Genomic DNA, 57,671 nt, shown 5'->3' on the forward strand with positions numbered 1-57,671 from the left:
TGTAGAGCACGTACGCGAGGTCGTCCGGGTGCGGGGCGGGCGGTGGCGCCGGCACCGGTCCGGTGTCGGCGGTGGCGACCGGGACGGCGGTCAGCCCGGCGGGCAGCCGGTCGGCGTACCGCTCGTCGGTGACGGCGAGCAGCGCGCCCGCGTCGGCGACCACCCCGGCGACCCGCTCGACCGGGTGCTCCTGGTCCAGCGGCAGGTACGCCGCACCGGCCCGCAGGATGCCCAGGACCGCCACGATCAGCCCGGGCTGCGGTCCAGCAGCACCGCCACCGGCCGGTCCGGCCCGGCACCGGCGGCGCGCAGCGCAGCACCCAGCCGCTCGGCGCGCGCGCACAAGTCGGCGTAGTCGACGTCACCGCGCCGGCCTGCAACGCGACCGCGTCCGGCGCGGCCGAGGCGGCGGCGAACACCAGGCCGGCCAGGTCGACCGGGCCGGGCATCGAACGTGCCGCGCCGGCCGAGAAGTCGCGCACCCGGGCGAGTTCGGCCGGCGGCGAGCGGCAGCGCGGCCAGCGCCCGCTCCGGGTCGGCCGTCGCGGCGGCCAGCAGCGTCGTGTAGTGCGTCAGCAGCCGGTGCGCCGACTCCGGCCGCCACAGGTCGGCGTCGTACTCCAGCTCCAGGCCGTAGCCGTCGGTGCCGGCGTCGGTGTCGCCCGGGTCGGTCACCGACAGGCTCAGGTCGAACTTCGCGGCTCCGGTGGCCGCGCCGTCCAGGTAGGTCAGGGTCACGTCGCCGAGCGTGTCGGTGCGCCCGCTGAACCGGGTGTGGTCGAACAGCACCCCGAACACCGGCGGGGCGGCGCCGCCCGGCTCGGCCGGCAGTTCCGCCACGACCCGGTCGAACGGCAGATCCTGGTGTTCCAGGGCGCCGGTGGTCGCGGTGCGTACCTCGGCGAGCAGCGCGCCGAAGCCGGCGGCCGGCGCCACCGGGGCCCGGACCGCCACGGTGTTGACGAAGAGCCCGATCAGCGGGGAGACCTCGGCCGGCGTGCGGGCGGCGACCGGCATGCCGACCACCACGTCCCGCTGGCCGGTGTAGCGGTGCAGCAGTGCGTGGAAGGCGGCGAGCAGCACCATCGTCGGGGTGGCCGCGGACCGGCAGGCCAGCGCGGTGACCGCGTCGGCGAGCGCGGCGCCGGTGCTGCCGTGCACCGTCGCCCCGCGCGGTGCCCGGCCCGGCCGGCGGGGCACGTCGGTCGAGCAGGTCCAGCGGGTCCGGCAGGTCGGCAGCCGGTCCCGCCAGTACGCCGCCTGCGCCCGGTACCTGCCCTCGGTGAGTGCCGGTGCTGCCAGCGGGCGAAGTCCCGGTACTGGACCGCCGGAGGGCGGGGCGTCGGCTGCCCGGCGGCCAGGGCCGCGTAGCCGGCCCGCAGCTCCTGCCGCAGCACCCCGGCCGACCAGCCGTCGAAGGCGATGTGGTGCAGGGTGAGCACCAGGTGGTGCCGGTGCGGCGCGGCGGTGGCCAGCGCGGCCCGCCACACCTGCCCGGCGCGCAGGTCGAACGCCGGCGCGAACTCGGCGCGTTGCAGCTCGGCCAGCGCCTCGGCGGTGTCCGGGACGGTGACCCGGCGCAGCCGCAGCCCGGACCCGACGACGACCTGGGTCTCCACGCCGTCGCGGCGTTCGTAGCGGGTACGCAGGATCTCGTGCCGCTGCTCCACCCCGTGCAGCGCCGCGACCAGCAGGTCCGCCTCCAGCGGGCCGTCCAGGCGCAGGGTGAACTGGATGTGGTAGGTGGCGGTGCCCGGCGCGAACTCCTCCAGGAACAGCATCCGGGTCTGCGCCGACGAGGCGGGTGCAGGGCCCGGCTCGGCGGTGATCCGGGCGGCGGGGGCGGCGGCGACGACCCGCGCGAACCGGTTGGCCACCCGGGAGCGTACGTCGGCGGACGGCCGCCCGCCCGGCTCACCGGCCACCGGTCTCCTCCTCGCCCGCGCTCAGCTCGTCCTCGATGACCGCCTGCTCCACGGCGGCGGCGAACGCGCCCAGCGTCTGGTGCTGCAGCAGCGCGGTCATCGGCACCGTCACGTCCAGGCTGCTCTGCAATGTGGCGATGAGCTGCGCGATGAGCAGGGAGTGCCCGCCCAGGTCGAAGAAGTTGTCGTGCAGACCGATCCGCTCCACCCCGAGGACCTGGCTCCAGATCTCGGCGACCGCCTTCTCGGCCGGGCTGTCCGGGGCGGCGAAGTCGGCCCGGTCGGTGGCCGGGTCGGGCACCGGCAGCGCCTCCCGGTCGAGCTTGCCGTTCGCGGTCGTCGGCACGGTGTCGATCGGCACGACCTGCGTGGGCACCATGTACTCGGGCAGCCGCGCCGCGAGGTCCCGGCGCAGTGCGGCCGGGTCCAGCGTCACGCCCGGCCGGGGCACCGCGTACGCGACGATCCGGGCGGCCGGTCCGGCGCCGTGCACCACCGCCACCGCGGTGCTCACCTCCGCCCGGTCCGCCAGCGCCGAGGAGATCTCGCCGAGTTCGATCCGGTACCCGCGCACCTTCACCTGGTCGTCGCGGCGGCCCAGGAACTCCAGCACCCCGTTCGGCCAGTAGCGGGCCCGGTCGCCGGTGGCGTACATCCGCGCGCCGGCCGTCGGACCGAACGGGTCGGGCAGGAACTTCCCCGCGGTCAGCGCCCCGTCACCGTGGTAGCCCAGCGCCAGGCAGTCCCCGGCGATGTACAGGTCGCCGGGTGCGCCGACCGGCACCGGGCGCAGCCAGCCGTCCAGCACGTGGTAGCGGGCGTTGGCGATCGGCCGCCCGTACGGCACCGACGGCCACTCCGGGTCCACCGTGTCGGCGGGGAAGCTGTTCGACCAGATCGCCGCCTCGGTGGCGCCGCCCAGCGCCACCACCGTCGCGCCGGGGAACGCGGCCCGCACCGCGCCGGGCAGGGTCAGCGGCACCCAGTCGCCGCTGAGGAAGACCAGCCGCAGCGTCGACCCGGCCGGGGCCGCCCGGGCCGTGAAGAGCGGCTCGACCTGTTGCAGTGCCGCGGGTGCCGAGTCCCAGAAGGTGATCGGCTCGGAGTCGAGCACGGCCAGCAGGCGGTGCGGGTCGCGTACCTCGTCGCTCGCCGCGACCCGGATCGAACCGCCTGCGGCGAGCAGACCGAAGACGTCGTAGACCGACAGGTCGAAGCCGGGCGAGGTGACGAAGAGGACCTGGTCGTCCGGCCCCATGCCGTGCGTGGTGTTGACCCAGCGGATCAGGTTGACCACCGGCGCGTGGGTCAGCGTCACGCCCTTCGGCGTGCCGGTCGAGCCGGAGGTGAAGATGGTGTACGCGACGTCGTCCGGGGTGGCGGCGACCGGCGCGGGTGACCCGGCGGGCACGGCGGCGTACCCGTGGCGCAGGCGGGGACCGGCCACCGGTGGCGCCGCCGTCGTCTCGTCGGCCAGGTAGACCACGTCCCGCACCGACGGCGCCTCGGCGGCGAGCTCGCACACCACCGGCACGGCCGCCGCGTCGGTGACCACCACCGCCACGTCGAGGGCGTCCAGCAGGGCGCGGGTGCGGGCCGGCGGCAGGCCCGGATCCACCGGGAGGTACGCCGCGCCGGCCTTCAGCACGCCGAGCATCGCGACGACCAGGTGCGCGGTCCGGTCCAGGTACAGCGCCACCGAGCGGCCCGGTCCGGCACCCGCCGCGGCCAGGTTCGCGGCGAGCAGCCCCGCCCGGCGGTCCAGCTCGGCATAGCTCAGCCGGGTCGGGCCGGCGACCACGGCCAGCGCGTCCGGCGTCGCGGCGACCTGCCGCTCGACCAGCCCGTGGATGGTGTCCGGCGGGCCCAGGTCGACCGCCGTGTCGTTCCAGTGGCGCAGGACCTGCCGGCGCTCGGCGGGGGCGAGCACGTCGAGCGTCCACAGCGGCGTGCCGCCGGGCACGGCACCGAAGAGCTCCAGCATCCGGCGTACGCCGCGGTCGAGCCGGCGGCCCGCGTCGGCGGCGAGTCGCGCCGGGTCGTACCGCAGGCTCCCGTGGGCGTCCCACGTTAGGGCCGAGGTGCTCTCCAGTGGGCCGCCGTCGAGGTCCACGACGACGTCGCACCAGGCCGACAGGTCGAGGCCGGCCAGCGCGGCGGCCTGCGCCTGCGCCGCGGCGAGCTGGGCCTGCACCCCGGCGACGAAGCCCATCACCGTCTGGGCGTACGCCGGGCGCACCCGGACCGGCACCGTGCTCCCGCCGGTCGGGCGGACCGCGAAGCAGACCTCGTCGGCGCCCGCGTGCGCGGCCAGCACCAGCGCCACGGCGGCCACCAGTTCCGCGGGCCCGGGTGAGCCCGACTCCCCGGGGACCGTCACCGGGGCCGGTGGCGGACCGGACGGGGCCGGACGCACCGCGTCGAGCCTGGTCGGCTCCGCGCCCTCGAGCAGTCGTTCCCAGTAGCCGGTGGTGTCCACGTCGCCTGCCTCCCGTACCGGTGGACGCGGAGCGCCCGATGGCTCCGATGGAACACCGCCGGCGCTGGCAATCTCCCTACACCTGCCCGCCACGCCACGGATCCCACCGGGGTGTAGGGGAATCACCAGCCGGATCCGCGAATCCTGGGGCACCGGACGAACGGGGGGTGCCGCGTGTCGAGCGCAGCGGAGATCGAGGCGTGGATCCGGGCCCGGGTGGCCGACGTGCTGGGTGAGCCGGACGCCGAGGTGGGTCCGGACGCCCCGCTGGCCGACTTCGGCCTGTCGTCGCGGCAGGCGGTGACCCTGGTCGGCGCGCTCGGCGACGAGTATGGCCTGACCCTCGAACCCACCGTGTTCTGGGAGCACCCGACCGCCCGCCGGCTGGCCGCCCACGTGCACGGGCTCCGCGCGCCCGCACCGGCCGCCGGGACCGGGCCGGCACCGGACACCGCACCGTCCACCTCGGCGTGGGGGACCGGGTCGGCCGAGCCGGTCGCGATCGTCGGGATGGCCGCCCGGATGCCCGGGGCGGCCGACCTCGACGCGTACTGGGACCTGCTGCGGGACGGGCTCGACGGGGTCGCCCGGGGCGGTGGTTCCGCCCGGATCGGCAGCCCTCGCCCGCACGGCCTGCTCGACGAGGTCGACGGCTTCGACGCCGCCTTCTTCGGGGTGTCCGCCCGGGAGGCACCGCACCTCGATCCCGCGCAGCGGGTGCTGCTCGAGGCCGCCTGGTCGGCGGTGGAGCACGCCGCCGTCGACCCGCGTACGCTCGCCGGCACCCGGACCGGGGTCTTCGTCGGCGTCGGCACCGGCGACTATGCGCGGCTCCAGGCGGCGACCGGCGCGCCCGCCGGGCCGCACACCGCCACCGGGATCGCCCCGTCGATCATCGCGAACCGTGTCTCGTACGCCCTGGACCTGCGCGGGCCCAGCGTGGCGGTCGACACCGCCTGCTCGTCCTCCCTGGTCGCCGTGCACCTGGCGGTACGGGCGCTGCGGGCCGGCGACGCGGAGGCGGCGCTCGTCGCCGGGGTGAACCTGATCCTCGCCGGCGATGTCACCGACGTCCTCGCCGACGCCGGGATGATGGCCGCGGACGGCCGGTGCAAGACCTTCGACGCCGCCGCCGACGGCTACGTCCGCGCCGAGGGCTGCGGCGCGCTGCTGCTCAAGCCGCTCACCGCGGCGCTGCGCGACGGCGACACGGTGTACGCGGTGATCCGGGGCGCCGCGGTCAACTCCGACGGCCGCAGCAACGGGCTGACCGCCCCGAACGGCGCGGCCCAGGCGGCCGTCATCCGCGCCGCGCTGGCCGACGCGGGGGTGCCGGCCACCGGGATCGACTACGTGGAGGCGCACGGCACCGGCACCCCGCTCGGCGACCCGATCGAGGTCGCCGCGCTCTGCGAGGTGCTCGGCCCCGGGCGCGCGCCGGACGCGCCGTTCCTGGTCGGCTCGGTGAAGACGAACATCGGTCACGCCGAGGCCGCCGCCGGGGTCGCCGGCCTGATCAAGGTCGCGTTGATGCTGCACCACGGCGCGGTGGCGCCCCACCTGCACCTGCGGCGGCCCAATCCGGGTCTGGTCGCCGGCCCGTACCGGGTGCCCACCGCGCCGGGGTCGTGGCCGGAGCGGGACCGACCGCTGCGCGCCGGGGTCAGCTCGTTCGGCTTCGGCGGTACCAACGCCCACGTGGTGGTGGAGGCGGCTCCCGCGTCCCGCCCCGCCGCGCCGGCCCCGCCGCGCGCCGCCCACGTGCTCCCGGTGACCGCCGTCGACCCGACCGCGCTGCGCGCCCTCGCCGGCCGGTACGCCGCCCACCTGCGCGCCCGGCCCGGGCTGTCGGTCGCCGACCTCGCGCACACCGCCCGGGTCGGCCGGGCCGCGCACCGCGAGCGGGCGGTGGCCGTGGTCGCCGACCGGGACTCCGCCCTCGCCGCGCTCGACGCGGTGGCGGCCGGTACGCCCCACCCGACGGTGCACCGGGCGAGCGTGCCCGCGGCCGGGCCGGGCCGGGTCGCGATGGTCTTCACCGGTCAGGGAGCCCAGTACGCCGGCATGGCCGCCGGGGCGTACCGCACCGAACTGGAGGTCGCCGCCGCCCTCGACGAGGCCGCCGACGTGCTGCGCGACGTGCTGCCCCGGCCGCTGCCCGACGTGCTGTGGGGCGACGGTGGACACCTCGACGACACCCGCTGGGCGCAGCCGGCCCTGGTCGCCGTCGAGGTGGCCCTCGCCCGGCTCTGGCTCGCCCGGGGACTGCGCCCGGACGTCGTGGTCGGGCACAGCGTCGGGCAGCTCGCCGCGGCGTGCGTGGCCGGGGTCTTCGACCTGGCCGACGCGCTGCGGCTGGCCGCGACCCGGGGCGCGGCGATGGCGGCGCACTGCCCACCCGGCGCGATGCTCGCGGTGCTGGCGCCGGAGCCCGAGGTGGCGGCGCTGCTGCCCGGTACCGGGCTGGCCGTGGCGGCGGTGAACGGCGCCGCGCACACCGTGGTCTCCGGTCCGGCCGGGGCCGTCGCCGCGTTCGCCGCGACCCTCGACGCGCGGGGCCTGCCCACCCGGTCGATGCGGGCGGGCCACCCGTTCCACTCCCCGCTGATGGCGCCGGCACAGGCGCCGTTCGCCGTGACCCTGCGGACGGTGCCCCGGCACGCGCCGACGATCACCCTCCTCGGCGACCTGGACGGCCGGGTGTACGACGCCGCCCCCGACGACGACTACTGGCTGCGCCACTGCGTCGCGCCGGTGCGCTTCGCCGACGCGGTCACCCGGCTGGTCGCGCTGGGCTGCACGACCGTGCTGGAGGCGAGGCCCCGCCCGACGCTGACCGGGCTGGCCGGCGGGCCGCCGAGGGCGGGCTGTGGGTGCCGTCGCTGCGGCCCGGCGTCGACGACGAGGTGGCGCTGGCCACCGCGACCGCCCGGCTGCACGCGGCCGGCCACGAGGTGGGCGGTGGGACCGCCGGCCGGCGGGTCGCACTGCCCGGCTACCCCTTCCGGCGCACCCGGTACTGGTTCACCCCGCCGGCGGTCGCCGCCGGGACCGACACCCCTGAGGAGCGCGTCGCCGTGACCGCCGCCGACCCCGAGGAGCGGATCCTCGCCGCCCTCACCGACCTGGTCACCCGGGCCCTCGACGCGCCCGCGCCGGTCGAGCCGGACATGTCCTTCCTGGAGCTGGGCGCGGACTCGATCGTGCTGTTCCAGACGCCCAGTCGGTGCAGAAGACCTACCAGGTGCCGATCGCGATCGGCCGGCTGTTCGAGGAGCTGTCCACGCCGCGCCGGCTGGCCGCCCACCTCGCCGCCGAGGCGCCGCCCGCCGTGCTGGCGAGACTCGCCCCACCGCCGGAGCCACAGCCAGGTCCCAGTCCTGGCCGGAGCCGGCGCAGCCGGTCGGCCCGCCGCCGGTCGCCGCCGCGTCGAGCGGGGACGTCGCCCGCTACCTGGAGGTGCACGAGCGGGTCATGCGGCAGGCGTACGACCTGCTGCGCGGTGGCGGGACCGAGCCCGCGCCGCCGCCCGGAGCCGCGCCGGCGGTCGTGGCCGCGCCGCAGGTCGCGCCCGTGGTGGCGACGCCGTCGCGGACCGTGGCGCGGGTGTCGGCGGACACCTACAAGCCGTTCCGGCCGGACGAGCCGACCGTCGCCAGCCGGCTCGACCCGGCGCAGCGGGCCGCCGCCGCGGCGATCGTCGAACGCTATCGGGCGCGCACCGCCGCCTCCTGGGAACGGTCCGCGCGGGAGCGGCCCGTGCACGCCGACATCCGGCACGTCAGCGAGCCGCTGTCGCTGTTCAAGCCGGTCCGCTACCCGCTGGTGGTCGAACGGTCCGCCGGCTCCCGGGTGTGGGACCTCGACGGCCACGAGTACGTCGACCTGACCATGGGTTTCGGGGTGAACCTGTTCGGTCACAACGAGCCGTTCATCACCGATGCCGTCCGCACCCAGCTCGACCGGGGCATGCACCTCGGTCCGCAGCCCGACCTGGCGGCGGAGGTCGCCGAGCTGGCCTGCCGGTTGACCGGCAAGGAGCGGGTGACGTTCTGCAACACCGGTTCCGAGGCGGTGATGGTGGCGATCCGGATGGCCCGGGCCGTCACCGGCCGCGACACGATCGCCATCTTCGGTGGGGCGTACCACGGGATCGCCGATCCGGTCCTCGCCCAGCAGGACGTCACCGCCGCCGACGGCGCCTCGGTGCCGATGGCCCCCGGACTGCCCGCCGGCATCAGCGACAACGTGATCGTCCTGCCGTACGGCGAGGAGAGCGCGCTCGCCGTGCTGCGCGAACGCGCCGGTGAACTCGCCGCGGTCCTGGTCGAGCCGGTGCAGAGCCGGCGCCCCGACCTGCAACCCGTGCAGTTCCTCAAGGAGCTGCGCGAACTCACCCACAGCACCGGCGTGCCGCTGATCTTCGACGAGGTGATCTGCGGCTTCCGCATGCACCCGGCCGGCGCCCAGGGCGTCTTCGGCATCGAGGCGGACCTCGCCACCTACGGCAAGGTGCTCGGCGGCGGGCTGCCGATCGGCATGGTCGCCGGTGACGCCCGGTTCATGGACACCATCGACGGTGGTGCGTGGAGCTTCGCGCCGGGCCCGGCCCGCGCCGTGGTCCGGACCCTGTACACCGGCACGTTCTGCAAGCACCCGCTCGCGCTGGCCGCCAGCCGGGCGGTGCTCACCGAACTGCTCGCCCGGGGGCCGGGGCTGCAGGAGGCGCTCAACGCCCGGGTACGCCGGCTGGCCGAGCGCTGCAACGAGCTGTTCGCCACCGCCGGGGTGCCGATCGAGGTGGTCCACTTCGGCTCGCTGTTCCGCTTCACCTTCCCCGGCCGCCCCGCCCGCTCCGAGGTCGTCGAGCTGTTCTTCGTGCTGCTCGGCCTGCACGGCCTGTACGTCTGGGAGGGCCGCAACTGCTTCCTGTCGGTCGCGCACGACGACCGCGACGTGGACGTGGTGCTCGCCGCCGTCACCGCCGCCGTCACCGAGCTGACCTCGACCGGCCTGCTGCCCACCACCCGACCGGCCGCCGCGAGCCCGTCCGCCCCGGTCGGTGCCGCCCCGGCCGCCGCCGCCCCGGCCGTCGCCGCGCCGGTCGTTGCCACGCCGGCGGGTGCCGCGCCGGTCCTGTCCGCCGGGGCGAGCTACCCGCTCAGCCACGCCCAGCGCGAGGTGTGGTTCCTGCACCAGCTCGGCGCGGACCGCGCGTTCAACGAGACCGCGCTGCTGGACCTGCACGGCGACCTGGACCTGCCCGCGCTGCAGACCGCGGTGGACGCCGCGCTCGGCCGGCACGAGACGCTGCGCAGCACCGTCACCGCCGACGGCACGGCCCAGGTGGTCGGCCCGCGGGTCCCCGTCGAGGCGCCCCTGGTCGACCTGCCCGACCCGGCGGCGCGCGACGCCTGGCTACGCGAGCGGTCGGCGTGGCGGTTCGACCCGACCACCGGCCCACTGGTGACCTGCGCGGTGCTGCGCCTGGCACCCCGCCACCACCAGCTGCACCTGCTCGCCCACCACCTGGTCACGGACGGCTGGTCGTTCGTGGTGCTCCTCGACGAGATCATGACCGCCTACGAGCAGGCCCGGACCGGCCGGGTGCCGGTGCTGCCCGAGCCGCCCCGGTACGCCGACCACGTGGCCCGCGAACACGCCCTCGCCGCCGGTCCGGAGGGGCCCGGACCGCGGCCTACTGGCAGGGCCGGTTCGCCGACGGCGTACCCGTGCTGGACCTGCCGACCGACCGCCCGCGCCGGGCCGGCTCGGCCCGCCCCGGTGGGCTGCGCGACGTGGAGATTGCGGTGCCGGACGCGGCGCTGTCGGCGCGCTGCCGCGCGCTGCGGGTCACCCCGTTCGGGCTGCTGCTCGCCGCGTACTGCTGGGCGCTGCACCGGCTCACCGGCCAGGACGACCTCGTGGTGGGGGTGCCGGTGGCCCGGCGCGACCACGAGGGCGCCGACCGGCTGGTCGGGCACTGCAGCACCGTGCTGCCGATCCGCAGCCGGCTCACCCCCGGCGGGACGCTGGACCGGTACGTGACGGACGTGGCGCACGCGCTGGTCCAGGCGTACACCCATCCGGGGTTCGGGGTGGACCTGCTGCGCGACCGGCTCGGCCGGGACGACGGCGGTGAGCTGCTGCGTACCCTGTTCAACCTGCAACGGGCCACGGCGCTGCCGGCCGCGACGGGGCTGACCACCGACGTGCGCCGCGGCCCGGTCGCCAACGCCAAGGTCGACCTCTTCGTCGACCTCATCTCGGTCGGCACCGCGTTGCGGGGCTGCGCCGAGTACGACGCCGACCTCTTCGACCCGGCCACCGTGGACCGGTTCATGGCGGTGTTCGCCCGCGCCGTGGAACTCTTCGTGGCCGGGGACGCCTCCCTCGACGCCCTCGACCCGCTGCCGCCCGCCGACCGTGCGGCGCTGCTGGCCGTCGCCCGCGGCGAGCGGGTCGGCGCCGACGGCGCGACCGTCACCGACCTGATCGTGCGGCAGGCCGCCGCCACCCCGACGCGGTCGCGGTGGTCGCCGGTACGGCCCGACTCAGCTACCGCGAGCTGGTCGCCCGGGCCGACCGGCTCGCCGCCCGGCTGCACGCCGCCGGTGCCCGGCCCGGCACTCCGGTCGGCATCCTGCTCGACCGGGACGTGCGGCTGCCGGTCGCGGTGCTCGCCACCTGGCGGGCCGGGACCGGGTTCGTCGCCCTCGACCGGACCGCCCCGCCGGCCCGCCGCGCCGCGATCCTCGCCGACGCGGGCGTCCGGCTCGTGGTGAGCGCCGGCCCGGCCGCCGCTGAACTGGCCGGGCTGCCGGTCGACGTCGTGGACCCGGACGTGCCGGCGGACGGTCCCGGCTTCGCGTCGGTGGGCACCCCGGACGACCTCGCCTACGTCATCTACACCTCCGGCAGCACCGGTACGCCCAAGGGCGTGCTGGTCGGCCACCGGGGCCTCGCCGCCATCGCGGCGGGCTGGCGGTCGGCGTACCGGCTGGACCGGGTCGAGGCCGTGCTGCAGATGGCCAACTTCGGCTTCGACGTCTTCGTCGGTGACCTGGTACGCGCCCTGACCAGCGGCGCGAAGCTGGTGCTCTGCCCGCGCGAGGCGCTGCTCGCCCCGGCCGAGCTGCTCGCCCTGATCCGCGCCGAGGGCATCGACTGCGCCGAGTTCGTGCCGGTGGTCGCCACCGCGCTGGCCCGGCACGTCCGCGCGGTCGGCGAGGACCTCGGCCAGCTGCGCCTGATGATCGTCGGCTCGGACCGGATCAGCACCGCCGAGCTGGCCGAGCTGCACACGGTGCTGGCCGGCGGCGAGCTGGTCAACTCGTACGGGGTGACCGAGGCGACCATCGACTCCACCTGGCAGCCGTACCGGCCGGGGGCCGGCGCCGGGTCGCTGATCGGCCGGCCGTACCCGAACTGCGTGGTCCACCTGCTCGACGACGCGCTGCGTCCGGTGCCCCCGGGCACCCCGGGCAGCCTCCACGTCGGCGGGCCTGGTGTCGCGCTCGGCTACCTGGGTCAGCCGGCCCGCACCGCCGAGGCGTTCGTGCCCGACCCGTACGGCCCGCCGGGCGCGCGGCTATACCGGACCGGGGACCGGGCCCGGCACCGGGTGATCGACGGCGAGCTGGTGATCGAGCTGCTCGGGCGGGTCGACAGCCAGGTGAAGGTGCGCGGCTACCGGGTCGAGCCGGCCGAGGTCGAGGCCGCCGTCCGGGCGGTGACCGGCGCGGCGGACGTGGCCGTGCTGGACACCGTGGACCAGGCCGGCGAGGTACGCCTCGTCGCCTACGTCGCCACCGCCGCCGCCCCCGACGGGTGGCGCGCCGAGCTGCGCCGACACCTGCCGCACTACCTCGTACCGGACGGGTTCGTGCCGGTGGAGGCGCTGCCGCTGACCGGGAACGGCAAGGTGGACACGGCCGCGCTGCGCGCGCTGCCCGTCCCGGCCGCGACCACGAGCGGCTACCTGGCGCCGCGCGACGAGGCGGAGGCGCAGCTCGCCGAGCTGTGGGCCGAGGTGCTCGGCGTGCCGGCGGTCGGGGTCGAGGACGACTTCTTCGCGTTGGGCGGGCACTCCCTGGTGGCGGCGCGGCTGGTCGCCCGGGTGCGCGCGGCCACCGGCCGGGAGCTGCCCGTGCGGGTGCTGTTCGAGCAGCCGACGGTGGCCCAGGTCGCGCGGTTCCTGGCCGGCGGGTCGGCGTCGGGCCGGTCCCGGGTGGTCCCGGTGCCGCGCACCGGCGACCTGGTCGGGGTGTCGCCCGCGCAGCGCCGGCTGTGGTTCCTGAGCCGGTTGTCGGGACGGTCGGGGGTCTACAACATCCCGATGCTGCTGCGGGTGGCGGGAGAGGTGGACCCGGCGGCGCTGCGGGCCGCCTTCGGTGACGTGCTGGGCCGGCACGAGGCGCTGCGGACGCTGCTGGTGGACTCGGACGGGACGGTGGTCGGCCGGGTGGTCGACCCGGGCGCGGCGGTGCTGGACCTCCGGGTGGCACCGGAGGGGATGGACGCCGACGACTGGCTGACCGCGCTGGTGGGGGAGGGGTTCGACCTGGCGGTGGAGCTGCCGCTGCGGGTGGGGCTGGCCCGGGAGGGGGACTGCTGGCTGGTGGCGGTGGTGGTGCATCACGTGGCGGGGGACGCGTGGTCGATGGCGCCGCTGGCCCGGGACGTGTCGGTGGCGTACGCGGCCCGGCTGGCCGGTGTCGCGCCGGCCTGGTCGCCGCTGCCGGTGCGGTACGCGGACTTCGTCGCCTGGCAGGAGACGCTGCTGACGGAGGTCGCGGCCGAGCAGGAGACGTTCTGGCGGTCCGGCCTGGCGGACGCGCCGGCCGAGCTGGTGCTGCCGTTCGACCGGCCCCGTCCGGCGGTGCCGACGCAGCGTGGCGCGGCGGTCGGGTTCACGGTGGACGCCGGGGTGCACCGGCGGGTGACGGAGGTCGCGCGGGCGGGTCGGGCCAGTGTGTTCATGGTGGTGCAGGCGGTCTTCGCGGCGGTGTTGTCGGCGTGGGGTGCCGGTGACGACGTGCTGCTGGGTACGCCGGTGGCCGGTCGCCCCGACGAGGCGTTGGAGGACCTGGTCGGGTTCTTCGTGAACACGGTGGTGCTGCGTACCGACCTGTCGGGTGACCCGTCGCTGACCGAGTTGGTGGGGCGGGTGCGGGACGTCGACCTGGCCGCCTACGACCACCAGGACCTCCCCTTCGACCAGCTCGTCGAGATCCTCAACCCGGTCCGGGTGCCCGGCCGGCACCCCGTCTTTCAGGTGATGATCTCGGTGCAGGACCGGGGACAGGTCGCCGTCGAGCTGGCCGGCCACACCGTCACCGAGCAGCCGCTGCCGGTGACGACCGCGAAGTTCGACCTGAACCTCCAGCTCCACGAGCGCTACCACCCCGACGGGTCGGCCGCCGGCATCCACGCCAGCCTGGAGTACGCCACCGACCTGTTCGACCACGACACCGTGGCCGCCCTCGCCGACCGGATCAGCGCGCTGCTGGCCACCGCCACCGCCACGCCGGACGCGCCGCTGTCCCGGCACGACCTGCGCCTCCCCGCCGAACGCGAGGCGATGCGCGGCTGGGTCGGTGACGTCCGGGCGCTGCCCGCCGCCACCCTGCCGGAGCTGATCGCCGCGCAGGTCGCCCGTACGCCGGACGCCACCGCGATCGCCGCCGGCCCGGACACCTGGACGTACGCCGAACTCGACGGCTGGTCGCGGGCCCTCGCCGCGCGCCTGGCCGACCGGGGTGCCGGGCCGGGCGTCGTGGTCGGCGTGCTGGTCCCGCGCACCCCGGCGCAGGTGGCCGCGGTGCTGGCGGTCACCCGCACCGGCGCCGCGTTCCTGCCGCTGGACCCGGACCACCCGGCCGCGCACGTCGAACGGTTGCTCGACCGGGCCGGCGCCCGGCTGGTCGCCACCACGGCGCAGCTCGCCCCGACACTGCCCGCGCACGTCGCCGCGGTGCCCGTCGAGCCGCCCGCCGACCTGCCCACGCCGCCGCCACCGCCGCCGACCGGCCGCCGGCCGCCGACGACGCCGCGTACGTCATGTTCACCTCCGGCTCGACGGGTGAGCCGAAGGGCGTCGTGGTGCCGCACGCCGGGGTGGTCAACACGGTCTGCTGGTGGCAGTCGGTGGCGGCGCTGACCGGCGCGGACCGGGTGCTGTTCAACACGCCGCTCACCTTCGACCCGTCGCTGCTGGAACTCTTCGGCACCCTCGCCCACGGGGCGACCCTGGTGATCGGTGACCCGGACGGGCACCGGGACCCGGCCGGGCTGGCCCGGCTGCTCGCTGCGGCGGGCGTCACCGTCGCCAAGTTCGTGCCGACCGTCCTGCGCGAGCTGCTCGCCGAGCCGCAGCTGCCCGGGGCGACGACGCTGCGCCTGCTGTTCTGCGGCGGCGAACCGCTCCCCGCCGACCTGGCCGCCACCTGCCACGCCACCCTCGGCGTACCGCTGCACAACCTCTACGGCCCCACCGAGGCCGCCATCGAGACCGCGTCCGGCCCGGCCGACCCGGCCGGCGACCCGGCGGTCGTGCCGCTCGGCCGGCCGATCTGGAACACCGGGGTGTACGTCCTCGACCGGCACCTGCGACCGGTGCCTCCCGGCACCCCCGGCGAGCTGTACGTGTCCGGCCCCGGCGTGGCCCGCGGCTACCTGGGCGCGCCCGGCCCCACCGCCGCCGCGTTCCTGCCCGACCCGTACGCCGGTCCCGGGGCCCGGATGTATGCCACCGGTGACCTGGTCCGCTGGGACGCCGACGGGCGGCTGCACTACCTGCGCCGCCGCGACGACCAGCTGAAGGTCCGGGGGGTCCGGGTCGAACCCGGCGAGGTCGAGGCGGCGCTGCGGGCGCTGCCGGGGCTCACCGACGCGGCGGCCGTGGTCCGCGACGACCAGCTCGTGGCGTACGTGACCGGGGCCGACGCGCGGAACCTGCCCGCGGTGCGGCGTCGGCTGCGCGACCGGCTGCCCGCGGCCCTGGTGCCGAGCCAGCTCGTCGCCCTGCCCGAGCTGCCCCGGCTGCCCAACGGGAAGACCGACCGGCGGGCGCTGACCGACCGGCCGCTGGCGCGGCCCACCGCGTCGGCCTACGTGGCACCCCGGACCGCGCTGGAGGAACAGCTGGTGGGCCTCTGGGGCGAGGCGCTGGGACGGACCGGCATCGGCGTGACGGACGACTTCTTCGCCCTCGGCGGGCACTCCCTGGTGGCGGCGCGGCTGGTCGCCCGGGTGCGCGCGGAGACCGGCCTCGAGCTGCCGGTCCGGGTGCTGTTCGAGCGCCCGTCCGTGGCCGAGGTGGCGCACTACCTGGGCTCCGCCGCCGTGGGTGGCGGGCACCCGGTGGTGGCCGTGCCACGTACCGACGACGTGGTGGGTCTGTCGCCCGCGCAGCGCCGGTTGTGGTTCCTGACCCGGTTGTCCGGGGTGTCGGGGGTCTACAACATCCCGATGGTGCTGCGGGTGACCGGCGAGGTCGACGTGGCGGCGCTGCGCGCGGCGGTCACCGACGTGGTGGGCCGCCACGAGGTGCTGCGGACGGTGGTCGCCGAGAGCGGTGGCGTGCCGGTGGGCAAGGTGCTGCCGACCGCCGACCTGACCGTCGACTTCCGGGTGGCGCCGGAGGGCGTGGCCGCCGACGACTGGGTGGCCGGCCTGGTGGGGGACGGGTTCGAGCTGGGCGCCCAGCTCCCGATCCGGGTGGGACTGGCCCGGGACGGGGACTCCTGGCTGCTCGCGGTGGTGGTGCACCACGTGGCGGGGGACGCGTGGTCGATGGCGCCGCTGGCCCGGGACGTGTCGGTGGCGTACGCGGCCCGGCTGGCCGGTGCCGCGCCGGGGTGGTCGCCGTTGCCGGTGCAGTACGCGGACTTCGTGGCCTGGCAGGAGGGTCACCTGAAGCGGGTGTCCGGGATCCAGGAGGCGTTCTGGCGCCGCGCGTTGGCGGGTGCGCCGGCCGAGCTGGTGCTGCCGTTCGACCGGCCCCGTCCGGCGGTGCCGACGCAGCGTGGTGCGGCGGTCGGGTTCACCGTGGACGCGGGGGTGCACCGGCGGGTGACGGAGGTGGCGCGGGCGGGTCGGGCCAGTGTGTTCATGGTGGTGCAGGCGGTCTTCGCGGCGGTGTTGTCGGCCTGGGGTGCCGGTGACGACGTGCTGCTGGGTACGCCGGTGGCCGGTCGTCCGGACGAGGTGCTGGAGGACCTGGTCGGGTTCTTCGTGAACACGGTGGTGCTGCGTACCGACCTGTCGGGTGACCCGTCGCTGACCGAGCTGGTGGGGCGGGTGCGGGACGTCGACCTGGCCGCCTACGACCACCAGGACCTCCCGTTCGAGGACGTGGTACGGGTGGTCAACCCGCCCCGCGCGCTGAACCGCCACCCGGTCTTCCAGGTCATGATCGTCGCGCAGGACCGCGAGGAGATCGAGGTCGAGCTGCCCGGACTGGTGCTCACCGAGCAGCCGCACACCTCCACCACCGCCAAGTTCGACCTCAACCTGCACCTGCGCGAGCGCTACCACCCCGACGGGGCGGCCGCCGGCGTCCACGCCAGCCTGGAGTACGCCACCGACCTGTTCGACCACGACACCGTGACCGCCCTCGCCGACCGGATCACCGCGCTGCTGGCCGCCGCCACCGCCGCGCCCGACACGCCCCTGCGGGGCGTCCTCGCCGCAGTGGCCGCCGCCCATGCCTGAGCCGACCCGGTCGTACCTGCCGATCCGGGGCGGGGCGGTGCTGCCCCGGCTGCGGCTGTTCTGCTTCCCGCACGCCGGTGGCGCGGCGTCGGCGTACCGCCGGTGGCTGCGCGACGTGCCCGACGGCGTGGAGATCCTGCCGGTGCAGCTGCCCGGCCGGGAGAACCGCAGCACGGAGACCCCGCACACCGACCTCACCACCCTGGTCGGCGAGCTCGCCGACGCGCTCGCCGCCCACCTGTGCGTGCCGTACGCGCTGGTGGGCAACAGCCTCGGCGCGCTGGTCGCCACCGAACTGGCCCGGGAGCTGGCCCGGCGCGGCTTCCCCGGGCCGGCGCACCTGGTGGTGGCGGCCGCCCCGCCGGCCCGCCGCCGTGACCTGGCGCCGGTCGCCGGGCTGCCCGACGCCGCGCTGCTCGCCGCGGTGCACCGCCGGCACGGCGGCATCCCGCCGAGCTCGCCGCCGACCCGGCGTTCGTCGCGCTGATCGCCGTGCCGCTGCGGGCCGACATGACCATCGTCGAGACCTGCCGGCCCACCGCCGGGCCGCTGCTCGACTGCCCGGTGACCGCGTTCGTCGGGGACCGCGACACCACCGTGGACCTCGCCGACGCCCACGGCTGGCGGGCCGTCTCCACCGGCCCGTTCACCGCGCAGCAGCTCACCGGCGACCACTTCGCCCTGCTGGACCACCGCGACCGCGTCCTCGCGGCCGTACTCACCACGAGAGGATGACCATGTCGGACGAGCTTCGCTACAAGGTCGTGCGCAACCACGAGGAGCAGTACTCGATCTGGCCGGACGGGCGGGAGAACCCGGCCGGCTGGACCGATGCCGGCGTGTCCGGCACGAAGACCGAGTGCCTCGACCACATCGCCACGGTCTGGACCGACATGCGGCCCCGCAGCCTGCGGGAGCGGCACGAGCAGGCCGGCGTGACGGCGTGACCGGGGCGCCCACCGACGCCGCGGCGATGCTCCGCGACGCGGCACGGACCCGGCCCGACACCCGGGCGCTGATCGTCCTGGACCGGGCCGGCGACGAGGTCGAGTCCGTCACGTACGCCGAACTGGAGACCCGGGTCCGGGCCGCCGCGGCCGGTCTCGCCGCGCGGACCGTGCCCGGGAGTCGGGCGCTGCTGGTCCACCCCACCGGGGTCGACTTCGTCGTCGGCTTCTTCGCCTGCGCCTACGCCGGCCTGATCGGGGTGCCGGTGCCCTATCCGCACGCCGCCACCGGCGGGGTGGAGCGGCTCGCCGGCATCGCCAAGGACGCCGACCCCGCGCTGATCCTGACCGACGCCGACTTCGCCGCGCAGCGGTACGACCTGCCGGGCGAGGTCACCGTGCTCGACCCGGCCGCCACCGCACCGGCGCACTGGCAACCCGTGCCGGTCGACCCGGACACCCCGCTGTTCCTCCAGTACACCTCCGGCTCGACCAGCGCGCCGAAGGGCGCGGTGATCACCCACGGCAACGTCGTCGCGAACTTCACCGAGGTGGCCGACGTCCTCGACGCCGACCGGGTCGACTTCACCGTGGTCAGCTGGCTCCCGCTCTATCACGACATGGGCCTCGGCCAGGTGCTCAGCGCGATCCGGTCGGCGGGCACCGCGGTGCTCATCCCGCCCGCGGCGTTCCTGATGCGGCCGGCGGTCTGGCCCGAGGCGGTCAGCCGCTACCGCGGCTACGTCAGCAGCGCGCCGAACTTCGCCTACGACCTCTGCGCCGCGCGCACCCCCGCCGCGACGATCGCCGGGCTCGACCTGTCCGGCTGGCGGTGGCTGCTCAACGGCGCCGAACCGGTGCGCCACGACACGTTCACCCGGTTCGCCGCGGCGTTCGCCCCGGCCGGGTTCTCCCCGGACGGCTTCATGCCGTCGTACGGCCTCGCCGAGGGGACGCTCTACGTGAGCGGCCGGCGGGCCCCGGGACCGCTGCGCCACGTCGACCTCGACGCCGAGGCGTTGGAGCGCGGCACGCTCACACCGGCCGGTGCCGGCCCCGCCCGGCGGATCGTGTCCTGCGGAGCGCCGGCGCGGAACCTGGCCGTCGTGATCGCCGATCCGCAGACCGGTGCCGTCCTCGGCGCCGACGCGATCGGCGAGATCTGCGTCGCCGGGCCGAGCGTCGCGCACGGCTACTGGCAGCAGCCGGAGGCCACCGCCGCCCGGTTCGGTCACCGCGTCGCCGGCTCCACGCATGACCACCTGCGCACCGGCGACCTGGGCTTCTTCCGGGACGGCGAGCTCTACGTGCTGGGCCGCGCCGACGACCTGATCATCGTCGACGGTCGGAACATCTTCCCGCAGGACGTGGAGCGGACGGTGGACGCCTGCCATCCCGACCTGGCCCCGGGCCGCTCGGCGGCGTTCGGCCTGGACCGGTCCGGCGAGACGGTGCTGGGCATCGCGGTGGAGACCGCCCGGGGTGCGGCATCCGGCGGGGAGCTGGACCAGCAGACCCGCGCCGAACTGGTGGCCGCGGTGCGTCGGCGCGTCGTCGAGGAGCACCAGGTCCCGGTGGGCGCGGTGATCCTGCTGCGGCCGGGCGGGCTGCCCCGCACGACCAGCGGGAAGGTGCAGCGCCGGCCCACCCGGGCCCGCTACCTGGACGGGACCCTCAAGACCTGGTGACCCCGCGACCGCGCCCCGGGATCCTCCGCCCGGGGCGCGGTCCGCTGCGGCGTCAGTTGTACGGCATCGTCGGGAACCAGCCGACGCCGAAGTGCGCCGGCACGCGTAGGTCCCAGTAGACGACGGTGAACACACCGAGGGCGACCAGCAGGGCGCCGGTGACCACGGCGGCGCGGCGCGGTTCGGCCATCCAGCGCAGGAACCGGCCCCGGCTGACGAGGACCACCAGCGCGAACAGCACCGACACCACGAGGATGTTGCCCAGCGACTGCAGCACGAACGCCAGCGCGCCGTAGGCCGGGTTGCCGGTGTCCACCGCCCAGTGGAACAGCTTGTTGAACAGCGGGTAGGGGCGGCCGATCAGGAAGCCGCCGACCAGCGCGCCGAGCAGCACCACCCGCCGGGCCGGGCGGGCCGCGAAGACGTCCGGCAGCAACCCCAGCGCCGCCAGCCCGAGGTACGCCAGGACCAGCCCGATGAGGCCGAAGACCACCGAGGACTGGACCAGCCGTACCGGCACGTCGCCGACGGTGTCGGTGGACAGCTGCGGCAGCCGGTCACCGAGCAGCACCCCGAGCGCGCCGTAGCCGGCCGACACCGGCAGCATGCCCAGCGCCAGCAGCCCGACCGCCCGCAGCAGCGGACGCAGGGTCGCCGCGCTCCGCTCGACCCGGGACGCCCCGGCCTGGCTCATCGGCCCCAACGACGCCACCATCGCGATGTTGCAGGCGGTGAAGGTGCCGGCGAAGCCCGAGACGAAGGCGAACAGCAGCCCGGCGGCCGTACCGGTGATCGCGGTCGCCTTCGCGTCGTGACCGAGCAGGCTGTCGGCGACCGTGTCGCCGATGACCGAGTCGACCAGCTCGAACGACCAGAGCACGGCGAGCAGGATCCCGGCCGCCGCGCTGATCAGCGCGGTCCGTCCCGGCCTGGCCGGTCGGGTCGGGTCGGGCACCGGCGCCGCCGGTCGGACGGCGGGTTCGGGGTGGCTCTGTAGCGTCATGTCGCCGCACCTCCAGGTGATGTGGGGGAGCCGTATCCGGACGGCCGCGCGGGGTGGGCCGGCCCCGGCTCGCCGAGAGCGCCGATGGGCACGGCGAACGGTGCGCGGGCCGTGTCGAGCATGTCGGGCCGCCGGCCCGGGCCGCGTCTTCCGGCGTGCGGAGTCCTTCTTCGCGCGTGCGCAGTTGCGGGCCCCGGCGGGTGAGCCGCCCTCCGGCGTGCCGGACGCGTCGCGGCAGGCGGCCCGTCCCCACGGCGTCACCACCCGTGGACTCCACCCCGGTCACCGGTGACGGTCCGGAGACGCCCGGCCGGACAGGGTCGTACGGCGACGTCGTCGCGGTTCGGGCGACCGGCCGGCAGAGGAGCTTTCATGATCAGGACGATGCGGCGGTTCCGCGCGCGCCCGGGTGCCGAACCCGCCGTGGAACGGGCGTGGCAGGCAACCGCCGGACGGCTCGGCGGGCTGCCCGGCAACGTCGGCCGGGACCTGCTGCGTGACGCCCAGGACCCGCGCTCCTTCGTCATGGTCACCGAGTGGACCGACGAGTCCGCGCTGCGCGGCTACGAGCGCGGCCCGGTCGCCGCGGCGCTGGCCGACACACTCGGACCGCTGACCGAGCCGTCCGGGGCGGACGGCGTGCTGGTCATGCGGGACAGCCCCGGCAGCGGGTCGACGATCTTCGTGGACGTCGCGCTCACCGTGCCGGCCGACCGGCGCGCCGAGTTCGACCGGGGCTATCCCGAGGTCACCGCTCGGATGGCCCGGGTGCCGGGCTACCTGCGCGAGGACCTGCTGCGGGAGCCCGACTCGGACGTCTTCCACATCTTCGCCGAGTGGCGCGGCGAGGCGGAGTTCTTCCGCTGGATCCGTGACCCGGCCCACGCGCGGGAGGAGGCCGGACCGATCGCGCCGTTCCTCCTCGAGATCCGGCGTCGCCTCTTCCACCGCGTGGACCACCCCGACAGCAGCCGAGAACCGAGCAGCGGCAAGGAGAGCGACGTGCAGACCACAACGGACGTACTCATCGTCGGCGCGGGACCCACCGGGTTGACCACGGCCGTCGAGCTGGCCCGGCGCGGCATCGACTGCCGGCTGGTCGAGAAGCGGGCCACCCCGCCCGGGCAGGCCGACAAGGCGATCGGCGTGCACTGCCGCACCATGGAGATCTGGGAGCGCCAGGGCATCGTGCGGCAGGCCATGGACGCCGGCATCTGGCTGACCGGCAACATGGTCTTCGTCAACGGGCACGAGACCCACCGGATGAGCTGGGAGCTGCCCGAACTGCCCTACGCCCACCTCGGCCTGCCGCAGTACGAGACCGAGCGCCTGCTCACCGACCGGCTGGCCACCCTCGGCGTACGCCCGCAGCGCGGGGCCGAGCTGGTCGGGTTCACCCAGGACGACGACGGCGTGACGGCCACCCTCGCCACCGCCGCCGGCCCCGAGACGGTACGCGCCAGATACCTGGTCGGCTGCGACGGCGCGCACAGCCGGGTCCGCGAGCTGCTCGGGTTGACGTTCTCCGGCGGACTGGGCCGGTTCCCGCAGCTGTTCATGCTCGGCGACGTCGACGTGGACTGGGACATGCCGGCGGGGCACCTGCTGCGGTTCATGCACGAAACCGACGGCCGGATGGACGGCATGCTGGTCTGCGTCCCGCTGCGCGGCGAGTCGCGGTACCGGATCGCGACCCTGGCGCCGCCCCGGTTCTTCGCCCAGACGGGCGGCCAGGACGCCCCGCCCGGGTTCAGTGAGGAGCTGGCCGAGCCCAGCCTGGACGACGTCCAGGCGGCGGTCGACCGGCTGGCCCCGCCCGGCACCCGGGTGTCGAACCTGCGCTGGTCGTCGGTGTTCCGGATCAGCCACGGCATCGTCGACCGGTACGGCGAGGGTCGGGTGTTCGTGGCCGGCGACGCGGCGCACCTGCACCCCCCGGCGGGCGGCCAGGGCATGAACACCGGCATCCAGGACGCCTGGAACCTGGCGTGGAAGCTGGCGCTGGCGGTCCGGGGGGTCGCCGCCCCCGGCCTGCTGGACAGCTACGAGACCGAACGTCGCCCGGAGGGCGAGGAGATCGTCGGGCGGGCCGTGCGGATGGCATTCACCGACGAACTCGACCGCGACGACCTGAAGCGGCAGTTCCTGCAGGAGATGTCGATGCTGCTCAGCTATGCCGACAGCCCGCTGGTCGGCGAGTCGCTCTCCGCACCGGACGCGCTGCGGGCCGGCCCTGGTCCCGGTGACCGCGCGCCCGACGTCGGTGGCCTGCGCCGGCGCGGGGTCCGTCACCCGCTGCGGCTGCCCGACCTGACCGCCGGCACCGGGCACACCCTGCTGATCTACGCGGACGGCTCGGCCGACGCCGCCGCCCTGGCCTCGATCGGGACCCTCTGCGCCGATGTGCGCCGGTGGACGGCCGGGCAGATCGACGTGTACCTGCTGCTCGACCCGGCCGCGCCGGAGCCCGCGCTGTTCGACCCGCCGGTGGTCCGGGACGCGGACGGCGAGTTCCGGGCCGCGTACGGGGTGACCGGCAGCGCGCTGTACCTGATCCGCCCGGACGGGCACGTCGGGTTCCGCAGCCGACCGATCGACGCCGACGCGCTGGGCAAGAACCTCCAGCTGGTGTTCGGCGGTGCGCGATGACGGTCCGGACCGTGCTGGCGATGCGGACCCGCCCCGGCTGCGAGGCGCGTTTCGAGGCGGAGTGGCTGTCGGCGGCCGAGAAGATCCGCACCCTGGACGGCTGCCTGCACCAGGACCTGGTCCGGGACGCCGACGACCCGCGCAGCTATCTGATCATCAGCGACTGGGCGGACCGCGACCGGCTGGACGCGTTCGGCCGCAGCGAGCACCGGGACCAGCTGCTGCGCGTGGTGCGGGAGCTGCGCGAGTCGGCGCAGCGGCACACCTACCAGGTGCTGCACAGCGTACGGGGCGAGCGGGAGGACGCACGATGACCGAGCAGGCCGTACCGGCGTCGGAGCTCTACACCGACGAGTTCGCCGCCGACCCCTATCCGACCTTCGCCCGGCTGCGGGACGACGCCCCGGTGTGCCCGGTCAGCTCGCCGCGGTTCGACTCCTATCTGATCACCCGGATGGAGGACGCCCGGGCGGCGCTGACCGATCCCCGGCTCTCCAAGGACCTCTACGGGCCGGGCCAGCACTACCTGCGGATCTTCGGGCCGAACTCGGAGGGCCTGAACCGGAACATGCTCAACTCCGACCCGCCGGAGCACACCCGGCTGCGCCGGATCGTGTCCCAGGCGTTCGCGCCGCGCCGGATCGAGGCGCTGCGGCCCCGGGTGGCGCAGATCGTGGACGACCTGCTCGACAAGATCGTCCCGCAGGGGCAGGCCGAACTGATGCGCGACTTCGCCATCCCGCTGCCGATGCGGGTCATCGGCGAGCTGCTCGGGATCCCGGTGGCCGACCACGACGAGGTCCTCGACTGGACCCAGGTGATCCGGACGTCCGGGTCGTCCGGCCGCCCTCCGGCCGAGGACCGGGCGGCGGTGCAGGAGGCCCAGTTACGGCTGCACCACTACTTCGTCGACCTGGTCCGGGCCAAGCGGGCGCAGCCCGCCGACGACCTGATCAGCGCCCTGATCGTCGCCTCCGACCAGGACGGGCGGCTCTCCGGGGCGGAGCTGGTCACCACCTCGTTCCTGCTGCTCTTCGCCGGGCACCAGACCACCGCGGACTTCATCGGCAACGCGGTGGTGGCCCTGCTGACCCATCCCGACCAGCTGGACCTGCTGCGCACCCGGCCGGAACTGCTCCCGTCGGCGATCGAGGAACTGCTGCGGTTCGACGGCCCGCTGCCGGTGGCCAGCCCGCGGATCGCCACCGAGGACGTCGACTACCAGGGCGTCCGCATCCCGCGCGGGTCGATCGTCGGGGTGGTGATCAACGCGGCGAACCACGACCCGGCGCACTTCGCCGAGCCGGACCGGCTGGACCTGTGCCGGGAGCGCGGCCCGCACCTCGGTTTCGGCTACGGCGTCCACTACTGCCTGGGGGTCTCGCTGGCCCGGATGGAGGCCCAGCTCGGCATCGGGGCGCTGCTGCGCCGGCTGCCGGGGCTGCGGCTCGGGACGCCGGTCGCGCAGCTGCGCCGACTGCCGGCCGCGTCGCCGTTCCGGGGCCTGCTGGAGCTTCCGGTCCGGTTCACCGCCTGACCCGCCCGACTTACCACCGAGCACGACCCACTCACCTTGAGGAGCAGCCATGGTCTTCCGGAACGTCATCGTCTGTCACATGGTCCCCGGCAGTGACGGCATCGTCGGCGACGTCTTCGCCCACTACGACCGGGCGACCCGCCCACAGGACCTCGGCGTGATCGGCCGCCGGCTGCTGACGTTGCACGACCTCTACATCCACGTGATCGAGCGCCGGCAGGACCCGAAGGTGTCCGGGCAGACCCGCGGGCTGCCCGCGTTCCAGAAGATCGCCGAGGCCATCGGCCCGTACGTGACGCCGTACCCGCGCAACTGGCAGAACCCCTCCGACTCGGTCGCCAAGGAGTTCTACCGGTGGGAGCCGGAGACCGGCGGGCCGCCGCCGGAGGCCGGCCGGAACCTCACCGTGATCGTGCAGCGCCTCAAGCCCGGCGCGGAGGCCGACATCGCCCGCATCTTCGCCGAGTCCGACGCCGGGCCGCTGCCGACCCGGCTGGGCGTCACCGGCCGGTGGCTGTACTCGATCGACGACGTCTTCGTGCACCTGCTGGAACGCACCGACGCGGCGTTCACCGAGGGCTCGGGCGGCGACCACGAGCAGCCGGCCTTCGCCCGGATCATGGCGGAGCTCAGTCCCTTCGTCAGCCCGTACGACCCGGAGAGCTGGCGGGGGCCGGACGACGCGGTGGCCCGCGAGTTCTACCGCTGGCAGGCCGAGGACTGACCGCGGTTCGGGGGCGGCCGACCGGCCGCCCCCGCGGGCCCACGCCTGCCCGGCTGCGGTCGGCCGGCTCCCGTGACCGGCCAGGCGCTAGCCGGGGAGGTGGGTGCCACCGCCATTGAGGTGGTACGCCCGCTCCTCCGCGTTCTCGCGCGCCCGCAGGAACCGGTCGTTCCACTCGGGGTCGCCGTCGGGCAGGTGGTCGACCACGTGTTCGTCGAGGACCCGTCCGCGCGGAGTCACGAGTCCCACCGCGACCACCGTCCGCCCGTCCCGCCCGTAGTGCAGGACCTGCCAGCGCGCCGCCCGGGCCGCCCGTCGGCCGCGCCGCCCGACCAGGGCCGTCAGCAGGAGATGGCAGCCGACGGCGACGCCGACCGTGACGCCGACGGCGAGCAGCAGGGCGACGGCCCGCACGGCGGCCTCCGCCTCACTTGAGGGGCACGCTGGTGCCGGCCCCGGGAGCGTACGTGGTCACTCCCGGCGGGAGGGCCTTGATGATGTCGATCTGGGCGCACGCGGAGCAGGCGTCGTATCCCTGCTGCCGGGTCTTGTTGGCCTCCGCCTCCGCCCTCGCCTGCGCCACCCGCGCCTGGGCCTCGCTGACCTGCGCGTACGCCGCCTGGGCCTTGTTGACCGCGTCCTGCACCGTCTGCGGCAGGGTGACCCGGGCCAGGTTGAACTTGATGCCCTCGAAGAAGTCCCCGCCCAGCATCTCGGCCAGGTCCTTGGGGAGGCTGCTGTTCACGGCCTCCTGCACCTTGGCGATGTTGGTGTTGTTGGTCTGACCCCCGCTGTCCGGGTTGGCGGGCGCCGATGCCCCGGTCCGCTGCGCGCCGTTCTGCACCAGCGCGCAGCTGGAGACCAGCTCCGCGCAGCGGAAACTGTTGAGCTGGATGCGCAGGTCGTTGTCGATCACCGGGCGGACGATCGCGTCGAGGAAGGTGCTCCAACCCTCGTCGCCGTCGTAGGCGTACCGCAGTTGGCCGTCGACGCCGCGGAACTGCCGGGTGCCGAACTTCGTGTCGAACGCCTTCAGGACCTTCGGGTCGAGGTTGAGGGTGAAGTAGATGGTGCCCTCGATGCCCATCTCCACGCCGTCGCTCGACGGCGTGTTCACCACGTCGATGCCGGTGCGGTCGCCGCGCTTGGGGTCGGACGTGAGCGTGTAGAAGCGCTGCTGGGCGGGGTAGCGGTGGATGGTGGAATACATGCCCGTCCAGGTGAGGCTGGACGCCGGCGGGATCACCTGACGCACCCGGTTGTTGTCGAGCCAGCCGCCGTTGCGGACCACCCCGACCTCGCCACCGGCCGTCTTGTCGAAGCCACCGATGACTGCGGTGAGGGCGACGATCAGCACGATCGCCCCGACCAGGACGGCCCCCGTGGCGGGAAGGATCCGCCGCGGTGCGAACCCCACCGACGGCCTGGTGCGCGGTGTGGCCATGGTGGGCCCTCCCTCGTCTCCGCAGGGCGATCTGCCCGTCGCGATCAGGTTGGCAGTCGGTGTCAAGGCTCCCCGCCTCGACGGTGGGACCGGGTGGGGACCACCCACGGATGTGCCGCCGGCACCGTCGCGGCGGGCCGGCGGGACACACTGGAAAGATCAGCACACCTCGCTCTTTCCGGCGCGCGACACGAGCGCCGCGACCACCGTCCTGGGTAGACTCCGCGTCGCCATCGGATGACCGGCTGTCGGGTTCGTCCGGGGCTGCCGTGTGACCGGCGACAGGAGTGGGGTGGCCACCAGGTGAGGACTCTGCCGGCAGCCGCGGCCGACATCGCCTCCACCGCGATGGCGGTGCTCGCCGCCGACGGTCGGTGTCTCTGGTCGAACGCGGCGGCGCGCCGGCTGGGCTTCCCGCCGGAAGAGTTGCCGCAGTCCCGGGCCGAGCCCGGCGGAGCCGCCGTCGACCTGCGGTGGCCCGGCGTCGACGGCGCCGTCCGCTGGCTGGAGGTGCGCTGCCACGGCGTGGACCACGAGGGGCAGCGCCTGCGCCTGTACGAACTGCGGGACGTCAGCGACGAGCGCCGGGAGCGCGAGTGGGGGCGCAACTACCGGTGGCGCCTCGCCCACATCGAGAAGCTCGCCAAGGTGGGCACCTGGGAGTGGGACATCTCGACCGACACGGTCATCTGGTCCGACGTGCTGCTGCAGATGTTCGGTTTCCCGCCGGGCACCGCGCTGGACTACCCGGCCTACCGGGAACTGCTGCACCCCGAGGACGTCGGTCTGATCGAGCAGACCCTGGAGGCGGCGCTGCGCAACCCCGCGCCGTTCTCCTACACCCACCGCATGTACCTCGCCGACCGCACCACCATGCGGGTCTTCGAGTGCTACGGGGAGGTCTTCACCGACGCGTCCGGCGCACCGGTCCGCGTCCTGGGCACCGCCCACGACATCACCGCCGCGCGGCGCACCCAGGAGGAGCTGACCCGGCTCGCCGAGCGTGACCCGCTCACCGACCTGCCGAACCGGCGGGCCCTGCTCGGTCGCCTGGACGAACTGCTCGCCCCGGACGGGCAGCGCACGGGTGCGTTGCTGCTGATCGACATCGACAACTTCAAGGACATCAACGACGTGCACGGGCACGCCGTCGGTGACGACGTGCTGCGTCTGCTGGCCCGGCTGCTGGTCCACCACCTGCCGCCCGGCACGGTGCTGGGCCGGTTGGGCGGCGACGAGTTCGCCGTGGTGCTGCCGGGCGCCTCGGCGACCGACGCCCTGGCCGTGGCGGAGAACCTCTGCAACGTCGCGGTGCACACGCCGGTGCCGCTGGCCGACGCGGGGCTGCGGGTCAGCCTCAGCATCGGGGCCGCCTCGCTGGAGCCGGGCGACACCCGGGACGTGGTGCTGGCCCACGCCGACCTCGCGCTCTACGAGGCGAAGAACGCCGGCCGCAACCGGGCCCGGCTCTACCTGCCCGAGCAGTACCGGCACGCGGTGCAGCGGGTCAACGTGGTGAGCAGGGTCCGCAGCGCCCTCGACGAGCACCGGATGGACCTGGACGCGCAGCCGATCGTCGACCTGCTGACCGGCGAGGTGGTCAGCCACGAACTGCTCATCCGGCTGCGCGACGGGCGGCAGCCGCCGCTGCCGCCGGCCGACTTCCTGCCCACCGTGGAACGCGACGACCTGATCGGCGAACTCGACCGGTGGGTGGTGGCCACCGCCATCTCCGCGCTGGCGCAGCCGCCCGTCGTGGCGGCCGGGATGCGCTTCGACGTCAACATCTCGGCCCGGTCCATGGAGTCGCCGGGCTTCGGCGACTGGGTGGTGGGGCGGCTGCGCGGGGCCGGCGTCGAGGCCTGCCGGTTGGGCCTGGAGGTCACCGAGACCGCCGCGATCACCAACGTGGCGGCGGTCCGCCACCTCGCCGGCACGCTGCGGGACGCCGGCTGTCGGCTCAGCCTGGACGACTTCGGTGCCGGGTTCGGGTCGTTCGCCTACCTCAAGCACCTGCCGTTCAGCACCGTCAAGATCGCCGGGGACTTCGTCCGGCAGGCCGACCGGCGCGGCGCCGACCCGGTGCTCATCGACGCGGTCGTCCGCGCCGCGCACGGGCTGGGCATGCGTACGGTCGCCGAGTCGGTCGAACGGGACGCGTTGGTGCCTGCGCTGCGCCGGCTGGGCGTGGACGCGGGGCAGGGCTACCACCTGGGTCGGCCGGTCCCGCTGGGCAGCCTGCTCGGTCGGGTTCGCGACGCGCGGGCCGGTGCGTCCGCCGACGCCGTGGTAAGACATCCTGACCACTGACCCACCGTCCCCTCTGGAGACCAGGTGAACGCAACCCCCGTGCCGGCGGTTCCCGGCGGTGTCGAGCTCGTCACCGCCGACCTCGACGCCGCCCGCGCCTTCTACGCCGACCTGTTCGGCTGGACGTACACCGGGTCCACCGCGCTCGCGGACGGGCTGCCCGCCGCCCGCCTGGGCGCCGCCGACGGGCCGGCGCGCTGGTGGACCGTCTTCGTGGCCGACGACGCCGAGGCGGTCCGCGCCGCCGCCGGCCGGGCCGGCGCGCGGCTGGACGGCGAGCAGGTGTACGACCCGACCGGCGGTGCCTTCCGGGTCCGCACCGGCGGGGAGGTCGTCGCCCCCGGGCCCGGCCGGCCCTGCTGGTACGAGTACATGACCACCGCCCCGGCCGACGCCGACCGCTTCCACGCCGCCACCCTGGGACTGCCCGCCACCGTGCCACCCGGCGCCCGACGACTCGTACGCCCTGCTGGTAGCCGGCGGTCGTCCGGTCGCCGGCAGGTTGGCGCTGCCCCCGCCGCTGCACGACGTGCTGCCGACCGGCTGGATGGTCTACTTCGCGGTGGCCGACCCGGACGGCGCGGCGGAACGCGCCGAGCGGCTCGGTGGCCGGCTGCTGGTGCCGCCGCGCGACGTCCCGACCGGCCGGGTCGCCGCCCTCGCCGACCCGGCGGGCGCGGTGTTCACCGTCATCCGACCGGCCCCGGCCCCGGCCTGACCACCGCGCCCGGTTCCCGGCGGCCGTCCGGGCGCTAGGCTCGGGACAGTGACTGCCCGGGGGAGCGCATGACAGCACCGACCGCCCTGACGCTCGTGGTCTTCGGGCGCGGCGTCCACTGCGTCGACGGCGGCTACGCGCTCACCCCGGCCAGCGTCGCCCGGGTCCGGGCCGCCGTCGACTACGTCCTCGCGCACCGGTCGTCCTTCCTCGGTGCGGCGGCCGGGGGCGGGTCGCCCCGGATCGTCTTCACCGGTGGCTGGGCGGAGGCGTGCGAGGGGGCGCCGCCGCCCCCGGACGGCAGCCGGGAGGGCGACCTGATGCTCCGCGAGGCCCGCTCGGCCGGCCTCGACCGGTACGCGGACCTGCGCGCCGAGACCCGGTCGCGCAGCACCCTGGAGAACCTGGTCAACGCCGTGCAGGACGGGCTGCTGTCCGGTGCGGACTTCGACGCGCGCCGGCCGCTGGGCATCGTCTCGCACGCGTGGCACCTGCCCCGGGTCCGGTTCCTCGCCGGCAAGGTGCTCGGGTTGCACGGCCCGGCCCTGCTCGATGTACCGGTGGGTGGGCGGGTCGACCGTGGACGGTCGGAGCGGGTCGCCCGGATCGCGTCCCGCCTGGCCTTCCTCGGCGTCGGCGACGTGCCGGCGTTGCTGCGGCGCGAACGGACCATGGTGGCCGCCCTGCGCCGGGCGGAACGCCTGCTGCGGCGGGCGCGCGGGGGCGCCGTGCAAACGGCCGGTCCGGGTGACCGGAACGATGCGCGCCGCGGTGCCCGACGGGGTATGTAGCCGGGCGTCACTCAAGGCACCCCGTCGACCACGGTCGAGCCGGCCCCGGTGCGCGGCGGCCGACCGCCGCGCACCACCCGGCCCTCGCCCCGGTCCGAACAGGACAGGAAAGGGAACCGATGATCCTCCTCGCGCCGGTGTACCAGCCAGGCGAACGACTGCCCGAGCTGGTCACCGACCTCCGGGCCGCCGCACCCGGGCTCCGGGTCGTGGTCGTCGACGACGGCAGCAGCGGCCCCGGGCCGGACCGGGCCCTCGACGCCGCCCGCGACCTCGGCTGCACCGTGCTGCGGCACGAGACGAACCGCGGCAAGGGGGTGGCCCTGCGGACCGGCTTCCGGTACGTCGCCGACACCTGGCCCGGCGAGGACGTGGTCTGCGCGGACGCCGACGGCCAGCACACCGTCACGGACATCCTGCGGGTGGCCGAGCGGGTCCCGGCGACCGGCGCGACGGTGCTCGGGGTGCGCCGGCTCGACGGGCGGATGCCGGCGCGCAGCCGGTTCGGCAACGTGCTCACCGCGCTGCTGTTCCGGGCCGCCACCGGCTGCCCGGTCCGGGACACCCAGACCGGGCTGCGGGCCTATCCGGCGGCGGAGCTCGACTGGTTGCTGACCATCCCCGGCGACCGTTTCGAGTACGAGATGGCCGCCCTGCTGGAGGCGACCCGGGCCGGTCACCCGATCGAGCAGGTCACCATCGCCACCCACTACGTACGCGGCAACGCCTCGTCGCACTTCGGTTCGCTCGCCGACTCCGTCCGCGTCTACCGCCCGCTGTTGCGCTTCGCCGTCTCGCGCCTGGTCGGCGCGGTGCGGTCCCGGTGGACGTCCGGCGCGACGACGGCGGCCCGCTCGCCGCAGACCTGAGCGACGCGCGGGCCCCGCCCCGGTCCGGCCGGCCGGGGCGGGCCGTCGACCCCGGCGGTGTGCCGGTTCGAGGTCAGGCGCGGTAGGCCAGCTCGACCATCATGCCGGTCTCGGCGTGGTAGACGTTGTGGCAGTGGGTCATCCACCGGCCCGGGTTGTCCGCGTCCAGCTCCACCGCGACGGTCCGCCCCGGCGTGACGATGACGGTGTCCTTGCGGGCACCGCCGCCGGCCACCGCGAAGGTGTGCCCGTGCACGTGCATCGGGTGGAACATCGTCGTGGTGTTGGCGAACTCCAGCCGCACCCGCTCGCCCCGGTCGACCACCAGCGGATCGGCGTCGTCCCAGGTGGCGCCGTTGATCGTCCAGCGGTACGGCATCATGCCGCCGCCCAGCACCAGCCGGTGCGTCCGGTCCGGCCGCCGGTCGGGCAGCGCCACCGGCTCCGCCGCGTGCAGCGTGCCGGTGTTCAGCACCTGGCGGTCCAGTTCGGCGGGGCGGACGGTGGGCGGGGGCGGATCGCCCGCGCCGGTGCGTACCACGGCCAGCCCCTGCCCGGTCTTGCCCTCGGCGGCGGCGACCAGCGCGAAGACGCCGTCGCCGAGGCGGACCAGCAGGTCGGCGCGTTCACCCATGCCGAGCAGCAGCGAGTCGGTGCCGGTCGGCACCACCGGGAAGCCGTCGGTGTGGGTGACGGTGAGCCGGTGGCCGCTCAGCGCCACCCGGTAGGCGGTGTCGGCGGCGGCGTTGACCAGCCGGATCCGCACCCGCTGGCCCGGGCGGCCGGTGAAGGTGACCGGAGCGCCCGCCACCCGCCCGTTGACCAGGTGGTACGGATACGCGACGTCCCCGGCGCCGCCGAGCAGCGGCGAGGTCATCGTCGCCATGCCGGCCGTGCCCGGCATCCCCGCCATGCCGCCCATCGACCCGTGCCCACCCATCGACCCGAGCGCGGCGAGCACGTCGTCCGGGCTCCGGCCGGTGCCGTCGACCCAGTCGTCGAGCACCACCACCCACTCCTGGTCGTGGTCGCCGGCCTCGGCGGGGTCGTCGACGACGAGCACCCCGTACAGGGCGCGGTCGAGCTGGACGCCGGAGTGCGGGTGGTAGAAGTAGGTGCCCGGGTCGGGCACGGTGAACTCGTAGGTGTGCCGACCGCCGGCGGCGATCGGGCGCTGGGTCACTCCGGGCACCCCGTCCATGTCGTTGCGCAGGGCGATGCCGTGCCAGTGCACGCTGGTCGACACCGGCAGGTCGTTGGCCACCTCGACGCGGAGCAGGTCCCCGGCGCGGGCGCGCAGCAGGGGACCGGGGCCGCTGTCGGCGTACCCCCAGGTCGCGACGACCGGGCCGCCGAGGTCGTGGTGGACCGGGCGGGGGTGCAACCGCGCGGTGACGGTGGCCGCGCCGGGCCGCCGACGGGCCGCCTCGGTGCGGGCGACCAGGGGATCGTCCGGACCGACGAGGCGCGGATCGAAGACTCCGCCGGCCCAGGCGGCGGCCCCGGCCGCGCCGGCCAGGCCGACCGTCCCGGCGAGGCCGGTGAGCAGCCGGCGGCGACTGATGGTGGGCGGCATCGCTGCTCCCGTCCTGCGGCGCGGTCCGTCCGCGTTCCCACCACCGACGCTGCTCCGACCTGACCCGCCGCACCACGGCACCAGGGCCCCTGACCAGGGGGCGAAGGTCCCGACGACCGCTGACGCGACCCGGGTGCCGCCCACAGCCTCGCATCTGCGAGTCATACAGCGCCTTTACCCGCGCGCATGCGGACGGCTAGGGTGGCCCGGTGACCGTGTTCCGGATCGGCGAGGCCGCCGAACTGCTCGGCGTCAGCGCCGACACCGTCCGTCGCTGGATCGACGCCGGCCGGCTCGCCGCCACCCGCGACGAGCACGGCCACCGGGTGGTCGAGGGGGTGGACCTGGCGGCCTTCGTCCGCGCCCCCGGGCACCCGGAGCTCTCCTCGGCCCGCAACCGGCTGCTCGGCATCGTCACCGCCGTCGTCACGGACACCGTGATGGCCCAGGTCGACATCCAGGCCGGCCCGTTCCGGATCGTCTCGTTGATGAGCCGCGAGGCCGTCGACGACCTCGACCTCCGGGTCGGATCCGTCGCCGTCGCCGTGATCAAGTCCACCACCGTGGTGGTGGAGAAGCCCGCACCCCGGGGAAGGACCCTCCCGTGACCACCCGCCGGCTCCGCGTCACCCTCGCCGCCCTCACCGTGGCGGCCCTCGGGCTCGCCGGCTGCGGCGGGCCTGCCGACCGGGCCGACGGCGGGCGGATCACCGTCTTCGCCGCGGCGTCGCTGACCGAGACCTTCACCCGGCTCGGGAAGGACTTCGAGGCCGCCCACCCGGGCACCACGGTCACCTTCAACTTCGCCGGCAGCGCGGCACTCGCCACCCAGATCACCCAGGGCGCGCCGGCCGACGTCTTCGCCGCCGCCTCCCCGGCCACCATGCGGACCGTCACCGACGCGGGCGACGCGGCCGGCCCGCCCACCGTGCTGGCCCGCAACCAGCTCGTCATCGCGGTGTCGAAGGGCAACCCGCGCGGGATCACCGGGCTGGCCGACCTCGCCCGCCCCGGGCTGAAGGTGGCGCTCTGCGCCGCGCAGGTCCCGTGCGGCGCGGCCGCGCGGACGGCCCTGGACGCCGCCCGGGTGCCGCTCACCCCGGTCACCCTCGAACAGGACGTCAAGGGCGCGCTGGCGAAGGTGAAGCTCGGTGAGGTCGACGCGGCACTGGTCTACCGCACCGACGCGCGCGCCGCCGCGGCCACGGTCGACGCCGTCGAGTTCCCCGAGTCGGCGCAGGCGGTCAACGACTATCCGATCGTGGTGCTGAAGCGGGCCGGCGACCCGGCCGACGCCCGCGCCTTCGTCGACCACGTCCGCTCCGAAGCCGGTCGGGCGGTGCTCACCACCGCCGGCTTCCAGGCCCCACCGGCCTAGATGGGCGGCACCGACACCGCCCCCGCCCGGCGCAGACGGGTGGGGCACCGGATGCCCGTCGCCCTCGTCGTCCCCGCCGGACTGGGGCTGGTCTTCCTCGTCCTGCCCGTGGTGGGGCTGCTCGCCCGGACCCCCTGGGCGAGCCTGCCGCAGCGGCTCGGCCAGCCCGGCGTACTGACCGCGCTGCGGTTGTCGCTGCAGACCGCCACCGGTGCCACCCTGCTCTGCCTCGCCCTCGGCGTACCGCTGGCCTGGCTGCTCGCCCGGGTCGAGTTCCCCGGCCGGCGGCTCGTCCGGGCGCTGGTCACCGTCCCGCTGGTGCTGCCCCCGGTGGTCGGTGGGGTGGCCCTGCTGCTGGTCTTCGGCCGCCGGGGACTGCTCGGCTCCTGGCTGGACAGCACCTTCGGGGTGACCCTGCCGTTCACCACCGCCGGGGTGGTGCTCGCCGAGGCGTTCGTCGCCATGCCGTTCCTGGTGCTCGCCGTGGAGGGCGCGCTGCGCGCTGCCGACCCCCGCTACGAGGAGGCCGCCGCCACCCTCGGTGCCGGCCGCTGGACCACCTTCACCCACGTCACGCTGCCCCTGGTCGCCCCGGGCATCGCCGCCGGGGCGGTGCTGTGCTGGGCGCGGGCGCTCGGCGAGTTCGGCGCCACCATCACCTTCGCCGGCAACTATCCGGGCCGCACCCAGACCATGCCGCTCGCCGTCTATCTCGCGCTGGAGACCGACGTGCAGGCCGCCATCGTGCTCAGCCTCGTGCTGCTCACCGTCTCCGTCGCCATCCTCGCCGGGCTGCGCGACCGCTGGGTCGGCGCGCCGTGACCGCCCGGCCGCTGCTGGACGCCCACCTGGTCGCCGACCGGGGCGCCTTCCACCTCGACCTGCCGCTGTCGATCGCCGCCGGGGAGGTGGTGGCGCTGCTCGGCCCCAACGGCGCCGGGAAGACCACCGCCCTGCGGGCCCTGGCCGGGCTGCACCCGCTCACCGCCGGGCACCTCACCCTCGACGGCGTCGACCTGGACCGGCCCGCCCGGCGCCGCTGGGTGCCGCCGGAGCGGCGGCCGGTCGGCGTGGTGTTCCAGGACTACCTGCTCTTCCCGCACCTCACCGCCCGGGACAACGTCGCCTTCGGACCGCGCCGGCACGGGCGGACCGGCGGGCCGCCCGCGCCCGGGCCCAGTCCTGGCTGGACCGGGTCGGCCTGACCGCGCAGGCCGGACGGCGGCCCCGGCAGCTCTCCGGCGGGCAGGCGCAGCGGGTCGCGCTGGCCCGGGCCCTCGCCGTCGAGCCGGCGCTGCTGCTGTGGACGAACCGCTGGCCGCCCTCGACGCGCGGACCCGGCTGGACACCCGGGCCGAACTCCAGCGGCACCTCGGCGACCACCCCGGCGCGACCCTGCTGGTCACCCACGACCCGCTGGACGCCCTGGTGCTGGCCGACCGGTTGGTCATCGTCGAGGAGGGACGGGTGGTGCAGTCCGGCGACGCCGCGAGCGTCACCGCCCGCCCGCGCACCGACTACGTGGCCCGACTGGTCGGCCTCAACCTGCACCGCGGCCACGCCGACGGGCACACCGTACGCGTCGGTGACCTGGTCCTCACCGCCGCCGACCGGGTCGACGGGGACGCCTTCGTCGCGTTCCCGCCCGCCGCCGTGGCGCTGCACCCGAGCCGCCCCGACGGCAGCCCCCGCAACACCTGGCCGGTCACCGTGGCCTCGGTGCAACGGCACGGCGACAACCTCCGCGTCCAGCTCGACGGCCCGATCGTCGTCGCCGCCGACATCACCCCGGCCGCCGCCGCCCACCTGCACCTGACCCCCGGCCAGCCGCTCTGGGCCGCCGTCAAGGCCGCCGAGACCCGCACCTACCCGGCGGCGCCGGTCGAGGTTCTTCCCCGGCGAACGTGACCTATGCCTCGTGGCGGTGCAGGCGGCGGCGAGAGAGGTTTGATCAGGGGCCGCCAGGTCAAGCACCAAGAGGAGCCACGACGAGAGGGGAACCGCCGTGTCGGAGCAGACATCCGTTCGGTCCAGCCACGACGCCGTCCTGCCGGACGACGTGACCGATCCGCTGCTGTGGCGGGCGGCGTACGACGTGGCCGCCGCGCACCGGCCGGACGAGCGGGGCCGCTGCCCCAGCCTGCTCTGCGCGGGGCAGGGCAGCCCGTGCGAGCCGCTGCGGACCGCCAGCCGGGCGATGCGGCTGGCCAGCGGTGGCGCTGCGGTGTCCCGCCGCTCCGTCGCCCGGGAGACGCCGGCCCCGGCCCAGCGCCGGCGTCGCGCCGCCTGAGCCGCCCGGCGTCGGGGCGGTCCGGCCGCGTGTTCGGCCGTCAGCGCGACGACGTCGGGCCGAACGCGGTGAGGAAGCGGTCCCGGAAGGTGTCCATCCGCCACACCGGGGCCTGCGGGCCGGGGCGCAGCCCGTCCTGCCAGCCCCAGTCGGCGATCCGGTCGAACACCGCCGGGTCGTGGGCCACCACGGTGATCGGCACGTCCCGGCTGGCCCCCTCCCCGGTGACCGCCGCCGCCGGCTGGTGGTCGCCGAGGAAGACCAGCACCAGGTCGTCCCCGCCGTACGTGCGGACGTAGGAGACCAGGGTGTCGAGGGTGTACTCGATCGAGCGCCGGTAGTCGGCGCGTACCTGGGCGCTGCTGCGCTGCACCACGTCCCGCGCGCCGCCGGTGGTGGTGGCCGCCCGGTGGAAGATCGACCCGTCGCCGACCGCGTCCCAGTCCACCGGCTCCGGGATCGCCGACCAGGGGGAGTGGCTGGAGACCAGCGGGATCTCCGCCATCAGCGGCGGATGCGGTTTCGACCGCTCCAACCGCTGGAAGGTGGCCAGGGTGTACTGGTCGGGCATCGGGGCGTAGCTGAACTTCGGCCCCCGGTAGGCGAGCTTCTCCGCGTCGTAGTAGCGGTCGTAGCCGAAGAACTTCCCCTCCGGCCAGGGCTGGGTGGCGGCGGGCAGCACGCCGACGGTCTGCCAGCCGGCCCGGTGGAAGGCCCCGCCGAGCGTCATCCGGTCACCGGCGAGCAGGTCCCGGTGGCGTTGGTCGTTGTCGATCCACAGCCCGGAGAGCAGGGTCGCGTGGGCCAGCCAGCTTCCCCCGCCGTACGTGGGGGAGGTGAGGAAACCGCTGCGGGCGTCGAAGCCGGCGTCCCGCAGCTGCCGGTAGCCGCGGTCCAGCACCGCGTCGACCTGCGGCGCGAACTCGGGGTCCTCGACGGCGTCCCGGCCGTAGCTCTCCACGAAGGCGACCACCACGTCCTTGCCGCGCAGCCCGGTCAGCAGCCGGTCGCCCGGGGTGTCCCGGAACGCGTCGGTGGACTGTTCGCCGACGAACGCCCGCCGGTCCCGCAGCCCGTCGCGTACCTGGCCGGCGTGGCCGGCGACCAGGGCGGTCGCGGTCCGGTCGGCGACCGGGAGACCGGGGGAGACCCGTACGCCGAACACCGCGCAGCCCAGCCAGAGCACGGCCAGTGCGGCGACCGCGCGGACGGTGACCCGGTGGTGTGCCGCCGCCAGCCGGGTCAGCCGCAGCAGCGCGAGAGCGAGCAGCACGGGCAGCGCGACGACCAGCAGCCCGACGCCGATCGCGGCGGTGACCGCGCCGCCCGGACCGATCGCGTCGCGCGCGAAGCCGAAGCCGTCGTCGAGCAGTCCCCAGTCGAGGAGCACGTCGAACGGCCGGTCCCGGGCCACGAAGAAGCCCATGTCCAGCAGTTTCAGCACGGTCAGCAGCCCCAGCGCGACGCCGAGCAGCACCGCGACCGGCCGGCGGACCCGGGCGGGCAGGGCCAGCAGCAGACCGGCGGCGACCAGCCCCTCCACCGGGATCCGCAGGAACGCCGGCGGGGTGAGCCGGCCGACCCGGTCGGGCAGCACCAGCGCGCCGAGCACCAGCACCGCGGCCAGCACGGTCACCGCACCGGCCCGCACCCGCCGCCCCCGGGGCCGGTCGAACCCACCTGCCGCCCGCTCCTCGCGGACCACCGACGGTCCGCCGGACGAGGCCCGGTCGTCGGGGGAGGCCGGTTCGGCGGGGGAGGACGGCTCGGTGGGTGGGCGTTGGGCCGGCACGGTCCCCGCTTTCCTGGTGGGCCGGCGGAAGCGGATGACGGATGACAACTGGTGGTCCTTCCCTGCGGTGCCGGGCGGATAGGTGGGGTCAGACCGGCTGGTGGGCGGCCAGCCGGGGCGTCGACGGCACGAGCCGGACCGGTGGTTCGGCGACGCCGGCCACCGGCCCGCCGGCGACCTCCTCGACCCGGACGACAGCCACCGGCTCCGCGCGGGCGGCCGGGACCCGTTCGGCGTGCGTGACCGGAGCCCGACCGGCGACACGGGTGCGGGCGGTGGTCGGGCGGTGCCGCCACAGCCAGGCGATGTCGTGGCCGAACGACTCGACCAGCAGCGCCAGCGCCCCGCCACCAGCACGGTGGCGGCCACCGGCGGCAGCACCCCGGCGGCGGCGACCGCCAGCGCGACGCCCTGCGCGGCGGCGACGACCTTGCGCCAGCACCGGGCCGGCAGGGTGCCGCGCAGCCGGGGCAGGAGCGCGCTGGCCGCGACGAAGGCGTACCGCATGACGCCGATGGCCAGCACCCAACCGCCCAGCGCCGGGGCCAGGTGGGCGCTGAGCACCAGGATGAGGAAGGCGTCGATCTCCATGTCGAAGCGGGCGCCGAAGGCGCTGGCGGTGCCGGTGCGCCGGGCCACCTGGCCGTCGACCGCGTCGAGCGCCAGCGCCAGGCGGTGAGCGGCCCCAGGACCCCGACCGGCGCGGGACCGGAGCCGGCGTCCACCACCAGCGCCAGCACCCGCCGACCAGCAGCGCCCGGGTGAGGGTCACCCGGTCGGCGGGACCGAGCGCCGCCGCGCCGCGCCGGCGCAGGCCGCGTCGCAGCAGGGCGCCGAGCACCCCGGTGTACGCGAGCGCGGCGAGCCACCCCGCCGCGCCCAGCCCGACGGTGCCGGTGAGCCCGGCGAGCAGAACGATCTGGACGGCCAGCCCGAGCAGCGGACCCGTTCGCACCCTGAACACTCCGCCTCCGTGTCTATGATCGACAACCCTGCCACTCAACACGAGAAATACGGCCGTCCGGTTCGGTCCGGATGCGGAAAAGAGGAGAATTCGTGACCAGCGAGGCCCGCGCCTTCTGGCTCCGCGCCCCCGGCGAGGGCGAGATCCGGCCGGTCCGGCTGCCCGTGCCCGGCCCCGACGAGGTGCTGGTCCGGGCCCGGTTCTCCGGGGTGAGCCGGGGCACCGAGACGCTGGTCTTCACCGGCCGGGTCCCCGCCGACCAGTACGCGGCGATGCGCGCCCCGTTCCAGGAGGGCGACTTCCCGGCCCCGGTCAAGTACGGCTACCTCTCCGTCGGCGAGGTCGAGGCCGGGCCGGCGCAGCTGCGGGGCCGGACCGTGTTCTGCCTGCACCCGCACCAGACCGCGTACGTCGTGCCGGCCGCCGCCGTGCTCCCCGTACCCGATGAGGTGCCGGCGGCCCGCGCGGTGCTGGCCGGCACCGTGGAGACCGCGGTGAACGCGCTCTGGGACGCCGCGCCGCTGGTCGGCGACCGGGTGACCGTGATCGGCGGCGGCATGGTGGGCTGCTGCGTCGCCGCCCTGCTGGCCCGCTTCCCGGGCGTCCGGGTGCAGCTCGTCGACGCCGACCCGGCCCGCGCCCGGGTGGCCGCCGCGCTCGGCGTCGACTTCGCCCTGCCGGCGGACGCGACCGGCGACCGCGACCTGGTGGTGCACGCCAGCGCCACCGGCGACGGCCTGCAACGGGCGCTGGAGCTGCTCCGCCCGGAGGGCACCGTGCTGGAGCTGAGCTGGTACGGCGACCGCCCGGTGACGCTGTCGCTGGGCGGGGCGTTCCACTCCCGCCGGCTGACCGTACGCAGCAGCCAGGTCGGCACCGTCTCGCCGCGCCGCGCCGACCGCAGCTATGCCGACCGGCTGGCGCTGGCCCTGGAGCTGCTCGCCGATCCGGCGTTCGACGCCCTGCTCACCGGCCGGTCCCGCTTCGCGGAGCTGCCCGACGTGCTAGACCGGCTGAGCACCGGCCGGCTGCCCGCACTGTGCCATCTCATCAGCTACGACGAGGAGTGATCCGTGTTCAGCGTGACGGTACGGGACCACATGATGGTCGCCCACAGCTTCACCGGTGAGGTGTTCGGCCCCGCGCAGCGGCTGCACGGCGCCACCTTCGTCGTCGACGCCACCTTCCGCCGGCCCGACCTGGACGGCGACGGGATCGTCGTCGACATCGGGCTGGCCACCACCCAGCTCAAGGAGGTGCTCGGCGAGCTGACCTACCGCAACCTCGACGACGAGCCGGCCTTCGCCGGGGTGAACACCACCACCGAGGTGCTGGCCCGGACGGTCGCGGACCGGCTGGCCGACCGGGTGCACGCCGGTGAGCTGGGCGAGGGGGCCCGCGGCCTGGCCGGCATCACGGTGACCCTGCACGAGTCGCACGTCGCCTGGGCCAGCTACGAGCGGTCGCTGTAGCGGATGACCGTGCTGCACGTGGTGCTGCCCGGCGACATCGACGACCCGGCCACGCCCAGCGGGGGCAACCGCTACGACCGCCGGGTCTGCGACGGGCTGCGGACGGCCGGCTGGGACGTCCGGGAGCACCCCGCGCCCGGCGGCTGGCCGGTGCCCGACCCCGGGAGCGGGCGGCGCTGGCCGCGCTGCTGGACGCCCTGCCGGACGCCGCGACGGTGCTGCTGGACGGCCTGGTCGCCTCGGCCGTGCCGGAGGTGCTGGTGCCCCGGGCCGGCCGGCTGCGTCCGGTGGTGCTGGTGCACCTGCCGCTGGAGACCGACGCGGAGGCCCGGGCGCTGGCCGCCGCCGCCGGCGTGGTGACCACCAGCGAGTGGACCCGTCGCCGCCTGCTGGACCGGTACCCGCTGCCCGCCGACCGGGTCCGGGTGGCCGCCCCGGCACCGACCCCGCGCCGCCGGCGACCGGCTCGGCGGCCGGCACGGCCCTGCTCTGCGTCGCCGCGCTCACCCCGCACAAGGGGCACGACGTGCTGGCCACCGCCCTGGCGGAGCTGACGGCACTGCCCTGGACCTGCGACCTCGTCGGCGCGCTGACCCGGGACCCGGCGTACGTCGACCGGCTCCGCCGGCAGCTCGCCGATGCGGGACTCGCCGGCCGGGTCCGGCTGCGCGGCCCCCGCACCGGCGCCGCCCTCGACGCCGCGTACGCCAGGGGCGGACCTGCTGGTGCTGCCGTCCCGGGGCGAGACGTACGGCATGGTGGTGACCGAGGCGCTGGCCGGGGCGTACCGGTGCTCGGCACCGAGGTGGGCGGGCTGCCCGAGGCGCTCGGACACGCGCCGGGCGGCGGACGTCCCGGGCTGCTCGTGCCGCCCGGCGATCCGGCCGCGCTGGCCGGGGCGCTGCGCCGCTGGCTCACCGAACCCGACCTGCGGGCCCGGCTGCGCGTGGCGGCCCGGGCCCGGCGGGACACCCTCGCCGACTGGGCGGTCACCACGACCCGCCTGGCGACCGCACTGAAGGAGGCCACGGCGACATGAGCAGCGAACTCCCGCCCGACTTCGCCGACTGGCTGCGACTGCGCGAGCCGGCCGACGCGGCGGCCGCCCGCGGAGCTGGTCGACCTGGTCCGCCGCCGGCTGCCACCGGCCGGCCCTGGTGGTGCACGACCTGGGCAGCGGCACCGGCTCGATGGCCCGCTGGCTGGCCCCCCGGCTGCCCGGCCCGCAGCGCTGGATCCTGCACGACCGGGCCACCGACCTGCTGGACCGGGCGGTGGCCGACCCACCGTACGACGCCGACGGCGGGGCGGTCGACGTCGCGACCCGGGGCTCGGACATCACCCGGCTTACCGCCGCCGACCTCGCCGACGCCGACCTGGTGACCGCGTCGGCGCTGCTGGACATGCTCACCGCCGAGGAGGTCGACCGGGTGGCGGCGGCCTGCGCCGGGCGGCCCACGCTCTTCGTGCTCACCGTGGTCGGGCGGGTGGCGTTCGACCCCGCCGACCCCCTCGACGACGAGCTGACCGGGGCGTTCAACGACCACCAGCGGCGTACCGTGGCCGGCCGGAGGCTGCTCGGCCCGGACGCCGTCGACGCGACGATCACCGCCTTCCGCCGGCGCGGGGTGGACGTGACGGTCCGGTCCAGCCCGTGGCGGCTCGGCCCGGAGCAGGCCGCGCTGACCGCCGAGTGGCTCACCGGGTGGCTCGACGCGGCCTGCGCGCAGCGGCCGGAGCTGGCCGGGCCGGCCGGGGCGTACCGTCGGCGTCGGCTGGCGGAGGCGGCCCGGGGTGGGCTGCGGGTGGAGCTGGCCCACACCGACCTGCTGGCCGAGGGCTGAACCGGCCGGCGGCGCGGCACGTGAGACCAGGTGGACGTACGGCCCGGGGAGGACCACGTTGGCACAGGCGACGATCGCCGCACCCGCCGCACCCGCGGCCCGCTCCGGGTGGGCGCTGCTGCGCACGCTCGGCGGGTTCGCCGTGCTCGCCGCCCTCGTCTGGTGGGTGGGCACCGGCCCGTTCCTGGCCGGGCTGCGGCTCATCGACGGGCCGGCGCTGGCCGCCGCGCTCGGCATCGGCCTGGTCACCACCGTCTGCTGCGCGTGGCGCTGGGCGCTGGTGGCCGGCGGTCTCGGGGTCCGGCTGCCGCTGGGCACCGCCGTGGCGCACTGCTACCGGGCGCTGTTCCTCAACTCGACGCTGCCCGGCGGCGTGCTCGGCGACGTGGACCGGGCGGTGCGGCACGGCCGGGACGCCGGTGACGTGAGCCGGGGCGTCCGCGCGGTGGTCTGGGAGCGGACCGCCGGTCAGGTCGTCCAGCTCGGCATCGCGCTGGTCGTCCTGGCGGCGCTGCCGTCCCCGGTCCGGCCCTGGCTGCCGGCGGTGCTGGCGGTGCTGGTGGTGACCGGGGTCGGGCTGGTCCTGCTGGTCCGGGCGGTGCCGACCTCGGGCGCGTCCCGGTGGGCGCGCGGCGCGCGTACCGCGCTGGCCGACGTGCGGGCCGGGCTGCTGGCCCGGCGCACCTGGGGCGGGGTGCTGGTGGCGTCGGCGGTGGTGGTGGCCGGGCATCTGGCCACCTTCGTGGTGGCGGCGCGGACCGCCGGCGCGGACGCTCCGCTGCACCGGCTGGTCCCGTTGACCCTGCTGGCCCTGCTGGCGATGGGTCTGCCGGCCAACGTCGGTGGTTTCGGTCCGCGCGAGGGGGCGGCTGCGTGGGCGTTCGCGGCGGCCGGCCTCACCGCCGCGCAGGGCGTCGCCGCCGCCATGGTGTACGGCGCGCTGGTGCTGGTCTCCAGCCTGCCCGGCGCGTTGGTGCTGGTGCTGTGGCGACGGCGTACGGCGCGCGCGGCGGGATGAGCGCGCCTACGGTGGGTCCTGGGGGTGCGTCGCCGGCAGGACCGCCGCGACGCCGGACGGAGGAGAACGATGGACGAAGCGCTGCCGGTGGCGACGATCCGGACCGAGGTGACGGTCCCGCTGCGGTTCCCCGACGGATACGCCACGACCGCCCGGGTCTTCTCGTTCGACGGTCTCGCCGACGGGCGGGAGCACCTCGCGTTCGGGCTCGGTGACTGGGCCGGGGTGGTGGCCCGGCAGGCCACCGACGCGCCGCTGGTCCGCCCGCACAGCGAGTGCCTGACCGGGGACGTGTTCGGCAGCCAGCGCTGCGACTGCGGGCCGCAGCTGCGGGAGGCGGTGGAGCGGATCACCGAGGCCGGCGGTTTCCTGCTCTACCTGCGGCAGGAGGGCCGGGGCATCGGCCTGTACGCCAAGATCGACGCGTACGCGCTGCAGGACTCCGGGCTGGACACCTACGCGGCCAACCTGGCGCTGGGCCGGGGCGCCGACGAGCGGGACTACACGGTGGCCGCGCAGATGCTGGCCGCGCTGGGCGTGTCCCGGGTGGCGCTGCTGAGCAACAACCCGGACAAGGCCGCCCAGTTGGGGCGGCTCGGCGTGACGGTGGTCGACCGGGTGTCCACCGGCGTGCACCTCTCCCCGGCCAACGCCGACTACCTGGCGGCCAAGGCCAGTCGCGGCGACCACGCCCTCGACCTGCCCTTCGTGCCGTGACCGACCGCCCGTACGTGCTGCTGAGCTGCGCGATGTCGATCGACGGCTACATCGACGACGCGACCGCCCAGCGACTGCTGCTGTCCAACGCCGAGGACCTGGACCGGGTCGACGCGGTGCGGGCCGGCTGCGACGCGATCCTGGTCGGCGCCGCCACCGTCCGCCGCGACGACCCTCGCCTGCTGGTCCGCTCCGAAGGGCGGCGGGCCGACCGGGTGGCCCGGGGGTTGCCGCCGTCCCCGGTGAAGGTCACCGTCACCGGCACCGGCGACCTGGACCCGACCGCCCGCTTCTTCACCATGGGCACCGGGGACAAGCTGGTCTACTGCCCGAGCGGGACCGTGACGAAGGCCCGGGAGCGACTGGGTGCCGTGGCCACCGTGGTCGACGGCGGGGAGCCGGTCACCCCGGCGGCGGTGGTGGCGGACCTGGCCGCCCGGGGGGTCCGCCGGCTGATGGTGGAGGGCGGCGGTGCCGTGCACGTCCAGTTCCTCACCGCCGGTCTCGCCGACGAGCTGCACCTGGTGGTCGCGCCGTTCTTCGTCGGTGACGCCCGGGCGCCCCGGTTCGTCGGGGACGGCCGGTTCCCCTGGCACCCGGACCGGCCGGCCCGGGTGCTGGAGGTCCGCCGGATCGACGACGTGGTGCTCACCCGGTACGCCCTCTCCGACCGCTGCCCCGAGGACCGCGCCACCGAGGACCGCGCCACCGAGGACCGTCCCGCCGAGGGTGTGCGGGGGTAGGGCGGCGGCGGTCAGGCCGCCGGCAGGCCGAGTGCCGCGTCGACCCGGTCCAGCACCGAGACGTCGTCCCCGCCCACCCCGCGCAGCAGGTCGATGGCGGTCGCCCGGATCTGCCCGACGATCATGATCACCGGTAGCGGCGGGTCGGTGGCGAGCAGGTCGGCGCCGACGCGTACCGCATCCAGGGCGGCCTGGTCCGCCCGGTCGGCGTGCCGGTCCGCGTCGTCGCCGGTCAGGTCGGTGGCGACCGCCGCGCCGGCCGCCCGGACCGCCTCGGCGAGCGCGCGCAGCGCGGCGTCGAGCTGCGGCGGGGTGGCGGTGTGCAGCCGGGCCAGGGTGACCCCGTGCCGGGCCAGCACCCGGATGTTGCGGGCCGCGTAGTCGAGTTGCCGGGTGGTCGCCTCGACGTCCTCGACCTGGCCGAGGTGCCGGCGGCGGCGCACCCGCAGCCGCAGCGTCTCCCCGCACGCCTGCACCGCCTTGTGCAGGCGCTCCACGCACCCGTCGACCTGGCGGGCCCGGTCCAACGCCGCGCGGGCCTGCTCCTCGTCGCAGTGGCCGAGCGCGTCGTTGACGCAGTCGATCAGGTCGGCCAGGTCGGCGAAGGTCTGCCGGGCCTCGGCCACCAGCGGGGCGATCGGGTCGCGGGCCGTGACCAGCTGGCTGGCGGCCAGCGCCACCGCGCCGCCGATCAGCGCGTCGACGAAGCGGAACGGCATGAACTCGGCCCTCGGCGCGACCACCACCAGATAGAGCGCGGAGACCGTGGTCTGCATGATCAGGGTGCTGCTGGCCCCGGCGGCGACCGTCACGCCGAGGGTCAGCAGCAGCACGACCAGCATGGTCCCGACCCCCGGGCCGAGCGCCTCTATCATCAGCTCCGCGGTGAGCACCCCGGCCGCCACCCCGAGGATCAGCTCGACGGTCTGCCGCAGTCGCCGCCCCCGGGACTCGCCGAGGACGATCAGCGCCGCGCTGGGCGCGAAGAACGGGTCCGGGTGGCCGATCAGCTTCGCCGCCACCAGCCAGGCGACGGTCGCCGCGAGGGCCGCCTCCACCACCGGGACCCACGCGTCCCGCAGCCGCCCGACGGCGGCCTTCCACCACGCACCCACTGTCCGCACCCCTCCCAGGCGGACCGGCGCACCACCGGACCGACGTTTCCGGCCGGAGGGCCTCCTACCCGGGAAGTGGATCGTCGTAACCGGACCGTTTCCGCAGATGGCGAGCCGGACGTCACACCGACCCCCGGCGGCCGGCTCAGGGCCGGTGGGCGGCCGTCGGGGCGGTCTCGCGCGGTTCGTGCACCCGGCGGTGCCCGTCGGGGCGGGCCGGCACCAGCGGCGCGTCCCGACCGGTGCCGTGCCGGCTGGTGGTGCGCCCGTCGGAGCGCTGCTCGTGGTAGTCCTGCTCGACGTTGACCGTCCACACATCGTGTCCGGCGGCGTGGGCGATGTTCTCCGCGGTCAGCATGGCGGTGAGCATGGAGTGGTCCTGGTTGTTGTAGCGGTGCATGCCGTTGCGCCCGACCGGGTGCACGTTCGGCACCTCGCGGGCCAGCCAGTCCCGGATCACGTCCACGTTGTGCTGGTAGCGCTCGTCGTACACCGGGTAGGCCTTGGGCATCCGCACCACGTGGCCGGCCTCCACACAGCCGGGCCGGACCAGGCCCAGCCGCTCCAGCTCCCCGGTGGCGAAGGCGACCAGATCCGCATCCGGGGTACGCCACATCTCGTCGTCCTCGAAGACGAAGTACTCCAGCCCCAGGCAGGTGCGCCCGTCCTTGACCAGGTGCGGCGACCAGGAGCCGAAGTTCTGGATCCGCCCCACCTTCGCCACGGGATCGTGCACGTAGATCCAGTTGTCCGGGAAGGAGAACTCCGCCGGGACGACCAACGCGACGGTGAGGAAGTCCCGGTAGCGCAGGTCGTCGGCGGCGGCGCGGACCGCCGGCGGCGCGGCCGGGCGCATCGCGTGGACCAGGGTGGAGATCGGCATCGAGGAGATCACCTGGTCGGCCGGCTCGGTCCGCTCGCCGGCCGCGTCGACCACCGTCACGCCGGTGGCCCGCCGGGTCGCCGGGTCGCGGTGCACGGCGGTCACCCACGCGCCGGTACGCACCGACCCGCCCCGCTTCCGCACCTTCTCGGCGCAGCGCTCCCACATCATCCCGGGGCCGAGCCTCGGGTACTGGAACTCCTCGATCAGGCTCGTCACGTCCGTGCGGTTGCGGCGCGGCAGGAGGGCGCCGAGCACCGCCTTCGACAGCGACAGGTTCTTGATCCGCTGGGCGGCCCAGTCGGCCTGCAACCGGTCGGCCGGCATGCCCCACACCTTCTCGGTGTACGTCTTGAAGAACGTCGCGTACAGCCGCCAGCCGAATCGGGCCGACACCCAGCCCTCGAAGTGCGACTGGTCCTTCGGCGGGCGCAGCCGGGCCCGCGCGTACGAGCCGACGCAGCGCACCGCCTCCAGCAGGCCCAGGTTGCGCAGCGCGTTGCGGGCGTTGAGCGGGTAGTCGTAGAGCGCGCCCCGGTAGTAGATCCGGCTCATCCGGGGTCGCCGCAGGAAGTCCTCGTCGGGCAGGATCTCGTGCCAGAACGCCTCGACCCGGGTCACCTTGGTGAAGAACCGGTGCCCGCCGATGTCGAACCGCCACCCGTCCCGCTCCACCGTGCGGCTGATCCCGCCCACCACGTCGTCGGCCTCGAAGACCCGGACCGGTTCGGAGTGCCGGAGCAGTTCGTACGCCGCGGTCAGCCCCGCCGGCCCCGCACCGATCACCACGGTGCCGTTCTTCTCGCCCATGCTCTCTTCAGCCCCCCGCTGCCGGCTGTCCGTTGGAGCAGCGCCCTTACCCGGCCCGGGCCCGAACTCACGTGACCGTGCCGGGGGATTGTCGCCGGTCCCCGCCCGGCCCGCCGCCCCGAGGTGTCAAGCTGCCGGTGCGGGGATGCCGGCCCGCTCGGCGGCCGGGCGCCGTGCGGGGCGAGCGGTGGGGGACGGATGACGGACGGGCGGCCGGCGGCCCGCCGGGCGGTGGCCGGCCTGGTCGACCGGGTGCCCGCGCCGTGGGGCTTCGTGCTGGCCGTCTTCGTCGGGACGAAGATCGTGCTCAGCCTGGTCGGGGTGCTCGCCCTGAGCGCCTGGGACGGGGTGCCCGGGGCGCCGCCGGCCGACGAGACGATGATGCGCGCCCAGCAGCACGAGGTGTCGCCGCACCGGTGGATCTCGCTCTGGTTCGCCTGGGACTCGTTCCTCTACGAGCACCTGGCCCGGCTGCCGCTGGACCGGCCCTGGCCGGACTTCGGTTTCCCGCTGCTCTACCCGTTCCTGGCCCGGCCGGTGGCGGTGCTGCTCGGTGGGCACACCGCGTGGGCCCTGCTGGTGGTCGCCAACGTCGCGTTCCTGGTCGCGCTCTACTACGCCCACCAGCTCGGCGCCCGCCTGCTCGGTGCCGGCCCGGCCGCGGCCGGCGACGGGCGGCCGGCGGGCGGTGCCGATCCCGCGGCGGGGCGTCGGTTCGTCCGCTACCTGGTGCTGCTGCCGACCGCGTTCCTGTTCCAGGCGGCGCTGACCGAGTCGCTCTTCCTCGCCCTGGCGCTGGCCGCCTTCTGGTACGCCGAGCAGCGCCGCTGGCTGCTGGTGGGTGTCGTCGGCTACTTCCTGGCGCTGAGCCGCTCGGTCGGTTTCCTGGTGGTCGTCCCGCTCGCCCTGGTGCTGCTGCGCCAGCACGGCTGGCGGCTCGACCCGCGCACGCTGCTGCGCTACCTGCGTACCGGGTGGCCGCTGCTGCTGGTCCCGGCCGGGTGGTTGACCTTCATGGCGTTCTGTCGCTGGCAGAGCGGCGACTGGTACGCCTACCAGCACGCCCAGGAGCGGGGTTGGGGGATAACCGTGCAGAACCCGCTGGCGGTGACCTGGTCGGCGTTGACCGGGTCGAACAGCGCCGACGCGCTGCGGGCGTGGTGCGCGGTCGCGGTGCTGCTGGTCGTCCTGGTCGGGCTGCGCCGCACCGAGCTGCCCTACCTGGTCTACACGGTGATCGTGGTGCTGGTGCCGCTGTCGATGGGGCCGCCGGTCCACAAGAGCCTGCTGCGCTACCTGCTCGCCGCGTTCCCGGTCGGCCTGGTGCTGGCCCGCTGGGCGCGCCGGGCCGTCCCGGACAGCTGGCTGACCGCCGGGTTGGCGCTGCTGCAGGGCGCGCTCTTCGTGGTCTGGCTGACCTACTGGACGCACTTCATCATCTGACCGGGGGCCTGCCGGCGGCCTGAATCGCGCGGTCCGGGTTTCAGGCCCCGGGGGAGGGGGAGTCCCAACCCTCGCACGTCTTCCGACGGAGGTGGCTGACATGGTGAACAGAACGCGTGCTGGTGCCCCGGGGGTCGCCGCGTCACCGGTACGGCGTGCCGCGCAGGCCGTCGGCGTCGTGTTCCTGCTGGTCGGCATCCTGGGCTTCATCCCGGGCATCACCAGCAACTACGACACCATGCAGTTCGCCGGGCACAACTCGGAGGCGAAGCTGCTCGGCCTGTTCCAGGTGTCGATCCTGCACAACATCGTGCACCTGCTCTTCGGCGTCGCCGGGCTGGCGCTGTCGCGGACCGTCTCCGGCGCGCGGACCTTCCTGGTCGGCGGCGGCGCGATCTACCTGGTGCTCTGGCTCTACGGCCTGGTCATCGACCACAACAGCGGGGCGAACTTCATTCCGCTCAACGGGGCGGACAACTGGCTGCACCTGCTGCTCGGCCTCGGCATGATCGCGCTCGGCGTGGCGCTCACCCGCCGGCCGGCCGCCCGCCGCTGACCCACTCCTGCTCAGCGCGTACCCCGGCGCCGCGACCTCTCCCGGTCGCGGCGCCGTCGCGTGCGCGGGGGGTTGCTATGCAACTCGTTGCATAGGATGATGCTCGGCATGTCGCTGGAGCACGCCATCCTGGTCTCGCTGCTGGAGCGGCCGGCCTCCGGCTACGAGCTGGCCCGGCGCTTCGACCGCTCGATCGGCCGCTTCTGGACCGCCACCCACCAGCAGATCTACCGGGTGCTCAAGCGGATGGAGACGGACGCCTGGATCGTCGCCGAGGAGATCGGCCAGGACGGCCTGCCCGACAAGAAGGTCTGGTCTGTCACCCCCGCCGGCCGGGCCACGCTGGTGACCTGGCTGCGCGCCCCGGTGCAGCCCGAAGCGGTCCGGCACGAACTGGCCGTCAAGATCCGCGGTGCCGCGTTCGACGACGAGGTCGGTCGCGCCGCCCTGGTCGCCGAGGTGGAGCGCTACCGCGACGACCACCGGGCCGTGCTCGCCGGCTACCTGGCCGGCGCCCGCCGGGACTTCCCGGACCCCGACCCGCGCGACGCCCGCGGGTCGCTCCAGCACGTCGTGCTGCGCGGCGGCATCGCGTACGAGCAGATGGTGCTGGCCTGGCTCGACGACGTGCTCGCCACCCTCCGCGCCCTCGACCCCACCCCCGACCGGAAGGCAACGCCGTGACCGACCCGCTGCTGTTCAACCCGCGCGACTACGACCCCACCCACCTGGACGACACCTCCCGCCGGCTGCTGCGCGCCACCGTCGAGTGGTTCGAGTCGCGCGGCAAGCAGGCGCTGGTCGACAGCTACAACCGCCGGGAGTGGTACGGCGACTTCCTCGACTTCGCCGCCAAGGAGGGGCTCTTCGCCACCTTCCTCACGCCGGCCGCCGACGGCGGTGGCGACCCGGACAAGCGCTGGGACACCGCGCGCAACGCCGCGCTGAGCGAGATCCTCGGCTTCTACGGCCTCGGCTACTGGTACACCTGGCAGGTCACTGTGCTCGGCCTCGGCCCGGTCTGGCAGAGCGACAACGCCGCCGCCCGGGCCCGCGCCGCCGCGCTGCTCGCCGAGGGTCACGTGATGGCGTTCGGCCTCTCGGAGCGCCCGCACGGCGCCGACATCTACTCCACCGACATGCTGCTCACCCCCGACGGCGAGGGCGGCTTCCGGGCCACCGGCGGCAAGTACTACATCGGTAACGGCAACGTCGCCGGGCTGGTCTCCGTCTTCGGCCGCCGCGCCGACGTCGAGGGCCCCGACGGGTACGTCTTCTTCGCCGCCGACAGCCGCCACCCGGCGTACCACCTGGTCCGTAACGTGGTGAACGGGCAGATGTACGTCAGCGAGTTCCGCCTCGAGGACTACCCGGTGCGCGCCGAGGACGTGCTGCACACCGGGCGGGCCGCCTTCGACGCCGCGCTGAACACCGTCAACGTCGGCAAGTTCAACCTCTGCACCGCCTCCATCGGCATCTGCGAGCACGCGATGTACGAGGCCGTCACCCACGCCCACAACCGGATCCTGTACGGCCGGCGCGTCACCGACTTCCCGCACGTACGTCGGGAGCTCACCGACGCGTACGCCCGCCTGGTGGCCATGAAGCTGTTCAGCGACCGGGCGGTGGACTACTTCCGCACGGCCGGGCCCGACGACCGGCGCTACCTGCTGTTCAACCCGATGACGAAGATGAAGGTCACCACCGAGGGCGAGAAGGTCGTCGACCTGCTCTGGGACGTCATCGCCGCCAAGGGCTTCGAGGCCGACACCTACTTCGACAAGGCCGCCAAGGACATCCGGGGTCTGCCGAAGCTGGAGGGGACGGTACACGTCAACCTGGCGCTGATCCTGAAGTTCATGGCGAACTACCTGTTCCAGCCGGCCGAGCACCCGCCGGTGCCCGCCCGGCACGACGCCGCCGACGACGAGTTCCTGTTCCGGCAGGGCCCGGCCCGCGGCCTCGGCGCGATCCGCTTCCACGACTGGCGTGCCGCGTACGACGCCCACGCGCAGGTGCCGAACGTGGCCCGGTTCCGGGAGCAGGCCGACGGCCTCTGCGCCCTGCTCGCCGCGCACGCCCCCGACGAGGCCCAGCAGCGTGACCTGGACTTCCTGCTCGCTCTCGGGCAGCTCTTCGCGCTGGTGGTCTACGGCCACCTGATCCTGGAGCAGGCGGAGCTGACCGGGCTGGACACCGACCTGCTCGACGAGATCTTCGACCTGCTGGTGCGGGACTTCTCCGCGCACGCCACCGAACTGCACGGCAAAGCGGCCACCAGCGACGCGCAGGCCGCCTGGGCCCTCGCGCACGTCCGCCGCCCCGTCCAGGACCCCGAGCGGACGGCCCGGATCTGGGCCCGGGTGGCCGCCCTCGCCGGCACCTACGAAATGCGCCCCTAACCCCCGCCCCCGCCCCCGCCCCCGCCCCTACCCCCCGGCCCCCGCCCCGCCCCCGCCCGCCCCGCCCGATCACCGCTGCGTCGATCATGGAGTCGTGGAGGTGAGCTAAAGCCGCGAAAGCCACCTTCCGGACACCGCACCTCCATGATCGACCGTGGGGGGTGGGGTGAGGGTTGTTAGGGTGCTCCGGTGTTTGTGATCGCCCTGGCCCCCGACGCGGAGTTGCGGCCGTTGGAGCCGTGGCGCGCCGAGGAGTTCCTGGCCCATCTCGACCGGGCCCGCGCGCACATCGTCCCCTGGGTGTCGCCGTCCTTCGTCGCCACCGACCTGGCGTCGGCCCGCGCGGTGCTCCAGCGCTACGCCGACCTCTGGGCCCGGGACGCCGGCGGGATCTGGGGGATCTGGCTCGACGGCACCCTGGTCGGCGGGGTGATGCTGGTGGCCTTCGACGCCGTCCGCGGGGTCTGCGAGGCCGGCTGCTGGCTGGAGCCGGCCGGCGAGGGTCGGGGCCTGGTGACGGCGGCGGTACGCCGCATCCTGGACTGGGCGATCCGCGAGCGCGGCATCCACCGGGTGGAGTGGCGTACCAACCCCGCCAACGCCCGCAGCATCGCCGTGGCCCGTCGCCTCGGCATGCGCCACGACGGCACGCTCCGTGCGCTGTACCCCGGACCCGACGGGCGGATCGACCTGGCGGTCTGGTCGGTGCTGGCCCCGGAGTGGGCGGCCTGACGCGCGCCACGTCCCCGACACGCGAAGTTTTGTCATACCCGAGCGTCACCATGCATTCATGGCTGTCCCCGCCCTGGCCCATCGGACCGACCCGCCACGCGCCCTGCCCCTGCGGGAGGTCCGCACCCGTCTCACCCAGCTCGTCGCGCTGGCCGAGCTGACCGACACGGTCACCCTGGTCACCCGCGACGGTGACTCCCGGCCGATCGCCGCGATCGTGCCCGCCTCCGCCGCCCGCACCGCCGCCCAGGCGCGGGCCGACGCCGAACGGGTCGCGGCGGTCACCGCGGGCTGGTCGCGGCGGCTCGAGGAACTGCACCGGCAGAGCAGCCGGCGGCACGCGGCCGAGCTGCGCGCGGTCACCGACGCCCTCGCCGAGGCCTGGGCCGAGCTGGACCGCCGGGCGCCCGCCGGCGACCCTGCGCTGGCCCGTCTGCGCGCCGCGCACGGCGACCTGCTCCGCGACTGACCGACGCGCCGCCGCCGAACGGACTGTGCCGGTCGACCGGACCGTGTCGGTCCCTGCGGGTCGTGCCGGTCGGGAGGAGTGCGTCGGCCGGGCGGAGTGCGTCGGTCGGGCGGAGTGCGTCGGCCGGGCGGAGTGCGTCGGGCCCCGTGAGGAACGCCGGTCGGGCGGACGGTGTCAGCCGGGGGGCCGGCTCGGGTCCGGCGGGCTGTTGACGGTCCGCCACAATGGAGCGGCCATGGCGACGGGCGGGAGGCGGACGTGAGTCAGGTCAGTGCGGCGGATCCGCCCGTCCCGGCGGTCGCCGATGTGGACCCCGCGCCGCCCGGCTTCTCCCGCTTCCGCGAGCTGCGCCTGGCGATCCTGCTGGTGGTGCTGGTGGTGCTCGCCCTCGCGGTGGCCGGCGTGGCGACCGCCACCGGTCCGCCCACCCTGGACGACCTGCGTGCCGAGGCCGGCCTGGACGGCCGGCAGCAGTTGCTGATCGGGGTCAAGGACGACCAGCCCGGCATCTCCCAGGTGATGGAGGACGGCAGCTACCGCGGCTTCGACATCGACATCGCCTACCTGGTCGCCGAGGAGTTGGGTTTCAAACGGCGGCAGGTGCGGTTCCTGCCGATCGAGAGCGAGGACCGGGCCCGGCGGCAGGCGTACGACGGGTCGAGGTTCGTCACCGTGGACCTGGTGGTCGCCTCGTACAGCATCACCGCCGAGCGGCGGGAGCAGGGCGTCGTCTTCTCCGAGCCGTACCTGCGGACCGAGCAGTCGGTGGTGACGTTGCGCAGCGACCCGCGCCGGGTCGACGACCTCGGCGACCTGCGGGGCCGCCGGGTCTGCACGCTGGCCACCTCCACCTCCGAGCAGCGGCTGCACGCGTACGGTGCGGTGGCCAGCGGCCGGAACCGGATCAGCGAGTGCGTCCAGGACCTGTACGACGGCCGGGTCGACGCGGTCACCACCGACGCCGCGATCCTCGCCGGTTTCGTCGCGCCGCCGGCCGCCGACGCCCGACCGAAGCACCCGCTGCGCCGGGTCAAGCCGCTGCGGCACTGGGACATCGGCGAGGATCTCGAGGAGCGGTGGGGTATCAACACGGGGCCCAACCCGGCGATGCGGGACCTGGTCGACCACGCCCTCTACGAGGCGGCCACCCGTCCCGGCCGGGACGGGTGGGACGTGGCGTTCGAGACCAATCTCGCCCGGGAGCAGCCCGCCAACGGCCCGCAGCAGGTGGCGGTGGCACAGCAGCCGGAGTGTCGGAAGGTGAAGGTGCGGCAGTGGCCGTGGCAGTCGATGGTCCTGGCCCCTTCGGAGCCCGCCCGGCGGCTGGCCCGGCACGGCCGAAGGGGGCGCGGCAGGGGCAGCAGTGGCTGCTGACCCTGCTACCGGCGTTCCCGGTGCTGCTGCTGGTGCTGCGGCTGTGGCAGCTCAGCCGGCAGGACATGCCCACCATGCTGTTGCTGGTGCAGTACGTCAGCCCGCTCGGGCTGCTCAGCGCGCTGCTCATCGCGCTGGTCTGGGCGTTCCCGCTGGTGGTGCTGGTGACCTGTGTGCTGGGGTCGGTGCTGCGGGTCAGCGCCCCGGACCGGTTCGACCCGGAGCGCTCGCTGCTGGCGTACGCCACCGTGCGTACCCCCGGCTGGGTGCAGGCGGCGGCGACGGCGCTGGCGGCCCTGACCTGGCAGATGCGCTTCCTGCCGGCGTTGCTGATGCTCGTCGGGTGGCTGGTCGGGCTGCGGGTGCGGCACCGCTACCCGGACCGGCCGGACCTGCTGCTCGCCCTGGGGCTGGTGCTGCCGCTGCTGGCCGCCCTGGTGGCGTACGGCTGGCTGGCCCCGGCGATCGGGTCGGCGCTGACCCACGGGGAGTGGGCCACCGCGGCGCTGCTGGGGGTGCCGCCCGCCGCCGCGGTGGTGCTCACCGGGCCGCTGCCGCAGCGCGCCGCGCCGCTGCTCACCCAGGTGCTGTCCTACCTGCTGGCGGCGGTGGCACCGGTGGTGATGGGGAGCGTCTTCCTGCGGGTGCCGCTGCTGCCGTCGGTGGCCGTGGAGGTGGGACCGCCGTCACCCGCGGCGGCGGCGGAGGTGGTGCCGGGGCAGGCGATCACCGTCACCGACCGGATGACGATCGTGCTGGACCGGCGGGGCCGGGTCCGGTTCCTGCCCAACGAGCGGGTCCGTGCCCAACTGCTCTGCCCGGGGACGGAGCGGGTCCCGGTCAGCGAGGTGACGGTGCGCGGCTGGCCGGTGGAGCGGACCGCCCTGGACTGGATGATGCCCCGCCATCGGCCCGACACGACGGACAGCCGCTGCTCCGGGCGGCTGGAGGCGCGCTGACCGGCCGGGTCCGCCGGCGGGTCGGCCGAGCACCGGCCGGCCGGTGGGACGGCGGCACCGGTGGCGGCGGCCCGGACCGGGTCACCGCCACCGGTGTACGGGATCAGCCCCGGCCGCGCTCGCTGCGGTAGCGGCGGATCAGCGCGGCGGTGGAGGAGTCCACGTCCCCGAGGTCCGGGTCACCGCCGGTGAGCTTCGGCGCGAGCTGGTTGGCCATCACCTTGCCCAGCTCCACCCCCCACTGGTCGAACGGGTTGATGTCCCAGACGGTGCCCTCGGTGAAGACGATGTGCTCGTAGAGGGCGATGAGCTGGCCGAGTGTCGACGGGGTGAGCTGCGGCGCGATGATCGAGGTGGTCGGGTGGTTGCCGGGCATCACCCGGTGCGGCACCACGTCCGCCGGGGTGCCCTCCGCCTCCACCTGCTCCTTCGTCCGGCCGAACGCCAGTGCCGCGGTCTGCGCGAAGAAGTTCGACATGAACAGGTCGTGCATGTCGCCCAGGTCGTGGTTGGGCCGGCTGAACGCGATGAAGTCGGCCGGGATCAGCCGGGTCCCCTGGTGGATGAGCTGGTAGAAGGCGTGCTGGCCGTTGGTGCCGGGCTCGCCCCAGAAGATCTCCCCGGTCGGGTACGTCACCGGCCGGCCGTCGACGGTCACCGACTTGCCGTTGCTCTCCATGGTGAGCTGCTGCAGGTACGCCGGGAACCGGTGCAGGTACTGCGAGTACGGCAGCACCGCGTGGGTCTGCGCGTCGAGGAAGTCGGTGTACCAGACGTTGAGCAGGCCCAGCAGCGCCGGCACGTTGCGCTCCACCGGCGTGGTCCGGAAGTGCTCGTCGACCGCGTGGTAGCCGGCCAGCAGCTCGCGGAACCGCTCCGGCCCGATCGCCACCATGACGGACAGCCCCACGGCGGACGGCAGCGAGTACCGGCCGCCCACCCAGTCCCAGAAGCCGAACATGTTCTCCGGGTCGATGCCGAAGTCGGCGACCCGCTGGGCGTTGGTGCTGACCGCGACGAAGTGCCGGGCCACCGCCGAGTCGTCGGCGTCCAGCCCGGCGAGCAGCCAGCGCCGTGCCTGGTCGGCGTTGGCCAGGGTCTCCTGGGTGGAGAAGGTCTTCGACACCACGACGAAGAGCGTGGTGGCCGGGTCCAGGTCGGTGGTCTTGTCGTGGATGTCGGTGGGGTCGATGTTGGAGACGAAACGGCAGCTGATCCCCGCGTCCCGGTACGCCTTCAGCGCCTCGTACGCCATCACCGGCCCGAGGTCCGACCCGCCGATGCCGATGTTGACCACGGTGGTGATCCGCTCACCGGTGTGGCCGCGCCACGA

44 protein-coding genes and 8 pseudogenes (2 of these 52 only partly in view) are annotated in these 57,671 nt (G+C 75.3%); 40 read left to right on the forward strand and 12 right to left on the reverse strand.

Features of this window, described 5'->3' with window-relative positions; genetic code table 11:
* The 4 genes and pseudogenes from MRQ36_RS34675 to MRQ36_RS25135 form a co-directional block, all read right to left on the reverse strand.
* Window positions 1-343: pseudogene (locus MRQ36_RS34675) on the reverse strand (AMP-binding protein); its annotated part reaches 704 nt to the left of the window's first position; the annotation flags it as partial.
* Window positions 247-1,410: a condensation domain-containing protein gene (locus MRQ36_RS33500; protein ID WP_308194984.1), complete on the reverse strand. Its 1,164-nt coding sequence runs from the start codon at window positions 1,408-1,410 to the stop codon at window positions 247-249. The pseudogene MRQ36_RS34675 and the gene MRQ36_RS33500, both read right to left, overlap by 97 nt.
* Window positions 1,299-1,925: pseudogene (locus tag MRQ36_RS33505) on the reverse strand (condensation domain-containing protein); the annotation flags it as partial. The gene MRQ36_RS33500 and the pseudogene MRQ36_RS33505, both read right to left, overlap by 112 nt.
* Window positions 1,915-4,404 (reverse strand): amino acid adenylation domain-containing protein, encoded by a 2,490-nt coding sequence (locus MRQ36_RS25135; protein ID WP_242799221.1) that lies wholly within the window; start codon window positions 4,402-4,404, stop codon window positions 1,915-1,917. The gene MRQ36_RS25135 and the pseudogene MRQ36_RS33505, both read right to left, overlap by 11 nt.
* Window positions 4,405-4,578: 174 nt before the next feature.
* On the opposite strand from MRQ36_RS25135, the gene MRQ36_RS25140 reads away from it, so the two are divergent.
* The 10 genes and pseudogenes from MRQ36_RS25140 to MRQ36_RS25170 all read left to right on the forward strand — a co-directional run bounded on the left by MRQ36_RS25140 (window position 4,579) and on the right by MRQ36_RS25170 (window position 19,756).
* Window positions 4,579-7,485 carry a type I polyketide synthase gene (locus MRQ36_RS25140; RefSeq protein WP_242799222.1) on the forward strand — a complete coding sequence of 969 codons (2,907 nt, stop codon included), beginning with the start codon at window positions 4,579-4,581 and terminating at the stop codon, window positions 7,483-7,485.
* A 393-nt stretch (window positions 7,486-7,878) separates the two neighbouring features.
* Window positions 7,879-10,056 (forward strand): annotated as a pseudogene (locus MRQ36_RS25145) (aminotransferase class III-fold pyridoxal phosphate-dependent enzyme); the annotation flags it as partial.
* Window positions 10,057-10,136: 80 nt separating this feature from the next.
* Window positions 10,137-10,778 (forward strand): annotated as a pseudogene (locus MRQ36_RS33510) (condensation domain-containing protein); the annotation flags it as partial.
* 158 nt (window positions 10,779-10,936) lie between these two features.
* Complete coding sequence (locus MRQ36_RS25150) at window positions 10,937-14,566, forward strand: amino acid adenylation domain-containing protein (protein WP_308194913.1); 3,630 nt, start codon at window positions 10,937-10,939, stop codon at window positions 14,564-14,566.
* Window positions 14,461-15,243 (forward strand): annotated as a pseudogene (locus MRQ36_RS34680) (AMP-binding protein); the annotation flags it as partial. The gene MRQ36_RS25150 and the pseudogene MRQ36_RS34680, both read left to right, overlap by 106 nt.
* Entirely contained in the window at window positions 15,223-17,121 is a 1,899-nt protein-coding gene (locus MRQ36_RS25155) for a condensation domain-containing protein (RefSeq protein ID WP_374251194.1), read from the forward strand. The pseudogene MRQ36_RS34680 and the gene MRQ36_RS25155, both read left to right, overlap by 21 nt.
* A complete protein-coding gene (locus MRQ36_RS25160) occupies window positions 17,114-17,608 on the forward strand; it encodes a thioesterase II family protein (protein ID WP_278187600.1) in 495 nt (164 codons plus the stop codon). Before MRQ36_RS25155 ends, MRQ36_RS25160 begins: the two co-directional genes overlap by 8 nt.
* 5 nt (window positions 17,609-17,613) lie before the next feature.
* Window positions 17,614-17,856 (forward strand): thioesterase domain-containing protein, encoded by a 243-nt coding sequence (locus MRQ36_RS33520; protein ID WP_308194914.1) that lies wholly within the window; start codon window positions 17,614-17,616, stop codon window positions 17,854-17,856.
* A 2-nt stretch (window positions 17,857-17,858) separates the two neighbouring features.
* The gene (locus tag MRQ36_RS25165) at window positions 17,859-18,068 is read left to right on the forward strand and encodes an MbtH family protein (RefSeq protein ID WP_374250718.1); all 210 of its coding nucleotides are present in this window, start codon (window positions 17,859-17,861) and stop codon (window positions 18,066-18,068) included.
* Window positions 18,065-19,756: a fatty acyl-AMP ligase gene (locus MRQ36_RS25170; RefSeq protein WP_242799224.1), complete on the forward strand. Its 1,692-nt coding sequence runs from the start codon at window positions 18,065-18,067 to the stop codon at window positions 19,754-19,756. Before MRQ36_RS25165 ends, MRQ36_RS25170 begins: the two co-directional genes overlap by 4 nt.
* Window positions 19,757-19,808: 52 nt before the next feature.
* Here MRQ36_RS25170 and MRQ36_RS25175 read toward each other — a convergent pair whose 3' ends face one another.
* Window positions 19,809-20,759, reverse strand: coding sequence for a hypothetical protein (locus MRQ36_RS25175; protein WP_242799225.1), 951 nt, complete (start codon window positions 20,757-20,759; stop codon window positions 19,809-19,811).
* 372 nt (window positions 20,760-21,131) lie between these two features.
* On the opposite strand from MRQ36_RS25175, the gene MRQ36_RS25180 reads away from it, so the two are divergent.
* Genes MRQ36_RS25180 through MRQ36_RS25195 form a run of 4 tightly spaced genes read left to right on the forward strand, consistent with a single transcriptional unit; the run spans window position 21,132 to window position 25,669 of the window.
* Entirely contained in the window at window positions 21,132-23,408 is a 2,277-nt protein-coding gene (locus MRQ36_RS25180) for an FAD-dependent oxidoreductase (RefSeq protein ID WP_242799226.1), read from the forward strand.
* Window positions 23,405-23,722: a putative quinol monooxygenase gene (locus MRQ36_RS25185; protein ID WP_242799227.1), complete on the forward strand. Its 318-nt coding sequence runs from the start codon at window positions 23,405-23,407 to the stop codon at window positions 23,720-23,722. Before MRQ36_RS25180 ends, MRQ36_RS25185 begins: the two co-directional genes overlap by 4 nt.
* Entirely contained in the window at window positions 23,719-24,945 is a 1,227-nt protein-coding gene (locus MRQ36_RS25190; RefSeq protein ID WP_242799228.1) for a cytochrome P450, read from the forward strand. The genes MRQ36_RS25185 and MRQ36_RS25190 overlap by 4 nt, the downstream gene beginning before the upstream one ends.
* Before the next feature lie 49 nt (window positions 24,946-24,994).
* Window positions 24,995-25,669 (forward strand): TcmI family type II polyketide cyclase, encoded by a 675-nt coding sequence (locus MRQ36_RS25195; protein ID WP_242799229.1) that lies wholly within the window; start codon window positions 24,995-24,997, stop codon window positions 25,667-25,669.
* An 87-nt stretch (window positions 25,670-25,756) separates the two neighbouring features.
* On the opposite strand, the gene MRQ36_RS25200 is transcribed toward MRQ36_RS25195, so the two are convergent.
* Together MRQ36_RS25200 and MRQ36_RS25205 are read right to left on the reverse strand one after the other, a co-directional pair.
* Complete coding sequence (locus tag MRQ36_RS25200; RefSeq protein ID WP_242799230.1) at window positions 25,757-26,083, reverse strand: hypothetical protein; 327 nt, start codon at window positions 26,081-26,083, stop codon at window positions 25,757-25,759.
* Window positions 26,084-26,096: 13 nt separating this feature from the next.
* Window positions 26,097-27,113, reverse strand: coding sequence for an SPFH domain-containing protein (locus MRQ36_RS25205; RefSeq protein WP_242799231.1), 1,017 nt, complete (start codon window positions 27,111-27,113; stop codon window positions 26,097-26,099).
* Between the two features lie 303 nt (window positions 27,114-27,416).
* Here MRQ36_RS25205 and MRQ36_RS25210 point away from each other — a divergent pair, with 303 nt between their 5' ends.
* The 5 genes and pseudogenes from MRQ36_RS25210 to MRQ36_RS25230 all read left to right on the forward strand — a co-directional run bounded on the left by MRQ36_RS25210 (window position 27,417) and on the right by MRQ36_RS25230 (window position 31,801).
* Window positions 27,417-29,423: an EAL domain-containing protein gene (locus MRQ36_RS25210; RefSeq protein ID WP_242799232.1), complete on the forward strand. Its 2,007-nt coding sequence runs from the start codon at window positions 27,417-27,419 to the stop codon at window positions 29,421-29,423.
* A gap of 39 nt (window positions 29,424-29,462) precedes the next feature.
* Window positions 29,463-29,543, forward strand: a pseudogene (locus tag MRQ36_RS34685) (VOC family protein); the annotation flags it as partial.
* Between the two features lie 427 nt (window positions 29,544-29,970).
* Entirely contained in the window at window positions 29,971-30,141 is a 171-nt protein-coding gene (locus tag MRQ36_RS25220) for a VOC family protein (RefSeq protein ID WP_242801366.1), read from the forward strand.
* Window positions 30,142-30,209: 68 nt separating this feature from the next.
* Entirely contained in the window at window positions 30,210-30,932 is a 723-nt protein-coding gene (locus tag MRQ36_RS25225) for a YdcF family protein (protein WP_242799234.1), read from the forward strand.
* A gap of 119 nt (window positions 30,933-31,051) precedes the next feature.
* The gene (locus tag MRQ36_RS25230; RefSeq protein WP_242799235.1) at window positions 31,052-31,801 is read left to right on the forward strand and encodes a glycosyltransferase family 2 protein; all 750 of its coding nucleotides are present in this window, start codon (window positions 31,052-31,054) and stop codon (window positions 31,799-31,801) included.
* 73 nt (window positions 31,802-31,874) lie between these two features.
* On the opposite strand, the gene MRQ36_RS25235 is transcribed toward MRQ36_RS25230, so the two are convergent.
* On the reverse strand, window positions 31,875-33,377 hold the full coding sequence (locus tag MRQ36_RS25235; RefSeq protein WP_242799236.1) for a multicopper oxidase family protein: 1,503 nt from the start codon (window positions 33,375-33,377) through the stop codon (window positions 31,875-31,877).
* A 209-nt stretch (window positions 33,378-33,586) separates the two neighbouring features.
* Between MRQ36_RS25235 and MRQ36_RS25240 the strand changes: the two genes are divergently transcribed.
* From MRQ36_RS25240 to MRQ36_RS25260, 5 genes and pseudogenes are all read left to right on the forward strand, one after another.
* Window positions 33,587-33,985, forward strand: a complete 399-nt coding sequence (locus tag MRQ36_RS25240; protein WP_242799237.1) for a molybdopterin-binding protein — start codon at window positions 33,587-33,589, stop codon at window positions 33,983-33,985.
* Complete coding sequence (modA, locus tag MRQ36_RS25245) at window positions 33,982-34,755, forward strand: molybdate ABC transporter substrate-binding protein (RefSeq protein ID WP_242799238.1); 774 nt, start codon at window positions 33,982-33,984, stop codon at window positions 34,753-34,755. Before MRQ36_RS25240 ends, modA begins: the two co-directional genes overlap by 4 nt.
* A complete protein-coding gene (locus MRQ36_RS25250; RefSeq protein ID WP_242799239.1) occupies window positions 34,756-35,577 on the forward strand; it encodes an ABC transporter permease in 822 nt (273 codons plus the stop codon).
* Window positions 35,559-36,663: pseudogene (locus MRQ36_RS25255) on the forward strand (ABC transporter ATP-binding protein). Before MRQ36_RS25250 ends, MRQ36_RS25255 begins: the two are co-directional and overlap by 19 nt.
* 97 nt (window positions 36,664-36,760) lie before the next feature.
* On the forward strand, window positions 36,761-37,045 hold the full coding sequence (locus MRQ36_RS25260; RefSeq protein ID WP_242799240.1) for a hypothetical protein: 285 nt from the start codon (window positions 36,761-36,763) through the stop codon (window positions 37,043-37,045).
* A gap of 40 nt (window positions 37,046-37,085) precedes the next feature.
* Here MRQ36_RS25260 and MRQ36_RS25265 read toward each other — a convergent pair whose 3' ends face one another.
* The gene (locus tag MRQ36_RS25265) at window positions 37,086-39,476 is read right to left on the reverse strand and encodes a sulfatase (protein ID WP_242799241.1); all 2,391 of its coding nucleotides are present in this window, start codon (window positions 39,474-39,476) and stop codon (window positions 37,086-37,088) included.
* 417 nt (window positions 39,477-39,893) lie between these two features.
* Between MRQ36_RS25265 and MRQ36_RS25270 the strand changes: the two genes are divergently transcribed.
* From MRQ36_RS25270 to MRQ36_RS25305, 8 genes and pseudogenes are all read left to right on the forward strand, one after another.
* The gene (locus MRQ36_RS25270) at window positions 39,894-40,871 is read left to right on the forward strand and encodes a zinc-binding alcohol dehydrogenase (protein ID WP_242799242.1); all 978 of its coding nucleotides are present in this window, start codon (window positions 39,894-39,896) and stop codon (window positions 40,869-40,871) included.
* A 3-nt stretch (window positions 40,872-40,874) separates the two neighbouring features.
* Window positions 40,875-41,273, forward strand: a complete 399-nt coding sequence (locus tag MRQ36_RS25275) for a 6-carboxytetrahydropterin synthase (protein WP_242799243.1) — start codon at window positions 40,875-40,877, stop codon at window positions 41,271-41,273.
* Between the two features lie 215 nt (window positions 41,274-41,488).
* Complete coding sequence (locus MRQ36_RS25280) at window positions 41,489-41,827, forward strand: hypothetical protein (RefSeq protein WP_242799244.1); 339 nt, start codon at window positions 41,489-41,491, stop codon at window positions 41,825-41,827.
* Window positions 41,800-42,312, forward strand: coding sequence for a glycosyltransferase (locus MRQ36_RS25285; protein ID WP_242799245.1), 513 nt, complete (start codon window positions 41,800-41,802; stop codon window positions 42,310-42,312). The genes MRQ36_RS25280 and MRQ36_RS25285 overlap by 28 nt, the downstream gene beginning before the upstream one ends.
* Window positions 42,309-43,117, forward strand: a pseudogene (locus MRQ36_RS25290) (class I SAM-dependent methyltransferase). Before MRQ36_RS25285 ends, MRQ36_RS25290 begins: the two are co-directional and overlap by 4 nt.
* Window positions 43,118-43,175: 58 nt before the next feature.
* Entirely contained in the window at window positions 43,176-44,135 is a 960-nt protein-coding gene (locus tag MRQ36_RS25295) for a lysylphosphatidylglycerol synthase domain-containing protein (protein WP_242799246.1), read from the forward strand.
* Window positions 44,136-44,204: 69 nt separating this feature from the next.
* Window positions 44,205-44,852 (forward strand): GTP cyclohydrolase II, encoded by a 648-nt coding sequence (ribA, locus tag MRQ36_RS25300; RefSeq protein ID WP_242799247.1) that lies wholly within the window; start codon window positions 44,205-44,207, stop codon window positions 44,850-44,852.
* Window positions 44,849-45,595, forward strand: coding sequence for a dihydrofolate reductase family protein (locus MRQ36_RS25305; protein ID WP_242799248.1), 747 nt, complete (start codon window positions 44,849-44,851; stop codon window positions 45,593-45,595). Before ribA ends, MRQ36_RS25305 begins: the two co-directional genes overlap by 4 nt.
* Before the next feature lie 11 nt (window positions 45,596-45,606).
* Here MRQ36_RS25305 and MRQ36_RS25310 read toward each other — a convergent pair whose 3' ends face one another.
* A complete protein-coding gene (locus tag MRQ36_RS25310; protein WP_242799249.1) occupies window positions 45,607-46,710 on the reverse strand; it encodes an aromatic acid exporter family protein in 1,104 nt (367 codons plus the stop codon).
* 145 nt (window positions 46,711-46,855) lie between these two features.
* Window positions 46,856-48,403, reverse strand: coding sequence for an NAD(P)/FAD-dependent oxidoreductase (locus MRQ36_RS25315; RefSeq protein WP_242799250.1), 1,548 nt, complete (start codon window positions 48,401-48,403; stop codon window positions 46,856-46,858).
* A gap of 198 nt (window positions 48,404-48,601) precedes the next feature.
* Between MRQ36_RS25315 and MRQ36_RS25320 the strand changes: the two genes are divergently transcribed.
* The 8 genes from MRQ36_RS25320 to MRQ36_RS25355 all read left to right on the forward strand — a co-directional run bounded on the left by MRQ36_RS25320 (window position 48,602) and on the right by MRQ36_RS25355 (window position 56,338).
* A complete protein-coding gene (locus MRQ36_RS25320; protein ID WP_242799251.1) occupies window positions 48,602-49,846 on the forward strand; it encodes a hypothetical protein in 1,245 nt (414 codons plus the stop codon).
* A gap of 100 nt (window positions 49,847-49,946) precedes the next feature.
* On the forward strand, window positions 49,947-50,402 hold the full coding sequence (locus MRQ36_RS25325; protein WP_242799252.1) for a DUF4383 domain-containing protein: 456 nt from the start codon (window positions 49,947-49,949) through the stop codon (window positions 50,400-50,402).
* Between the two features lie 108 nt (window positions 50,403-50,510).
* Window positions 50,511-51,086, forward strand: coding sequence for a PadR family transcriptional regulator (locus tag MRQ36_RS25330; RefSeq protein ID WP_242799253.1), 576 nt, complete (start codon window positions 50,511-50,513; stop codon window positions 51,084-51,086).
* Complete coding sequence (locus MRQ36_RS25335; RefSeq protein WP_242799254.1) at window positions 51,083-52,804, forward strand: acyl-CoA dehydrogenase family protein; 1,722 nt, start codon at window positions 51,083-51,085, stop codon at window positions 52,802-52,804. The genes MRQ36_RS25330 and MRQ36_RS25335 overlap by 4 nt, the downstream gene beginning before the upstream one ends.
* A 189-nt stretch (window positions 52,805-52,993) precedes the next feature.
* Window positions 52,994-53,536: a GNAT family N-acetyltransferase gene (locus MRQ36_RS25340; protein WP_242799255.1), complete on the forward strand. Its 543-nt coding sequence runs from the start codon at window positions 52,994-52,996 to the stop codon at window positions 53,534-53,536.
* Between the two features lie 58 nt (window positions 53,537-53,594).
* A complete protein-coding gene (locus tag MRQ36_RS25345) occupies window positions 53,595-54,005 on the forward strand; it encodes a type II toxin-antitoxin system Phd/YefM family antitoxin (RefSeq protein ID WP_242799256.1) in 411 nt (136 codons plus the stop codon).
* 258 nt (window positions 54,006-54,263) lie between these two features.
* Entirely contained in the window at window positions 54,264-55,379 is a 1,116-nt protein-coding gene (locus MRQ36_RS25350; protein WP_242799257.1) for a transporter substrate-binding domain-containing protein, read from the forward strand.
* A 20-nt stretch (window positions 55,380-55,399) separates the two neighbouring features.
* The gene (locus MRQ36_RS25355; protein ID WP_242799258.1) at window positions 55,400-56,338 is read left to right on the forward strand and encodes a hypothetical protein; all 939 of its coding nucleotides are present in this window, start codon (window positions 55,400-55,402) and stop codon (window positions 56,336-56,338) included.
* Between the two features lie 103 nt (window positions 56,339-56,441).
* On the opposite strand, the gene pgi is transcribed toward MRQ36_RS25355, so the two are convergent.
* A protein-coding gene (gene pgi, locus MRQ36_RS25360; RefSeq protein WP_242801368.1) for a glucose-6-phosphate isomerase crosses the window boundary here: on the reverse strand, window positions 56,442-57,671 show its 3' portion. Its footprint extends 405 nt past the window's final position; the window shows 1,230 of its 1,635 coding nt (coding positions 406-1,635); the start codon falls outside the window, past its right edge — the gene reads right to left on this strand; the stop codon is at window positions 56,442-56,444.

This window comes from Micromonospora sp. R77, assembly GCF_022747945.1.
In the GTDB taxonomy this organism is placed as follows: Bacteria; Actinomycetota; Actinomycetes; order Mycobacteriales; family Micromonosporaceae; genus Micromonospora.

Excerpts from the sequence above, each read along its gene's own strand:
- MRQ36_RS25225 (WP_242799234.1), top strand. The coding sequence starts at position 30,210 with ATGACAGCACCGACCGCCCTGACGCTCGTGGTCTTCGGGCGCGGCGTC.
- MRQ36_RS25230 (WP_242799235.1), top strand. The coding sequence starts at position 31,052 with ATGATCCTCCTCGCGCCGGTGTACCAGCCAGGCGAACGACTGCCCGAG.
- MRQ36_RS25190 (WP_242799228.1), top strand. The coding sequence starts at position 23,719 with ATGACCGAGCAGGCCGTACCGGCGTCGGAGCTCTACACCGACGAGTTC.
- MRQ36_RS25235 (WP_242799236.1), bottom strand. The coding sequence starts at position 33,377 with ATGCCGCCCACCATCAGTCGCCGCCGGCTGCTCACCGGCCTCGCCGGG.
- MRQ36_RS25160 (WP_278187600.1), top strand. The coding sequence starts at position 17,114 with ATGCCTGAGCCGACCCGGTCGTACCTGCCGATCCGGGGCGGGGCGGTG.
- MRQ36_RS25185 (WP_242799227.1), top strand. The coding sequence starts at position 23,405 with ATGACGGTCCGGACCGTGCTGGCGATGCGGACCCGCCCCGGCTGCGAG.
- MRQ36_RS25330 (WP_242799253.1), top strand. The coding sequence starts at position 50,511 with ATGTCGCTGGAGCACGCCATCCTGGTCTCGCTGCTGGAGCGGCCGGCC.
- MRQ36_RS25195 (WP_242799229.1), top strand. The coding sequence starts at position 24,995 with ATGGTCTTCCGGAACGTCATCGTCTGTCACATGGTCCCCGGCAGTGAC.
- MRQ36_RS25165 (WP_374250718.1), top strand. The coding sequence starts at position 17,859 with ATGTCGGACGAGCTTCGCTACAAGGTCGTGCGCAACCACGAGGAGCAG.
- MRQ36_RS25320 (WP_242799251.1), top strand. The coding sequence starts at position 48,602 with ATGACGGACGGGCGGCCGGCGGCCCGCCGGGCGGTGGCCGGCCTGGTC.
- MRQ36_RS25220 (WP_242801366.1), top strand. The coding sequence starts at position 29,971 with ATGGTCTACTTCGCGGTGGCCGACCCGGACGGCGCGGCGGAACGCGCC.
- MRQ36_RS25180 (WP_242799226.1), top strand. The coding sequence starts at position 21,132 with ATGATCAGGACGATGCGGCGGTTCCGCGCGCGCCCGGGTGCCGAACCC.
- MRQ36_RS25175 (WP_242799225.1), bottom strand. The coding sequence starts at position 20,759 with ATGACGCTACAGAGCCACCCCGAACCCGCCGTCCGACCGGCGGCGCCG.
- MRQ36_RS25205 (WP_242799231.1), bottom strand. The coding sequence starts at position 27,113 with ATGGCCACACCGCGCACCAGGCCGTCGGTGGGGTTCGCACCGCGGCGG.
- MRQ36_RS25325 (WP_242799252.1), top strand. The coding sequence starts at position 49,947 with ATGGTGAACAGAACGCGTGCTGGTGCCCCGGGGGTCGCCGCGTCACCG.
- MRQ36_RS25345 (WP_242799256.1), top strand. The coding sequence starts at position 53,595 with ATGGCTGTCCCCGCCCTGGCCCATCGGACCGACCCGCCACGCGCCCTG.
- MRQ36_RS25250 (WP_242799239.1), top strand. The coding sequence starts at position 34,756 with ATGGGCGGCACCGACACCGCCCCCGCCCGGCGCAGACGGGTGGGGCAC.
- ribA (WP_242799247.1), top strand. The coding sequence starts at position 44,205 with ATGGACGAAGCGCTGCCGGTGGCGACGATCCGGACCGAGGTGACGGTC.
- MRQ36_RS25315 (WP_242799250.1), bottom strand. The coding sequence starts at position 48,403 with ATGGGCGAGAAGAACGGCACCGTGGTGATCGGTGCGGGGCCGGCGGGG.